General features: G+C 40.3%; 54 protein-coding genes and 7 pseudogenes. 36 read left to right on the forward strand and 25 right to left on the reverse strand.

Features of this window, described 5'->3' with window-relative positions:
- Positions 1-70: 70 nt before the first annotated feature.
- The 6 genes and pseudogenes from AC0L6R_RS23755 (at position 71) to AC0L6R_RS23780 (ending at position 5,534) form a co-directional block, all read left to right on the forward strand.
- On the forward strand, positions 71-700 hold the full coding sequence (locus tag AC0L6R_RS23755; protein ID WP_283413847.1) for an L-threonylcarbamoyladenylate synthase: 630 nt from the start codon (positions 71-73) through the stop codon (positions 698-700).
- Position 701: 1 nt separating this feature from the next.
- Positions 702-995, forward strand: a complete 294-nt coding sequence (locus AC0L6R_RS23760) for a WbqC family protein (RefSeq protein WP_473273414.1) — start codon at positions 702-704, stop codon at positions 993-995.
- The gene (locus AC0L6R_RS23765; RefSeq protein WP_473273415.1) at positions 973-1,209 is read left to right on the forward strand and encodes a WbqC family protein; all 237 of its coding nucleotides are present in this window, start codon (positions 973-975) and stop codon (positions 1,207-1,209) included. Before AC0L6R_RS23760 ends, AC0L6R_RS23765 begins: the two co-directional genes overlap by 23 nt.
- A gap of 199 nt (positions 1,210-1,408) precedes the next feature.
- Positions 1,409-3,934 (forward strand): annotated as a pseudogene (locus AC0L6R_RS23770) (ATP-dependent Clp protease ATP-binding subunit).
- A gap of 446 nt (positions 3,935-4,380) precedes the next feature.
- Positions 4,381-4,872 carry an RNA polymerase sigma factor gene (locus tag AC0L6R_RS23775; protein ID WP_473273416.1) on the forward strand — a complete coding sequence of 164 codons (492 nt, stop codon included), beginning with the start codon at positions 4,381-4,383 and terminating at the stop codon, positions 4,870-4,872.
- Between the two features lie 8 nt (positions 4,873-4,880).
- Complete coding sequence (locus tag AC0L6R_RS23780) at positions 4,881-5,534, forward strand: hypothetical protein (protein ID WP_473273417.1); 654 nt, start codon at positions 4,881-4,883, stop codon at positions 5,532-5,534.
- Between the two features lie 36 nt (positions 5,535-5,570).
- On the opposite strand, the gene AC0L6R_RS23785 is transcribed toward AC0L6R_RS23780, so the two are convergent.
- From AC0L6R_RS23785 to AC0L6R_RS23795, 3 genes are all read right to left on the reverse strand, one after another.
- Positions 5,571-6,038 carry a hypothetical protein gene (locus AC0L6R_RS23785; protein ID WP_283413852.1) on the reverse strand — a complete coding sequence of 156 codons (468 nt, stop codon included), beginning with the start codon at positions 6,036-6,038 and terminating at the stop codon, positions 5,571-5,573.
- A 61-nt stretch (positions 6,039-6,099) separates the two neighbouring features.
- A complete protein-coding gene (locus tag AC0L6R_RS23790) occupies positions 6,100-6,387 on the reverse strand; it encodes a hypothetical protein (protein WP_473273418.1) in 288 nt (95 codons plus the stop codon).
- A gap of 68 nt (positions 6,388-6,455) precedes the next feature.
- Positions 6,456-8,120, reverse strand: coding sequence for a helix-hairpin-helix domain-containing protein (locus AC0L6R_RS23795; RefSeq protein WP_473273487.1), 1,665 nt, complete (start codon positions 8,118-8,120; stop codon positions 6,456-6,458).
- 275 nt (positions 8,121-8,395) lie between these two features.
- On the opposite strand from AC0L6R_RS23795, the gene AC0L6R_RS23800 reads away from it, so the two are divergent.
- From AC0L6R_RS23800 to AC0L6R_RS23835, 8 genes are all read left to right on the forward strand, one after another.
- Positions 8,396-8,794, forward strand: a complete 399-nt coding sequence (locus AC0L6R_RS23800; RefSeq protein ID WP_283413854.1) for an EVE domain-containing protein — start codon at positions 8,396-8,398, stop codon at positions 8,792-8,794.
- A complete protein-coding gene (locus AC0L6R_RS23805; protein WP_283413855.1) occupies positions 8,791-10,413 on the forward strand; it encodes a transcriptional regulator in 1,623 nt (540 codons plus the stop codon). The genes AC0L6R_RS23800 and AC0L6R_RS23805 overlap by 4 nt, the downstream gene beginning before the upstream one ends.
- A 34-nt stretch (positions 10,414-10,447) precedes the next feature.
- Entirely contained in the window at positions 10,448-10,996 is a 549-nt protein-coding gene (pyrR, locus tag AC0L6R_RS23810; protein ID WP_283413856.1) for a bifunctional pyr operon transcriptional regulator/uracil phosphoribosyltransferase PyrR, read from the forward strand.
- A 2-nt stretch (positions 10,997-10,998) separates the two neighbouring features.
- Complete coding sequence (locus AC0L6R_RS23815) at positions 10,999-11,925, forward strand: aspartate carbamoyltransferase catalytic subunit (protein WP_473273419.1); 927 nt, start codon at positions 10,999-11,001, stop codon at positions 11,923-11,925.
- Positions 11,926-11,990: 65 nt separating this feature from the next.
- Entirely contained in the window at positions 11,991-12,707 is a 717-nt protein-coding gene (locus tag AC0L6R_RS23820; protein WP_473273420.1) for an ABC transporter ATP-binding protein, read from the forward strand.
- The gene (locus AC0L6R_RS23825) at positions 12,700-14,340 is read left to right on the forward strand and encodes a putative ABC exporter domain-containing protein (RefSeq protein WP_283413859.1); all 1,641 of its coding nucleotides are present in this window, start codon (positions 12,700-12,702) and stop codon (positions 14,338-14,340) included. Before AC0L6R_RS23820 ends, AC0L6R_RS23825 begins: the two co-directional genes overlap by 8 nt.
- Positions 14,341-14,501: 161 nt before the next feature.
- Positions 14,502-15,869 (forward strand): pyridoxal-phosphate dependent enzyme, encoded by a 1,368-nt coding sequence (locus tag AC0L6R_RS23830; RefSeq protein ID WP_473273421.1) that lies wholly within the window; start codon positions 14,502-14,504, stop codon positions 15,867-15,869.
- Positions 15,870-16,132: 263 nt separating this feature from the next.
- Entirely contained in the window at positions 16,133-16,708 is a 576-nt protein-coding gene (locus AC0L6R_RS23835; protein WP_473273422.1) for a hypothetical protein, read from the forward strand.
- Here AC0L6R_RS23835 and AC0L6R_RS23840 read toward each other — a convergent pair.
- Positions 16,695-17,108: pseudogene (locus AC0L6R_RS23840) on the reverse strand (lysophospholipid acyltransferase family protein); the annotation flags it as partial. The gene AC0L6R_RS23835 and the pseudogene AC0L6R_RS23840 sit on opposite strands and share 14 nt — an antisense overlap.
- A 690-nt stretch (positions 17,109-17,798) precedes the next feature.
- On the opposite strand from AC0L6R_RS23840, the gene AC0L6R_RS23845 reads away from it, so the two are divergent.
- The 6 genes and pseudogenes from AC0L6R_RS23845 (at position 17,799) to hisIE (ending at position 22,577) form a co-directional block, all read left to right on the forward strand.
- Entirely contained in the window at positions 17,799-18,452 is a 654-nt protein-coding gene (locus AC0L6R_RS23845; RefSeq protein WP_473273423.1) for an alpha/beta hydrolase, read from the forward strand.
- Between the two features lie 28 nt (positions 18,453-18,480).
- Positions 18,481-19,267, forward strand: a pseudogene (locus AC0L6R_RS23850) (phenylalanine 4-monooxygenase).
- Positions 19,268-19,339: 72 nt separating this feature from the next.
- Complete coding sequence (hisH, locus tag AC0L6R_RS23855; RefSeq protein ID WP_473273424.1) at positions 19,340-19,936, forward strand: imidazole glycerol phosphate synthase subunit HisH; 597 nt, start codon at positions 19,340-19,342, stop codon at positions 19,934-19,936.
- 181 nt (positions 19,937-20,117) lie between these two features.
- Positions 20,118-20,836, forward strand: a pseudogene (gene hisA / locus AC0L6R_RS23860) (1-(5-phosphoribosyl)-5-[(5-phosphoribosylamino)methylideneamino]imidazole-4-carboxamide isomerase).
- 213 nt (positions 20,837-21,049) lie between these two features.
- Positions 21,050-21,805: pseudogene (hisF, locus tag AC0L6R_RS23865) on the forward strand (imidazole glycerol phosphate synthase subunit HisF).
- A gap of 172 nt (positions 21,806-21,977) precedes the next feature.
- Positions 21,978-22,577, forward strand: a complete 600-nt coding sequence (hisIE, locus tag AC0L6R_RS23870; protein WP_283414044.1) for a bifunctional phosphoribosyl-AMP cyclohydrolase/phosphoribosyl-ATP diphosphatase HisIE — start codon at positions 21,978-21,980, stop codon at positions 22,575-22,577.
- Here the strand turns inward: hisIE and AC0L6R_RS23875 are convergent.
- Both AC0L6R_RS23875 and AC0L6R_RS23880 read right to left on the reverse strand, forming a co-directional pair.
- Complete coding sequence (locus AC0L6R_RS23875) at positions 22,496-23,902, reverse strand: S41 family peptidase (RefSeq protein WP_473273425.1); 1,407 nt, start codon at positions 23,900-23,902, stop codon at positions 22,496-22,498. The genes hisIE and AC0L6R_RS23875 overlap by 82 nt on opposite strands.
- A 59-nt stretch (positions 23,903-23,961) precedes the next feature.
- On the reverse strand, positions 23,962-24,354 hold the full coding sequence (locus AC0L6R_RS23880) for a Dabb family protein (protein WP_283413868.1): 393 nt from the start codon (positions 24,352-24,354) through the stop codon (positions 23,962-23,964).
- A gap of 166 nt (positions 24,355-24,520) precedes the next feature.
- Between AC0L6R_RS23880 and AC0L6R_RS23885 the strand changes: the two genes are divergently transcribed.
- Both AC0L6R_RS23885 and AC0L6R_RS23890 read left to right on the forward strand, forming a co-directional pair.
- Positions 24,521-25,507, forward strand: coding sequence for an aldo/keto reductase (locus tag AC0L6R_RS23885; protein WP_473273426.1), 987 nt, complete (start codon positions 24,521-24,523; stop codon positions 25,505-25,507).
- Positions 25,508-25,527: 20 nt separating this feature from the next.
- Positions 25,528-26,235 carry an SIMPL domain-containing protein gene (locus AC0L6R_RS23890; RefSeq protein WP_473273427.1) on the forward strand — a complete coding sequence of 236 codons (708 nt, stop codon included), beginning with the start codon at positions 25,528-25,530 and terminating at the stop codon, positions 26,233-26,235.
- A 161-nt stretch (positions 26,236-26,396) separates the two neighbouring features.
- Here the strand turns inward: AC0L6R_RS23890 and typA are convergent, their stop codons facing one another.
- The 5 genes from typA to AC0L6R_RS23915 form a co-directional block, all read right to left on the reverse strand.
- Positions 26,397-28,202 carry a translational GTPase TypA gene (typA, locus tag AC0L6R_RS23895; protein WP_283413871.1) on the reverse strand — a complete coding sequence of 602 codons (1,806 nt, stop codon included), beginning with the start codon at positions 28,200-28,202 and terminating at the stop codon, positions 26,397-26,399.
- A 152-nt stretch (positions 28,203-28,354) separates the two neighbouring features.
- Positions 28,355-29,053, reverse strand: coding sequence for a hypothetical protein (locus tag AC0L6R_RS23900; RefSeq protein ID WP_473273428.1), 699 nt, complete (start codon positions 29,051-29,053; stop codon positions 28,355-28,357).
- Positions 29,050-29,673, reverse strand: a complete 624-nt coding sequence (locus AC0L6R_RS23905) for a hypothetical protein (RefSeq protein ID WP_473273429.1) — start codon at positions 29,671-29,673, stop codon at positions 29,050-29,052. The genes AC0L6R_RS23900 and AC0L6R_RS23905 overlap by 4 nt, the downstream gene beginning before the upstream one ends.
- Complete coding sequence (locus AC0L6R_RS23910) at positions 29,670-30,350, reverse strand: hypothetical protein (RefSeq protein ID WP_473273430.1); 681 nt, start codon at positions 30,348-30,350, stop codon at positions 29,670-29,672. Before AC0L6R_RS23910 ends, AC0L6R_RS23905 begins: the two co-directional genes overlap by 4 nt.
- Before the next feature lie 10 nt (positions 30,351-30,360).
- Complete coding sequence (locus tag AC0L6R_RS23915) at positions 30,361-30,708, reverse strand: PadR family transcriptional regulator (RefSeq protein WP_146920531.1); 348 nt, start codon at positions 30,706-30,708, stop codon at positions 30,361-30,363.
- A gap of 249 nt (positions 30,709-30,957) precedes the next feature.
- Here AC0L6R_RS23915 and AC0L6R_RS23920 point away from each other — a divergent pair, with 249 nt between their 5' ends.
- Positions 30,958-31,872, forward strand: coding sequence for a glutaminase (locus AC0L6R_RS23920; RefSeq protein WP_473273431.1), 915 nt, complete (start codon positions 30,958-30,960; stop codon positions 31,870-31,872).
- Here AC0L6R_RS23920 and AC0L6R_RS23925 read toward each other — a convergent pair.
- Positions 31,869-32,324 carry a YciI family protein gene (locus AC0L6R_RS23925; protein WP_283413877.1) on the reverse strand — a complete coding sequence of 152 codons (456 nt, stop codon included), beginning with the start codon at positions 32,322-32,324 and terminating at the stop codon, positions 31,869-31,871. The genes AC0L6R_RS23920 and AC0L6R_RS23925 overlap by 4 nt on opposite strands.
- 173 nt (positions 32,325-32,497) lie before the next feature.
- Between AC0L6R_RS23925 and AC0L6R_RS23930 the strand changes: the two genes are divergently transcribed.
- From AC0L6R_RS23930 to AC0L6R_RS23950, 5 genes are all read left to right on the forward strand, one after another.
- Positions 32,498-33,205 carry a hypothetical protein gene (locus AC0L6R_RS23930; protein WP_473273432.1) on the forward strand — a complete coding sequence of 236 codons (708 nt, stop codon included), beginning with the start codon at positions 32,498-32,500 and terminating at the stop codon, positions 33,203-33,205.
- 1,104 nt (positions 33,206-34,309) lie between these two features.
- Complete coding sequence (locus tag AC0L6R_RS23935) at positions 34,310-34,681, forward strand: response regulator (protein ID WP_473273433.1); 372 nt, start codon at positions 34,310-34,312, stop codon at positions 34,679-34,681.
- 60 nt (positions 34,682-34,741) lie between these two features.
- Entirely contained in the window at positions 34,742-35,539 is a 798-nt protein-coding gene (locus AC0L6R_RS23940; protein ID WP_283413880.1) for an MlaE family ABC transporter permease, read from the forward strand.
- 2 nt (positions 35,540-35,541) lie between these two features.
- Positions 35,542-36,294 (forward strand): ABC transporter ATP-binding protein, encoded by a 753-nt coding sequence (locus tag AC0L6R_RS23945; RefSeq protein WP_283413881.1) that lies wholly within the window; start codon positions 35,542-35,544, stop codon positions 36,292-36,294.
- Positions 36,291-37,268 carry an MlaD family protein gene (locus tag AC0L6R_RS23950; protein WP_473273434.1) on the forward strand — a complete coding sequence of 326 codons (978 nt, stop codon included), beginning with the start codon at positions 36,291-36,293 and terminating at the stop codon, positions 37,266-37,268. The genes AC0L6R_RS23945 and AC0L6R_RS23950 overlap by 4 nt, the downstream gene beginning before the upstream one ends.
- A gap of 6 nt (positions 37,269-37,274) precedes the next feature.
- Here the strand turns inward: AC0L6R_RS23950 and AC0L6R_RS23955 are convergent, their stop codons facing one another.
- Positions 37,275-38,339, reverse strand: a complete 1,065-nt coding sequence (locus tag AC0L6R_RS23955) for an endonuclease/exonuclease/phosphatase family protein (protein ID WP_473273435.1) — start codon at positions 38,337-38,339, stop codon at positions 37,275-37,277.
- Between the two features lie 150 nt (positions 38,340-38,489).
- On the opposite strand from AC0L6R_RS23955, the pseudogene acnA reads away from it, so the two are divergent.
- Positions 38,490-41,272: pseudogene (acnA, locus tag AC0L6R_RS23960) on the forward strand (aconitate hydratase AcnA).
- A gap of 307 nt (positions 41,273-41,579) precedes the next feature.
- On the opposite strand, the gene AC0L6R_RS23965 reads toward acnA, so the two are convergent.
- Positions 41,580-42,347: a TonB family protein gene (locus tag AC0L6R_RS23965; RefSeq protein ID WP_473273436.1), complete on the reverse strand. Its 768-nt coding sequence runs from the start codon at positions 42,345-42,347 to the stop codon at positions 41,580-41,582.
- Positions 42,348-42,500: 153 nt separating this feature from the next.
- Between AC0L6R_RS23965 and pgi the strand changes: the two are divergent.
- Positions 42,501-44,160 (forward strand): annotated as a pseudogene (pgi, locus tag AC0L6R_RS23970) (glucose-6-phosphate isomerase).
- 258 nt (positions 44,161-44,418) lie between these two features.
- Positions 44,419-45,144: a class I SAM-dependent methyltransferase gene (locus AC0L6R_RS23975; RefSeq protein ID WP_473273437.1), complete on the forward strand. Its 726-nt coding sequence runs from the start codon at positions 44,419-44,421 to the stop codon at positions 45,142-45,144.
- 67 nt (positions 45,145-45,211) lie between these two features.
- On the opposite strand, the gene AC0L6R_RS23980 is transcribed toward AC0L6R_RS23975, so the two are convergent.
- On the reverse strand, positions 45,212-46,516 hold the full coding sequence (locus AC0L6R_RS23980; protein WP_473273438.1) for a glucuronyl esterase domain-containing protein: 1,305 nt from the start codon (positions 46,514-46,516) through the stop codon (positions 45,212-45,214).
- 246 nt (positions 46,517-46,762) lie between these two features.
- Between AC0L6R_RS23980 and AC0L6R_RS23985 the strand changes: the two genes are divergently transcribed.
- Entirely contained in the window at positions 46,763-47,956 is a 1,194-nt protein-coding gene (locus AC0L6R_RS23985) for a dicarboxylate/amino acid:cation symporter (RefSeq protein ID WP_473273439.1), read from the forward strand.
- Positions 47,957-48,083: 127 nt separating this feature from the next.
- Here AC0L6R_RS23985 and AC0L6R_RS23990 read toward each other — a convergent pair whose 3' ends face one another.
- Both AC0L6R_RS23990 and AC0L6R_RS23995 read right to left on the reverse strand, forming a co-directional pair.
- Positions 48,084-48,710, reverse strand: a complete 627-nt coding sequence (locus tag AC0L6R_RS23990) for a response regulator (RefSeq protein ID WP_473273440.1) — start codon at positions 48,708-48,710, stop codon at positions 48,084-48,086.
- 86 nt (positions 48,711-48,796) lie between these two features.
- Positions 48,797-50,791, reverse strand: a complete 1,995-nt coding sequence (locus AC0L6R_RS23995) for a tetratricopeptide repeat-containing sensor histidine kinase (protein ID WP_473273441.1) — start codon at positions 50,789-50,791, stop codon at positions 48,797-48,799.
- A 121-nt stretch (positions 50,792-50,912) separates the two neighbouring features.
- Here AC0L6R_RS23995 and AC0L6R_RS24000 point away from each other — a divergent pair, with 121 nt between their 5' ends.
- From AC0L6R_RS24000 to AC0L6R_RS24010, 3 genes are all read left to right on the forward strand, one after another.
- Entirely contained in the window at positions 50,913-51,917 is a 1,005-nt protein-coding gene (locus AC0L6R_RS24000) for a hypothetical protein (protein WP_473273442.1), read from the forward strand.
- A 356-nt stretch (positions 51,918-52,273) separates the two neighbouring features.
- Positions 52,274-52,621 carry a hypothetical protein gene (locus tag AC0L6R_RS24005; RefSeq protein WP_473273443.1) on the forward strand — a complete coding sequence of 116 codons (348 nt, stop codon included), beginning with the start codon at positions 52,274-52,276 and terminating at the stop codon, positions 52,619-52,621.
- 60 nt (positions 52,622-52,681) lie between these two features.
- Positions 52,682-52,894: a hypothetical protein gene (locus tag AC0L6R_RS24010; RefSeq protein ID WP_473273444.1), complete on the forward strand. Its 213-nt coding sequence runs from the start codon at positions 52,682-52,684 to the stop codon at positions 52,892-52,894.
- Positions 52,895-52,918: 24 nt separating this feature from the next.
- On the opposite strand, the gene AC0L6R_RS24015 is transcribed toward AC0L6R_RS24010, so the two are convergent.
- From AC0L6R_RS24015 to AC0L6R_RS24035, 5 genes are all read right to left on the reverse strand, one after another.
- Positions 52,919-53,080: a hypothetical protein gene (locus AC0L6R_RS24015; RefSeq protein ID WP_473273445.1), complete on the reverse strand. Its 162-nt coding sequence runs from the start codon at positions 53,078-53,080 to the stop codon at positions 52,919-52,921.
- A gap of 588 nt (positions 53,081-53,668) precedes the next feature.
- Positions 53,669-53,914 (reverse strand): amidohydrolase family protein, encoded by a 246-nt coding sequence (locus tag AC0L6R_RS24020; RefSeq protein ID WP_473273446.1) that lies wholly within the window; start codon positions 53,912-53,914, stop codon positions 53,669-53,671.
- Between the two features lie 12 nt (positions 53,915-53,926).
- Positions 53,927-54,409: a hypothetical protein gene (locus AC0L6R_RS24025; protein WP_473273447.1), complete on the reverse strand. Its 483-nt coding sequence runs from the start codon at positions 54,407-54,409 to the stop codon at positions 53,927-53,929.
- The gene (locus AC0L6R_RS24030; RefSeq protein WP_473273448.1) at positions 54,378-54,899 is read right to left on the reverse strand and encodes a hypothetical protein; all 522 of its coding nucleotides are present in this window, start codon (positions 54,897-54,899) and stop codon (positions 54,378-54,380) included. The genes AC0L6R_RS24025 and AC0L6R_RS24030 overlap by 32 nt, the downstream gene beginning before the upstream one ends.
- Positions 54,835-55,344 (reverse strand): hypothetical protein, encoded by a 510-nt coding sequence (locus tag AC0L6R_RS24035; protein WP_473273449.1) that lies wholly within the window; start codon positions 55,342-55,344, stop codon positions 54,835-54,837. The genes AC0L6R_RS24030 and AC0L6R_RS24035 overlap by 65 nt, the downstream gene beginning before the upstream one ends.
- A gap of 287 nt (positions 55,345-55,631) precedes the next feature.
- Between AC0L6R_RS24035 and AC0L6R_RS24040 the strand changes: the two genes are divergently transcribed.
- A complete protein-coding gene (locus AC0L6R_RS24040) occupies positions 55,632-56,369 on the forward strand; it encodes a phytanoyl-CoA dioxygenase family protein (protein ID WP_473273450.1) in 738 nt (245 codons plus the stop codon).
- Positions 56,370-56,438: 69 nt separating this feature from the next.
- Here AC0L6R_RS24040 and AC0L6R_RS24045 read toward each other — a convergent pair whose 3' ends face one another.
- The 3 genes from AC0L6R_RS24045 to AC0L6R_RS24055 are packed head-to-tail and all read right to left on the reverse strand — an operon-like array spanning position 56,439 to position 57,630.
- Positions 56,439-56,990: a hypothetical protein gene (locus AC0L6R_RS24045; protein WP_473273451.1), complete on the reverse strand. Its 552-nt coding sequence runs from the start codon at positions 56,988-56,990 to the stop codon at positions 56,439-56,441.
- A gap of 34 nt (positions 56,991-57,024) precedes the next feature.
- The gene (locus tag AC0L6R_RS24050) at positions 57,025-57,315 is read right to left on the reverse strand and encodes a hypothetical protein (protein ID WP_473273452.1); all 291 of its coding nucleotides are present in this window, start codon (positions 57,313-57,315) and stop codon (positions 57,025-57,027) included.
- A gap of 51 nt (positions 57,316-57,366) precedes the next feature.
- Positions 57,367-57,630: a hypothetical protein gene (locus AC0L6R_RS24055; RefSeq protein ID WP_473273453.1), complete on the reverse strand. Its 264-nt coding sequence runs from the start codon at positions 57,628-57,630 to the stop codon at positions 57,367-57,369.
- Positions 57,631-57,671 lie beyond the last annotated feature (41 nt).

A 57,671-nucleotide genomic window follows, 5' to 3' on the forward strand; every position in this document is an offset into this window, starting at 1 on the left:
ATCGCTCCTCCTTCCACGTAGATAAAGTATATAGGGGATAGCTTAATTTCTGCCAAGTAGATAAAAAAATATGCCTGCTGAATTGATAAAACTATATGAGGAAAACCCTGATCCTGACAAGATCAGAGAAATTGCATCCATTCTCCGTGATGGTGGTGTGGTGATTTATCCTACAGATACTGTTTACGGCATGGGCTGTGATATAATGAATTTGCGTGCAGTAGAGCGCATTTGCAAAATCAAGGGAATCAATCCCAAAAAGCACAACTTTTCGATTATCTGTGCCGACTTGAGCAATATTTCCCAATTCACCAAAATGATTGATAAACCGGTTTTTAAGATGATGAAAAAAGGACTTCCAGGCCCATTCACCTTTATTTTGGAAGCGAGCAATCAGGTGCCCAAGATTTTGCACAGCAAAAAGAAAACAATCGGAATTAGAGTCCCAGATCACAATGTGCCTCGCATGCTGGTGTCTGAATTGGGGCATCCGATACTCACTACATCCATCAATGACGAAGATGAGGTGATCGAGTATAGTACTGATCCGGAACTGATTTTTGAGAAATTTCAGCATCTCGTCGATGTTGTAATTGATGGAGGTTATGGGCAAAATGTCGCCTCAACGGTATTGGACTGTACTGGATACGAAGTGGAAGTGCTCCGAGAAGGCTTAGGGAAAGTGGAGGAATTAGACTAGGATGGTAAAGCGCATTGCAGTAGATCTGCATTATTTTCCGAATCTTGAATTTTTCGCTGCTATTGCTGATGCGGAGGAGTTGATCTTTTTTCCAGAAGAACGATATCAAAGGCAATCCTATTTCAACCGAACTCAAATCCGTCTAGCGAATAAAACGGGGACGCTCAGTGTTCCGATCCAAGGTAGAAGACCTCGGCTCTCTCTCCAAAAGATTAAGATTGATTACACACAGAATTGGGCGAAAATCCACCTCCGCGGGATTCAAAGTGCATATGGGAAAGCTCCCTTTCTATGAATATTATTTCCCTTATTTTGAGAAGGTTTTCAGTCAGAATACGGAGAGTTTGTGGGATCTAAACTGGGATTTACTGACAATCTGTCTTAAACTTCTTGGGATGCCTGTCAAGATGCGGGTGTATAACAAAGATAGGATCTTCCTTGATGCAGGACATAAGAGGACAGCTGGTGCCCTCAGTGCCCTTTTCAAAGCGAGAATACTATCAGCCTGAGTCTTATTTTCAACTTTTTGGCTTAGACTTTGATCCCAACCTTAGCATTCTGGATTTGTTGTTCTGCGAAGGGCCAGCATCTAAAAGCATAGTATTAAAGTCTGTAAAAAAACATTGAACAATCTGCAAAAGGATTGTGTTTTTAAAACAAATTCGGTAACATACGTACAGGATTATTAAACAATCAGATAGGAATTAAATGGAAGCAAAATTTTCGAACAGAGTCAAAGAGGTGATCTCTCTTAGCCGCGAAGAAGCTCTTCGCCTTGGACATGATTACATTGGCACGGAGCACCTCTTGCTGGGGATGATTCGCGAAGGAGAAGGTGTTGCTGTTTCCATTCTTAAGAAATTGGGAGTGCCAATGGATGAATTGCGGAATGCGATAGAACGCGCTGTTAAAGGCACCGCAAATCACAACGTCAAAAATATGGCAAATATCCCTCTGACCAGACAGTCAGAGAAGGTATTGAAAATAACTTATTTGGAGGCGAAGATCTTCAAAAGTCAGCTAATTGGTACGGAGCATTTGCTTCTTTCCATCTTGAGAGATGAAGACAACATCGCCACGCAAATACTTAACAAATTTGAAATCAATTACGATTCGGTAAAAGAGATGCTTGAAATGTCATCTGACTCTACTCCTCGCTCCAAAGCTGAGGCAGAAGATGGCGATGATGACGGTTCTAAGCTTTTCGGTTCTACAGGCAGTGGTTCTGGTGCGTCTACAGCCAGGAGCAGAGAAGTCTAGAACGCCGGTCTTGGATAATTTCGGTAGAGATTTGACCAAGATGGCAGAAGACGATAAGCTTGATCCAATTATCGGTCGTGAGAAAGAAATCGAGCGAGTTGCTCAGATTCTTTCAAGAAGAAAGAAGAATAATCCGATTTTGATCGGGGAGCCCGGGGTAGGTAAGACAGCAATCGCTGAAGGTTTAGCATTAAGAATCATTCAGAAGAAAGTTTCACGAGTGCTTTTCAACAAGCGTGTAGTGACGTTGGATCTAGCTTCCCTAGTAGCGGGTACCAAATATAGAGGTCAGTTTGAGGAGCGAATGAAAGCGGTGATGAATGAACTTGAGAAATCTCCAAACGTCATTCTTTTCATCGATGAGCTTCATACTATCGTAGGAGCTGGTGGAGCCTCTGGATCTTTGGATGCGTCTAATATGTTCAAACCTGCTTTGGCACGTGGAGAAATCCAATGTATCGGAGCAACTACACTTGATGAGTATCGTCAGTATATCGAGAAAGACGGTGCACTAGCTCGTAGATTCCAGATGGTGATGGTAGATGCTACTACTCCAGAGGAGACAGTGCAGATTCTGAATAATATAAAGGATAAGTACGAGGATCACCATAATGTGAATTATACCGATGAGGCTATAGTTGCCTGTGTGAAACTTTCCGATAGATACATTTCCGATAGATTCTTGCCAGATAAGGCTATAGATATTTTGGATGAGGCAGGAGCCAGAGTCCATATCAATAATATCCATGTGCCGGAAGATATTCTTAAACTTGAAGCTGAGGTAGAAGACATCAAAACTGAGAAAAACCGAGTGGTGAAATCTCAGAAATATGAAGAAGCGGCTCAGTTGAGGGATAAGGAGAAGAAATTGCTCGAGCAATTGGAAACAGCTAAAAATAGATGGGAAGAAGAAAGTAAGTCTAAGAGATTTACAGTAGAAGAAGATAATGTAGCTGAAGTGATTGCTATGATGACAGGTATTCCTGCCAAAAGAATCGCTCAGAAAGAAGGCGCTAAGCTTTTGAATATGAACGGTGATTTGTCAGGCAAAGTAATCGGTCAGGACGAGGCAATCAAGAAGTTGACTAAGGCCATTCAGAGAACTAGAGTAGGATTGAAAGATCCTAAAAAGCCAATAGGTTCCTTTATTTTCCTAGGACCTACTGGTGTTGGAAAGACTGAATTAGCCAAAATGTTGGCAACTTATCTTTTCGACAAAGACGATTCTTTGATTAGAATTGATATGTCTGAGTATATGGAGAAATTCTCTGTATCCAGATTAGTAGGAGCGCCTCCAGGTTATGTTGGTTACGAAGAAGGCGGTCAGTTGACTGAGAAGGTTAGAAGAAAGCCGTATTCAGTGGTTCTTCTTGATGAGATAGAAAAAGCTCACCCTGATGTATTCAATATTCTTTTGCAGGTATTGGATGATGGTGTCTTGACGGATGGTCTAGGTAGAAAAGTAGATTTCAGAAATACAATTATCATCATGACTTCTAATATCGGAGTTCGTGACTTGAAAGATTTTGGTGCAGGAATTGGCTTTGCCAGTCAGGCCAGATCTGATAATATGGATGAAGTGATGAAGTCAACGATTCAATCTGCATTGAAAAAGGCATTTAGCCCAGAATTCTTAAATAGATTGGATGATGTCGTTGTATTTAACTCTCTGACCAGAGAGCATATCTTTAAGATTATCGATATCAGCTTAGGCAAATTGTTCTCTAGAATCACAGATCTTGGATATAAGATCGAATTGACTGAGAAAGCCAAAGAATTCTTGGCGGAGAAAGGTTATGATCAGCAATATGGAGCGAACCGCTAAATAGAGCTATTCAGAAATACCTTGAAGATGCTATTGCTGAGGAGATCCTGAAAGGAGATCTTTCTGAAGGCGATATTATCACTGCCGATTATTCTGGAGAAGGCACAGAATTGACAATTGTAGTAAAGAAAAAAGAGAAAGCTGATTAATCAGTTGCTTTAATTAGATTGAAAGCCCCGAATGACGAGTTCGGGGCTTTTTTTTAACTACAAGGATCACAGAGGTTTCGCAGAGTGACGTGATTGACTTATTTTTTCAAAAATGGAGATTTGATTTTTTTTGACTTCTACTTAGTTCAATTCCTTCATTTTGAAAAATCATAAGGTATATCCGCTTTTGCGCCAGAATGGAATCAAAAGCAAAAAAGGATATCTTAACTTAAGGATTGCGGCTGCTTCATCCTGTCCCGCCAGTGCGGGAGTCATCGGTCATCGGTCTTCCGGCCAGATAAGCAAAGAATCTAAGGTGACAGGCATCTTTGCGGATAATTATAATAATCATAAACGATTCTAAATTTTTATTTTCATGACTGTGATTTTTTTGAATGATCTGCGAATAATAGTTTGAAAGAGTTTTACAGCCAACCATCGAGTCCTTGTCCGTAGAAAAAGAACATTTCCTGACCAGCATTGAATCCAACAAAGGGATCATTTACAAAGTCGCAAATTCCTATTGCAAGGATGAAGATGATCGCGAGGATCTAATTCAGGAAATCATCCTACAGCTATGGAAGGCTTTCCCTAGTTTCAATTCGAATTTTAAGTTGAGTACTTGGATGTACAGGATCGCTTTGAATGTGGCTATTTCTAATTATAGAAAAACTCGAAAGCGTAATCAGATTATTCAGCCATTGTCTGAAACCGCCATTTACTTGGCAGAGGATAAAAGCGAAGCAAATGAAAAAAGGGATCTTTTACAGTCTCTAATCAAAGAACTTAAGGAAGTCGATCGGGCGCTAATCCTACTTTACTTAGATGGTTATTTGTACCCTGAGATTGGCCAAGTACTAGGCTTATCAGAAAGCAATGTGGCAACTAAGCTCTCTCGAATCAAACAACAATTGAAAAAGAAAATCACAGCTCAATAAAGAAAATCATGGAAGATATAGAACTGCAACAAATTTGGAAATCCTACGATGAAAGGCTTCAAGAACAGCTGGTTTTCAATCGCAAAAATGCTTTAGATATCACCAAAATGAAGGTGAAAAGTGAATTGACGGCTATGAGACCCATCAAAATAGTCACAGTTCTGGTGGGGATTCTCTGGGTATTTTTCTTGGACGTATTGTTGATTAATCTGTTTCCTGTAGGAAACTACTTCTTTCTGATTTCTTTCGGGTTTATCTCATTGGTAAATAAAATAGCCGTGGGAGTATACCTTTATCAGTTGATTCTGATTTCGGTAGTAAGCATCAATTCACCAGTGATCAGCACACAAAAAAAGATTGCGAGCCTACTATCTTCTACTTTATGGGTTACGCGTATTCTTATGTTACAACTGCCATTTTGGACAACATTCTTTCTAAGTTCTTCTTGGATAGGAACCGTAAACCCTGTTTTCTGGGTCATTCAAGTGCTTATTACATTTGCATTTGCAGGACTTGCTATCTGGTTGTTTGTCAATATTCGCTATGAAAACCGTGACAAGCGTTGGTTTAAATTCCTATTTGGCAACTATGAATGGGATCCTATTATGAAAGCCAGAGAAATGCTTACACAGATTGAAGATTATAAAGAAATCACTAGCTAATTGCCTTTTTGTGCTAATAAACGCCTGGGTTCGTATTTACTTAGAAAAAAATAGCCGAGTGATTAATATGCCATTTAGGTCTCCATCTCCAGCATCGCTTTCTACTGCTGAAGTGACGTAAACTAGGTTCCATCCCTCTTTCACCATGCTATTGATTTTAGATGAAGTCATTGCGTCATTGAATGCTACGTTTTTAGGAGCGACCTCAAATCCATCGAATATATTACGCAGTTTTATTTCTTCTAACTTGTCGATTTTGATATGCTTTCCTTCTAGTGCCCTGTTTTTAGCTTTGGATCCGTCTGTTTTAAAAGATGCATATTCAGAATCATCTACTTCAGTTTGTGAATCAATTATCCTTGACTCACCATTTCCCCTCAAACTTATTGATTCTACAATTGTAACTATTTTGAATTCTGGTTTAGCAGAATTATCAGCTTGCTGAGCATAGGTGTAAGTAGATAGGAAAAATAGAATTGCGAAGTAAGAAAGGTGCGATTTCATAGGTCTCTGAAGTTTAATTGCTTTAGAGCTTACGGAAAAAATAACAGCTTAGTTTTAGTTTTTATAGAGTCAAAATAAAAAAAAGCAATCCCACCGCCAATACTACAATCATCTTTTGCGCCCTCTCTTTGATTTCTGGGGTAAGTTTTCGCTGACGGATCACCAATACAGCCAAACTCAATCCAACTAACAGAAAAGCCAATCCCACACCGTTTAAAGGGCCCATTGGCGCATCCAATACTCTTAAATATGAATTCAATAGCGCAAGAAAGCAGAGTACAATGCCAGTGATCCCAAATAAAAACGAGCGCTGAAGGATGATTTTGGGTGGGTGATTAGTCCATTTCATGTGTTAGTCCTTGATTGAAGTCGCAAGATACAAGACTTCTGAGCTTCTATTCTTTCCTTTCAAGGTTTTCACTTTTTGACTTTCAAATTTTCCAGCCTTTTATCAAAATAATTTCCTATCTCGTCTGCATTTAAAGCATTCAACGTCATCTCTTTAGTTAACCCGCCTTTTCTCCCTACGAGTACGCCAAATTTCATGTCGGCATAGCCTTCCATCGCATGTGCATCTGGATTGATAGAAAGCATCACACCTTGATCCATGGCGTAGCGAACCCATCTCCAATCTAGATCTAGTCTCCAAGGATTGGCATTGATTTCAATGACTACATTATTTGCCGCGCAGGCATCGATGATGGCTTTGTGATCGATTGGGTATCCCTGACGACGAAGAAGCAATCTTCCCGTTGGATGGCCCAAAATCGTAGTGTAAGGGTTTTCAATCGCGGTTATCAGCCGAGTGGTAGCTCGCTTGATATCCATATTCAGAATGGAATGAACGGATGCAACGATAAAGTCAAAACTTGCTAAAACTTCATCAGAATAATCAAGCTTTCCATCAGATAGAATGTCGCTTTCTATACCTTTGAAAATCCGAAAAGGAGCCATTTCCTCGTTCAGTGCATCGATTTCCTGATGTTGTTTTAGAATTTGATCTTCTGTCAGTCCCCCGGCATAAAAAGCTGTTTTGCTGTGATCAGAGATACCTAAATACTCATATCCTAGCTCCCTGCAATACTCTGCCATTTGTCTCAGGCTGTGTTTTCCGTCACTATAAGTGGAGTGATTGTGAAGAATTCCTTTGAGGTCTTGGTCTGTTAATAGTTCAGGAATTTTATTCTCCTTTGCCAGTTCTATCTCCCCAAAACCTTCTCTCATTTCCGCTGGGATAAATTGGAGGTTGTTAATGCTGAAAAACTCTTCTTCACTAGAGTAATCCTTTTTCTGAAGTTTTTGAGCTACAGTTTCTTTTTCATCCACCAGTGCTTCCAGATGAAGTGGTGCGGCTGTTAAGGAAAGCTTTTTCCAAAGAAAATCAGCTTTGGAACAAAAATGAACTGAAACTCGGAGGTCGATATCTTTCATTTTTCCACGCAAGGTTCTCGGTCCGGACTCCAGTAAGATCCATTCGATCGAGTCCATTGCTTTGATTTGGGACTTTACCGTAGGTAATTCATCTGAGGCAAATAGAAATTCTGCCTCGGTGATGATTTCCAGCTGTCTGGCAAAATCCCCTACAAGTGCCAAATCTGCCTCTGGAGCTAACGCTAGAAAGGATTCTTTTAAATGTCCGGCGATGTGCTCAATATCGGCATAAAGCCATTTTCCAGAGTTGGAAGCTTTGAATTCAAGATTCTGGATAATTGTATGCTGTGTTTTTTCTCCAAATCCTTTGATTTTGGCGACCTTTCCAGACTGGCAAGCTTCCATAAGTTCATGAGTTGAAGTGATGCCAAGTTCCTCCCAAAGCATTTTAACCTTCTTCGGTCCCAAGCCTTTAATCTGTAGCACTTCCAAGATTCCTTCCGGAGTTTTGGCAAGCAGTTCTTCTAGAAAAGGGAAAGTCTCGGTTTCTTTGAGTTGTTGTATAGCATCGACCATGCTTTTTCCAACTCCCTGAATCTTTGCGAGTTCCGTTTCGCTTAGCAACATAATGTCCTGATCTCCACGTTCTAAGGAAATCAGCGCACTTTGGTAGCTGCGTATTTTGAATGGGTTTTCGTCGTGAAGTTCCATCAGCTGTATGCTGAGTTTGATTTTTTTCAGAAGAGTCTTATGATCCAAAATTTCTCGGGTTGAATGAAAGTGATGAGACAAATGTCTTGAAATAATGTTTCAATTTAAGGGGCTATGGGTTAACTTAAAATTGAAATGTGATATTCTATCTAGATCAGCTTTGCAAAGCATTGGAAAGGAGTAGGATGGATTCTTATTTCTAATGGATTTGAACAGAAAGAATGCATTTACGTTATTCAAGTCGAGGACTTTTTAACATTCAACCAAAATATATCATGAAATACTGGATGGTAAAATCTGAACCAAGTTCATATTCTTGGAGCGATTTCGTAGCAAAAAATGAAGATATATGGGATGGTGTGAGGAATTTTCAAGCTCGGAACTATCTTAGAGAAATGCAAATGGGAGACTTGGTGTTTTTTTATCACAGTGGCAAGGAAAAAGCAATCGTAGGTATAGCTGAAGTGAGTCAGGAACAATTCCCTGACCCGAAGGACGAGGCTTGGACAGCTGTAAAACTGAAGGTGAAAAGCCCTTTGAAAAATGCAATTCCACTAGCTGCCATTAAGGATGAGGATAGGCTATCCGATTTGCCTATGCTAAAACAATCCCGGCTTTCTGTGCTGCCGGTAGGCAAAGAAGCATTTGATTTACTTCTAAAAATGGGTTCATGAAAAGGATACTTCTACTACTTTTTCTTTCAGTACTAAGTCATGGGATCTTTGCACAGGTCAGATTTATTGAACGTTTTGAAGTAGAGTCTGAGTTGGATGCTCCATTATTTGAAATGATAGAGTCAGAAGCTGGATTAGTTTGCTTCAGGACACTCCCCGACAAGGGATTGAACATGAAGAGAGTGTTTCAGTACTTTATTGCTGATAGTCGGTTGGATTCTAAAGAAGGGGTTATTCAATTTCCTGTCAAAGACGGGTACGATATGCTAGGATATGATGTAGATCAAAACCAGCTTTTTATTCTTTTCACTGAAGGGTATGCTCTGAATGCCGATAAGTATTTGCTTCAAGTGGATTTGCAGACTAAGCAAGGGCTAGAGTTTGTGATAGAAAATGTCCTTGATATGGAGTTGGTGGAGTTTTTGGTACAAGATCAAAAAGCCATTTTCATGGGGAGTTCGGATAGTAGACCAGTTTTGCAAATCCATGATATATTGACCAAAAGTGTTCATACCCTACAGGGGATTTATGGGAATGATACGCAGATTCTCCAAATCAAAAAAAATCCTGAGATCCGGTCATTGGAAGTGGTACTGAGTAGGAAGGGTGCTTACAGAAATCGTGATATCATTATCAATACGTATGATATGACCGGAAATGTGATCCAGGAAGTGAAAGTGGATCAGTTTGCAGATCCAGGTCAAGAAATAATAGACGGGATTTTACTTTCTTCGGGTAATTACCAAGAGGCAATGATAGGAGCTTTCGGTTTAGAGCGGAGGAATTCTTATCAAGGAATGTATATCATGGATATCAATGAATTTGGTGAGTTTGATTTTAAACTTTACACCTTAGCCGATTTTCCAAATTTTTATAATTACCTCAACGAAAAAACTAAAGGAAAGCGGGATGCCGAAATACTAAAAGAACTTGAGAAAGAAAGAATACCTAGTATAAATAGTATTTATTCTATACGAGACGTTCGGCAAACACCGGATGCTTATTACGTTTATTTTGATCAATATTCAGTCTCAAATAGCAGGTCTGGATTTCAAAACGGAATGTATTCTCCCACTGCAGGATATAGATATGATAGATGGAGCAGAATGGGAGCTACTACATTTTCAGATCCCTATTTAGCCAATCGCTTCCCAATGTCAAGTAGCTACCAAACTGTACCTGAGTATCGATATGTATCTGCGCACTTCGCAAAAGTTGCAAAGACAGGGCAGGTTCTATGGGACAATGCTACCTCGTATGATGAATTTATAACGACTTATCCGGAAGCATTTGGGGAAGTTGCGATAGTTGGGGAGGATTTTTACCACATGTATGTGGAAGACGAGATTATAAAGTTGAGTTTTTTCAGAAATGGTGAAAAAATCTTCGAAAATCAGGAATTTGAATTAGGTTTGGTCAATGAGAAGGAACGCATTCGTGACACGAACTTGGCAAGTTTAAGGTTGATTCATTGGTATGATAGGTACTTTTTGCTCTCCGGAACCCAACGTGTTAGATTCCTGAATGAAGCTGGAGCAGATGAAATCCGGGAAGTTTACTTTCTCACCAAAATAGTGGTGGATGGGGATTTGTATAAGCCAGAACAACTCCCAGACTAGATTTTCTTTTTATATTTACCCGCAAATCTACCCCATGCAAAAAAGGCTTGTCTTAGACGAAGGACAGATTGAGATCATACTCAGACGTTTCTGTCACCAACTGATCGAAAATCACGATGATTTTGACAATACCGTACTTCTGGGTTTGCAGCCGAGAGGGCCGATATTGTTGGATAAAATCGTAAAACTTCTGGAAGAAATTTCAGGAGTGAAAGTTCCCTCAGGGTATCTCGATGCCACTTTTCATAGAGATGATTTTCGCAGGAGAGATTTTCCGCTCAAAGCCAACGAAACAAAAATCAACTTTCTAGTAGAAGGCAAAAAAGTAATCTTGGTTGATGATGTGCTCTATAAGGGACGATCAGTACGGGCTGCTATGGATGCGATGATCGCATTTGGCAGGCCTCAGAAAGTCGAACTTATGGTGCTGGTAGATCGCAAGCTCACCCGGGATTATCCTATCATGCCAGATTACTATGGAGTCCGTGTGCATACGCTGGAAAGCCAATATGTACTGGTGGAATGGGCAGCGCAGGGGAATGAAAAAGACGCAATTTGGATCACAGAGAAAGTTAAAGCTTAACCATGTCGCAACTCAGTACGAAACACCTCCTTGGAATCAAAAACCTCACAGAGGATGATCTCCAGCTTATTCTTGACACGGCAGCGAATTTCAAAGAAGTCATCAATCGGCCGATCAAAAAAGTGCCTTCTCTGCGTGATATCACCATAGCGAATGTGTTTTTCGAGAATTCTACACGCACAAGACTTTCATTTGAACTTGCTGAGAAAAGACTTTCCGCTGATGTGGTAAATTTTTCTTCTTCCAATAGCTCAGTGAAAAAAGGGGAGACACTTGTAGATACAGTCAATAACATACTTTCTATGAAAGTAGATATGGTGGTCATGAGACATTCCAGTCCCGGAGCCCCACATTTTCTTTCTAGAAATGTGAATGCTAACATAGTCAACGCTGGTGATGGTACTCATGAGCATCCAACTCAGGCTTTGCTGGACTCCTTCTCAATCAAAGAAAAACTAGGAGATGTAGCTGGGAAAAAAGTCGCCATTATCGGAGATATTCTGCACTCCAGAGTAGCACTTTCCAATATTTTTTGCCTACAAAAGTTAGGCGCTGAAGTGATGGTTTGCGGACCAATTACCTTGCTTCCAAAATACATCGCCAGTCTCGGCGTGAAAGTAGAGCTGGATGTAAAAAAAGCACTTCAGTGGTGTGATGTGGCCAATGTGCTGCGAATTCAGCTAGAAAGACAGCAAATCAAGTATTTTCCAAGCTTAAGAGAGTATTCACTTTATTACGGAATCAATAAGAAGCTTTTGAGTCAGTTGGATAAGGAAATCGTAATCATGCATCCTGGGCCGATTAATCGAGGAGTGGAATTAAGCTCAGATGTGGCTGATTCGGAACACTCTATTATTCTGGAGCAGGTGCAAAATGGTGTTGCGGTACGAATGGCGGTGCTTTACTTACTGGCAGGTTCAAAAGGATAATTTAATTTGAGATTAGAAATTTCAAATTTGAAATCAGTTCACAGTTAAATCTCAAAATTATTTTTATGCTAAGTGTTACTAATCTTGTAAAGACTTATGGCAAGCAGAATGCTGTCAATGACATTTCCTTTGAACTACAAGGTGGGGAGGTAGTTGGACTGTTGGGGCCGAATGGTGCCGGGAAAAGTACAACTATGAAATGTATTGTTGGCTTGCTTCGCAAAACATCCGGGGAAATTACTTTAGGCGGATTCGATCATTTGAGCGTGGAGGCTAAGCGACTTTTTAGTTACATTCCAGAGACTCCCTATGTATATGATTTGCTTACCGTACAGGAACATATGCAGTTCATTGCCCAAGCCTACGGAGTGAAAGAGTGGAAAGAGAAAGCCAATGAATATTTAGAGTTATTTGAATTAGCAGATAAAAAAGATAAACTCGGACGTGACCTGTCTAAAGGAATGCGTCAAAAGGTATCGATTTGCTGTGCATTACTTCCAGATCCAGAAGTGCTCTTCTTTGATGAGCCGATGATCGGTTTGGATCCAAAAGCGATCAAAAACACCAAGAAAGTTTTCAGAGAATTAAAAGAGGCTGGAAAAACCATTTTGGTCAGTACTCACCTGATCGACAGTGTGGAGTCTATAGCTGACCGGGTGATGATTTTGAAGGATGGAAATATCGTCGGCAATGATACGGTGGCAAACTTGAAGATTCAGTCGCTCCAGGGAGAAGGAACGACTCTTGAAGATCTGTTTTTAGAAATGACCAAAGATGAATGAAATCCGACTGCTGTTCAGAAAGGATATTCTCATTCTGATCAATAATATTAAGCTTATTCTTAGAAACCCGATGCGGCTTTTGCCATATGCAGCTATCGCTGGATACATATTTTTCATGTATTGGCTGCGCATGAAAAACAGGGATGATGATACCTCTAGCCAGGAACTGCCAGAATTGGATATAAATGGCCTACCTGAAGTGAATTTTGCCTTGCAAAATATCGTGGGAGGAGTGACAATACTGGCCTTGGTTATTCTCATTTATCAGTTGTATAGCGCCACAAAAAAAAATGTCAGCTTTTTCAAAATGGCTGATGTAAACTTACTTTTTACCGCACCTGTCAAGCCAGAGAATATTCTGATTTACTATATGGTAAGGTCAATTTTACCTTCTTTAGGCGGTGCAATCATCTTTGTGGGATATGGGTCAAGTCAGGCGATTGACACATTTGACCTTACTGTAGCAAACTTTATCTTTTTAATACTGGCTTTTGCCTTATTCTTTTTCATTGTTTCCCCGATCAAATTTTTGGTTTACACACTAAACTCTAAGTACGATGTGATGGAGTTCATTCGCACTGGGGTGATTGTTTTAGCCGTTTTATTGTCAGGGATGATTATCATTCCTGGTTTGATGGCAGAGAAATTCTGGCAAGGAATGTTTGCTTGGATTTCTTCCCCCTGGTTTGATTTTTTTCCGATTGTAGGTTGGAGTAGAGGGATTGGTAGCTACTTATCACATGGAAATGCCATCCTGTCTATTGGCTTCATTTTACTTTACGGTATATCCTATTTTGTGATTTTGAAATTGGTGATTAGATTCTCCGGTTATTATTATGAAGATGTACTCGAAGCCACCAAGTCCAATGAGGAAAAGCTAGAAAAAGTAAAAGGCAAAAAACAGGTTGGAGAAAGTTCTTATAGTCTAAATACTAAAAAGAAGCTTGCTCTTCCCGACTTTGGGACTGGTGCCAAGGCCTTTTACTGGAGAAATTACGTGCACAGTTCACGACAGGATTTTCACCCACTATTTGGACTGTACTCTCTAATTATGGTTGGAATAGGGATTGTTCTGGCTGTGCTTTCTCTTTTTGAGTGGTTTTCCCATTACTTCGTCTATGGATATCTCTTGATTATGCTGTTTCTATACTTCTTTGCTGGAATAGGCAGAGCAAATGTGGGAGATCTGAAAAAGCCATTTTTCATTCTGATTCCAGCATCTTGGACCTCCAAGTTTTGGAACATGATCAAGCTGGATATACTCCAAATCACTTTGTTTTGTTTAGCACTGATCATTCCAGCAGTATTTATAGCTGGATTAAACTGGTTCATTATTCCGCTATTTCTAGTTGCGACAGTAGAGGTATATTTAGTGGGTTTTGGAATAAATATCATTCCTCAAATCGCTTTGGATGAGGGTTGGGATAGAAAATTGATCAAGCCGTTTATGATTGGGGGTATTGTCTTTTTCGGTTTATTCCCTGCTTTGGCATTTAGTGTGGTAGCATTTATTGCATCCAAGCAGTTTGTCTGGGCACTGTTTGGGGGGACATTTGGGATGTTTTTCGTCGCAGCGATCCTTATGCACGTGACGCTCGATGTATTGAAGCGATTGGAATTCAAAGAGGTGTAAACAAGTCTCACTGTTCAGGTTTCAGTCGCAGCTTTTCGAGTTCCCAGGTCATAATTGGTTTGATAATGCAGAACTTTATTCTGTTTTAACTTTCCTGTAATCGCTTCCCCCGGAAATTTCCTTTATTTTTGATTACCAAATAGGACCAAATGTAACCGACTATGATCTACAACTCAATAATCGATACCATCGGAAATACTCCGATGATCAGACTGAATAAACTTGCAAAGCATATCAAAGGCGAGGTGCTGGTGAAAGTGGAATACTTCAATCCAGGTAATTCTATGAAGGATCGTATGGCTATCAAAATGGTGGAGGATGCCGAAAAAGCAGGTTTGCTCAAGCCGGGAGGGACAATCATCGAAGGAACATCCGGCAATACAGGTATGGGCTTAGCCCTTGCAGCTGTGGCTAAAGGTTACAAGTGTATTTTCACCATGGCGGATAAGCAGTCTAAGGAGAAGATAGATATTCTTAAGGCTGTAGGGGCAGAAGTGATCGTTTGTCCTACAAACGTTTCTCCTGAAGATCCACGTTCCTATTATTCTATTGCGAAGAAATTGAATCAGGATATCCCGAATTCTTTTTACCCAAATCAATACGATAATCTCTCCAATACAGCAGCTCACTACGAGACCACAGGTCCTGAAATTTGGAATGACACGGACGGAAAAATCACCCATTATGCTGCAGGAGTAGGAACTGGCGGTTCTATGTGTGGAACAGCTAAATATCTGAAAGAGCAAAATCCAAATGTGGTGACCGTGGGAATTGATACGTACGGTTCGGTTTTCAAAAAATATAAAGAGACTGGAATTTTTGACGAGAAAGAAGTTTATCCATACCTCACCGAAGGAATTGGAGAAGATATTCTTCCAAAGAATGTGAACTTCGATATGATCGATCACTTCATCAAAGTGACGGATAAGGATTCTGCGGTGATGACCCGACGTTTGGCCAGAGAAGAAGGCTTGTTTGTAGGTTGGTCATGCGGATCGGCTGTTCATGGAGCTTTAGAGTGGGCTAAGGATAACCTGAAGGAAGGCGATCAGATGGTGATTATTCTTCCGGATCATGGTACACGCTATTTAGGTAAAGTATATAATGATGAGTGGATGAGAAACCATGGTTTCTTAGAGGATAAAACTTTTTCCACAGCACGTGATATCATCTCGCAAAGAATTGGTGCGTATAATTTAGTGTCTGTGCTTAAAACTGACACTGTAAAGGATGCAATAGGTCTTATGAATAGCACTAGCGTATCACAAATTCCTGTGATGGAAAATGAAGAGGTAGTAGGTAGCCTGACTGATAATAAATTGCTTGCTAGAATCATTGATAACCCATCGTTGAAAGATGCTACTGTTGCTGATGTGATGGAGGATTCCATGCATTTCGTGGCATTGGATAGTACGCTAGATGTACTTTCTTCTATGGTGGAAAAGGAGAAAGCGGTGCTCGTTCGTGATGTACAAAATCAGATTCACATCATCACTAAGCATGATATATTAGAAGCTTTTACTAAGTAATTTTATTTATCTCTCTGCTGCCAATAACCATAAATCTCTTGGTTTAGCAACCAGGAAGACGGGAGACCGAAGAAGAATATCCTTTAGCATTGAGGCCACTTTTATCTCCCGTCTTCTGTCTTCCGTCCGCTAGATTAAAAAAAGGAGGATGATTGACCTCATTGCCGATATTATACATTAAATATGAATCAAGATAAAATTCAGCGAATCATTGATTCCGGAGTAGATTTTAACATAGGAGATATCATTGAAAAAGCCTGGAGATGTTCAAATCCCGTGCTTTATTCCATATCGGCTTTATGGTTTTGGTTGGTGCAATTCAAGCGGGATTTACGCTTTATTTAAAAGACTATACCTTTCTATATAGTATCTTCTTAGCACCTGCATTGGTCTGCGGCTTTTACTTGGTTGCTAACCGGCAAAGTCAAAAAGAATATCTTGATTTTCAGAATTTTTTTGATGGGTTTAAATATTGGTGGAATCTGGTTATTACTAATTTAATCAGCTCTATTTTAATTGTGGGAGGTATATTGCTCCTAATAATACCCGGGGTTTACCTGCTGGTAGGGTATTTATTCTGTCTCTTGTTTGTGATTTTTGGAGGCTTTGATTTCTGGACTTCTATGGAGCTTAGCCGTAAACTAATTCAAACAAATTGGCTGAAGTTTTTCCTATTTCTACTGGTACTTCTCGCGCTCAATATTGCAGGGTTACTCTTTTTTATTGTTGGGATTTTTGTCACTATTCCAATGAGTTATTTAGCGATTTATATTCTCTTTGAAGAGTTGACTATCGATGCCATTGACGAAGAGCCCAAGGATAACATTATTCATGTGTAAGAAGCATCGCTTCTAGTCTTGACCGGCATTTTTCCGAAAGTTCATTTACCGCATTTTCAGAGGCTGAACTGGGCTGAATCGGTTTGGAAAAATAAATCTTGACTTTACCTGGGCATATAAGAAGTGATCCCTTTTTCATCACCTTGTTGGCCCCGATAACAGCAATGGGTAGGATAGGAATGCCTGTTTCTACGGATAAACGAAATGCCCCGGATTTGAAAGGTAGCAAAGGAGCATCACTGTCATTTCGGGTTCCTTCAGGAGCCACCACAGCCGAGATCCCTTGATTTAGAAAAACCACCAACTGATCTATACTTTTCCTTCTTGATTGGGCATCAGTCCTATCTACCCAGATAGCAACTTTACCTACCACCCAGCCAAATAAAGGGATTTTGGATAATTCTTTCTTACCCCAGCGCTCTTACTTGCTGAGGAATGGCCAGCGGAATTATAGCAGCATCCAGAAAAGAGCGATGATTAAAGACGTAGATGTGTAAGACCGAGATCGATCGATAAGCTCACGATCGTGGAATTCATATCGAATACCAGATAGAAAAGACCATACCCTTGCCCAAATCCGAATAAACAAAAAAGATATTTTCCCTCCTACTGGACTGATGCTTAAGGGGATTACGATAAAAAGCCCCAGAATCAGGAGTAGTGTAAAGAAAAGTATGATGGAGTAAATAGTAAATATTACTTGGATGACTTTTATCATTCGTCAGAATTGGTAATTTTGGGTATAATTAATCTTCACTCTTTGCTTGCAGGAGCCTCCGAGCGTTTGGGGGCTCTGTTTTTTTTAAAGCTGTGCAAAATATAGATAGATTTTAAGGAAATTGCTTTTGATGATACATTGCCTATCTTAGCAGTATGAAATGCAAAGAAGCATTTCAAATGAAAAAATTCAAGTGAATCCGACACCAAGAACTTACGTACATCATTCTTACTACCATCTTCAATGAAGGAATAGGATGACTATGGATTTTTGGTAAAAATATATAGAGGCCTATTCCTAGTGGAATGGGCCTTTTTTATTTCACGGTTTTCATTAAAATTTTTATCAGTTGCTAATTCAAATTAGAACGACGTGAAAATTTATGGAATAAGCGGTTTGGGAGCTGATAAAAGAGTCTTTGAAAATTTATTTCTCAATGCGGATTTTATACCGATTGATTGGATTGATCCCTTTAAGGATGAGCCCATTGAATCTTATGCTCTTAGACTTTCCTCTGAAATTGATGAAACGGAAGATTTTGGTGTTTTAGGTGTAAGTTTCGGAGGACTCATAGCTGTTGAAATGAGTAAAAAGTTGAAACCAACTCTAACTATTCTTATTTCATCAGCAGAGACAAGGAAGGATTTAAGATCAATTTTTAGATTCATAGGTAAAATTGGCTTTGTCAGGTTTCTGCCGAAGTGGGTTTTTGATCCTCCAAGAGGTTTGGCATACTACCTTTTTGGTACGGAAAACAAGACTTTGCTTCACGAGATTTTAGATGATTCTAATTTGAATTTTACCAAATGGGCTGTTAAGGAGTTGTTGAATTGGAGAAATGAACAAAAAATTGAAAGAGTTTTAAAAATTGAGGGGGCGAATGATAAGTTAATACTTCCTACAGGTGATAAAAATTCAATATTAATAGAAGGAGGAGAACATTTTATGATAGTTGATAAGGCGGAAGAAATAAGTCAGATAATTAATTCTGAGTTAGACCAAATAGCTCGAGTAAAGAATTTGTAATAATCGAAACAGAATATACCCAAATACCATGAACGCAAACACAAAACAAAAAAACTGGGTCTTTAGTGATCCCCGACTCCAAAAGCTTAAGCAGGAGTATGAATCTTACACAGAGGAGGACTTCAAAGTATGGAAAATTCTCTTCGAGCGACAGATGCCGAATCTACCAAAGGCCGCTTCCAAAGCTTATCTGGAAGGTGTGGAGATGGTGAAGTTTTCTGCTGATAGAATCGCCAATTTCGAGAGAACTAAATCAGGTTTTAGCAAAAAGTACTGGATGGGAAGTGCAGGTGGTTCCGGGCCTCATCGATGATGACCTGTTCTTTGGCTTGCTGAATAACAGAAGGTTTCCATCTTCTACTTGGCTTCGCACGATGGAGCAGCTTGATTATCTGGAAGAACCTGATATGTTTCATGACGCTTTTGCTCATATGCCCTTGCTGACTAATCAACCTTATGTAGACTTTCTAGAAAAGCTCTCAGGGATTGCTTTGAAGCACATTGATAACCCTTGGGCGATACAATTGCTTAGCAGGATCTATTGGTTTACCATAGAATTTGGGTTGATTCGTGAGGATGGTGAATTAAAAATATACGGCGCGGGGATCCTAAGTTCGGCAGGAGAGACTAAATTCAGCCTTTCAAATGAACCAGCCCATCTGGAATATGATGTTCGAAGGATAATGAATCAGGAATACTGGAAAGATCGCTTTCAGGATAAATACTTTGTGATCGAGAATTACGAGCAACTGTATGAGTCGCTTCCGGAGATAGAAGAGGTGCTGGAGGAGATGCTTTTAGAAAAAAGACAATAGACATTAGACGTTAGACATAAGATGAGAGACTGCTATTCTTGAATCTTGTGTCTAGCGTCTTGATACTTAAAAATGAAAATAGCAGTCATTAAATATAATTCCGGCAATGTGCAGTCGGTGCTCTATGCTTTGGAGAGGCTAGGTGCAAACGCTGAATTGACGGATAATCCAGAAGTAATCCGAGCCGCGGATAAAGTGATTTTCCCTGGTCAAGGCGAAGCTAGTACAGCAATGCGGTACTTGAAGGAGCGAAAACTTGACACCTTGATCAAAGACCTCAAACAGCCTTTTCTAGGTGTTTGTCTGGGCTTGCAATTGCTTTGTGAGCATTCTGAGGAAAATGATACGGAGTGTTTGGGGGTTTTTCCGGTGAAGGTGAAGCGCTTTGTGCCAGAGAATTCTCAGGAATTCAAAGTGCCACATGTGGGCTGGAATGAATTGGAGAATCTTGCGGATATTCCACTCTTGAAAGACTTGCCAGCAGAGCCATTTGTATATTATGTGCACAGCTTTTATGCTGAGTTGAGCGATTTAACGATAGCTCAGACGCATTACATTCATGATTTCTCAGCCATGCTACATCGGGATAATTATTATGCTATTCAGGCACATCCTGAGAAAAGCGGTTTAGTAGGAGAGAAATTATTAAGCAATTTCCTCAGTATTTAAAGCCAATTATTTTCGATTTACGAATTACGAGATTGGCTTGAACCTCAATCAACATTCCCAATTCTTAACATCTCGAAGGGCTAAGTATGGGTAGGATGTGGAAAACTACAATTGAGCTCGTAAATCCCATATCGTAAATCGTAATTTTCAAATCTTTCACTATTAAAACATTCCAATCCTAATGTATATTATTCCAGCAATCGACCTCATCGGAGGCAAGTGCGTCCGACTTAGTCAGGGCGATTACAGCAGCAAAAAAGAATACCATGACGATCCGTTGGAAATGGCCAAGCGCTTTGAAGGCGCCGGTATTCAACGATTACATCTGGTGGATTTGGATGGAGCCAAGGCTAAAAAAATTGTGAATGCGGATGTTTTGCAGAGAATCAGCTCAGGAACAAGCCTACAAGTTGATTTTGGAGGAGGGATTCAAGCGGATGAGGAAATCGAAAAAGCATTTAGCCTCGGAGCCAAGCAGGTGACAGGAGGAAGCATTGCAGTGAAGAATGCAGCGCTCTTTGGAAACTGGATCACAAACTATGGTTCTGAGAAAATAATACTGGGTGCTGATGCAAAAAATAAAAAAATTGCTGTAGGAGGTTGGGAAGAAGACTACTTCCGTGGATTTGATTCCTTTTATCAAAGAGTATGTCGCTAAAGGAATTAGCTATGTGATTTGTACTGATGTTGCAAAAGATGGCTTGCTTCAAGGTCCATCTACGGATTTATACAAAGAGATTTTAGAAGAAATCCCTGGCGCAAAAATTGATCGCAAGTGGCGGTGTTTCCTCAGTTAAAGATCTGGAAGAACTGGAAAAAACCGGTGTCTATGGGACGATAGTTGGAAAGGCGTATTATGAGGGAAGAGTGACGTTGGAGGAATTGGCAGCGTTTGTATGATTTACTAGTGTATTTACGAATTACGATTTTGGAGTTACGAGATTGAATTGAACCTCAATCGACATTTCTAATTCTGACTATCCTGAAGGGTTAAATATTGGGATAATGCTTAACACTAAAATTGATCTCGTAAATCGTACTTCGTAAATCAAAAAACTTAAGTTCGAATGAATAATGCCGAATAATGAATATTGAAGTTTTGAATACTATAAAATGTTAACAAAGAGAATAATTCCCTGCCTAGATATCAAAGAAGGCCGAACGGTTAAAGGAGTGAACTTTGTGGAGCTTCGTGATGCGGGTGACCCGGTGGAGTTGGCGAAGACTCTACTCTGACGAAGGGGCTGACGAATTAGTGTTTTTGGATATCACTGCAACGGTGGATAAGCGTAAAACCCTAGCGGAATTGGTGACAAAAGTGGCCAAAGCAATCAATATTCCTTTTACAGTAGGCGGAGGGATTTCTACTGTGGAGGATGTAAAAGTATTGCTGAATGCTGGAGCAGATAAGATTTCCATCAATTCTTCGGCAGTGAAAAACCCACAGATCATCAATGAAATGGCAGCTGAATTCGGTTCTCAATGCATTGTGGTTGCTATCGATACTAGAAATGTGGATGGAATTGACTTTGTACATACACATGGGGAAGAAAGGCAACTTTGCTGAAAACTCAGGAATGGGCTCAGGAAGTGTGTGACCGTGGTGCAGGAGAGATTTTGCTTACTTCCATGGATCATGACGGGACGAAGTCAGGATTTTCCAATGAGCTTCTGGCGGAGATTTCATCCGCGCTTTCCATTCCAGTGATTGCTTCAGGCGGTGCCGGTACGATGGGACATTTCAAAGATGTGTTTACCTTTGGCAAAGCAGATGCAGCTTTGGCGGCAAGCATTTTTCACTTTAAGGAAATTGGGATTCCTGAGTTGAAGAGGTATCTCTCCGATTCTGAAATCAGTATAAGGAAGTAAAAGAGACATAAGACATAAGTATCAAGACGCTAGATTCTAGATCTGATAAAGTAAGAAATGGAGCCTGTGCCAGACTGAGCATCCCGTATAGCTACCGGGATCGAAGTCAAGTAAATACTACAAATTAATAAACAAAACCTTCGGGGTTTTGAAAACCTCAAAGGTTAGAAATATGAACATAGATTTTAAAAAAATGGATGGTTTGGTGCCGGCTATAGTGCAAGACGCGATATCTGGCAAAGTGCTAATGCAGGGCTACATGAATGAAGAGGCTTTAGCAAAAACCAAGGAAACCAATCAGGTTACATTTTTCAGCCGTAGCAAAAACCGTCTTTGGACTAAAGGGGAAACTTCCGGTAATTTTATGGAGTTGGTAAGCATTTCAGTTGATTGTGATGGAGATTCAATTTTAGTAAAAGCCAATCCAATAGGCCCTGTGTGTCATACAGGAGCGGATACCTGTTTTGATGAGGTGAATTCATCCAAAACTGGATTTATAGATCAATTGAGAGCGATTATCAAAGACCGCAAAAACAACCCAACTGATAAGTCTTATACAGCTTCTCTTTTCGCCAAAGGCATCAACAAAGTTGCGCAAAAGGTAGGTGAGGAAGCTGTGGAGATTGTGATCGAAGCTAAGGATGACAATAAGGAGCTATTTATGGGAGAGGCGGCGGATTTGCTTTATCACTACCTAGTTTTGCTGGAAGCGAAGGGGTATGAGTTAGATGAGGTAATGGACGTACTGATTGATCGGCATAGGAAGAAATAGCGATCAATAAGCTGGGAATTCTCCTGCTCTAAACCTTTAAACTGATCAATCATTTCCCATTTTGGTCTGTAAAAAGAACTGACAAGCCTTCCACCCACATTTCCATTTTCAATCACGCTAAGTGCAGCTGCTAATCGAAGATCGTTTTGGTTTCCCCAGTTAAACTGTGGGGTGTCTCCGACGGCGAAGTCCGCTGGGAATCCATCAAAGTATTCAGCTTTACCTTCTGAATTTGCAGTGGCAAATGTGATTGGTACCAACTCCACATTGTTATCCTTTAATGTGTTGTTGTAGTTAGAAAGGGGGAAAGATCCCACAGGCTTACCAAAGGTGTTGTCTCCGACTAGGGTGATATCAAAGTACGGGTTCAATGAATTAATGACCAATTCGGACGCTGAGGCAGAGCCTCTTGAAGTAATGAAGATCAGTTTGTCTAAATTCAAATTTCCAATTTTCTTGAAATTCACAGATTTCTCGAGATTAGTTTTTAAGGAATTCAATTTGTTCTTGTACATCAATTGATTCGAATTGGAAGTCTGAATCAGGTAGTTATTGATTTGTTCTGCGACTGCTACCGAGCCTCCACCATTGTATCTTAAGTCAATGATCAACTCCTCAATTCCTGCATCCGTGAAAAACGCCATTGATTCATCTACCTCCAGACTTTTGGTGGGAGACTGACCTGCTGTAGCTTTAAAACTTTGGTACACCCAGTATCCTACTTTTTTACCTTTTACATCTATGATTTCTTTATGCAATACCGAGTTGGATTGGTACTCAGCTTTCATATTTGATCTAGTGGTAGTAGAACCATCCGGTAATTTGAAGGTGAAGGAATTGGTAATCCCTGGATCGGAAGGCCCTAGCTGAAAATCATACCCTCCCGTGCTTGTTTTGTAAGCTGATATAGGCTTTCCATTTATTTCCAAAATTTCCCAACCACGCTGCCAGCCATCAAGACCTGCAGGAGCTTGATCATAAACAAAAGTTAAATACAATCTCTCAGTGGCATCGAAAGCAAAACCAAAACCATGACCTGCATTTCTTCCTACAAAGGCATTATTAAAAGCTTCCTGGGTAGTAAGGTAGGAGAATCTATCCAGTGGCTTGAAAATTATTGCATCTAGAAATTCCTCATTGGAAGAATAATTAGCAGTGTTGACAACAGCCGGAAGTTCCTGATTCCAGAAATACCATTCTTGCATAGATTCAAAAATAGCACCTCTTACTAGTTCGGATTGGGGGTCAGGAACGATCTCCTCCTTATCCCGGCATGACCAAAAGAGAATGACTACTAGTCCGAAAATCCATTTTGAGTTTTTCATAAGGCCATGCTTAGCTGTTGTTTAATTAAATACGAGTAAGAGGTGCTTTTAGATCTTAATTAGATCGCAATATCGTATACCTGGACTTTTTTCCACATGTGTGAGTATTTGTCTATAAACTCCAAATGTAGAGGATCTGTTTGGTATACCAGCTGATCTTCTAAACTGTCAAAATATGCTGTGCAAGCAACTTGGAAGCTATGGTCCACTACGTCTCTATCTTCTGTGGCGGCTGGCGTACCTGCTACGAATTTGCCGACAGTTTTACATCTACCCAGCATAGGCACTGCTTCGGTAAGAAACTCTTGTGTATTGGCTGTGTCATGTAGCCAAAAATATACTTGATGAATCATTTTCTGTTTTGCCATTTCTTTAGCGATTGAGGTTATAGGTAAGACAGCAGTGGCACTTGCCACGCCGATTGTTTTAATAAATTGTCGTCTTGTCTTCATTTGATTTGGTTTTAGGCTTAAGGCTTAGAAGGTTTATTCTTACGGACAAATATTGGTTTGAACCGTGATTCTAAAGATAAATATTTAAATTACTTTTAAATAATTGGTTAGTATTAAGCCTGCCATTTCCATCATAAACCTCTCTTTACTTTTAATAATCAGCAGTATGAATTATAGAATTTTAGGCAAAACCGGTTGGAAAATTTCTGAAATAGGACTGGGAACCTGGCAAGTTGGAGGTGGCTGGGGAAGTCCTTTTGATCCGAAAATTGCAGAAGAAATTCTTCATACTGCATTTGACAAAGGAATTAATTTTGTTGATACAGCTGATGTATATGATGCTGGACTTAGTGAATCTGCAGTGGGAGATGCGGTGCGCCAGCGTAGTGAAAAGATCTATGTAGCTACTAAATGTGGGAGACGCATACAACCACATATCAATGAAACGTATTCTATCGAAAAACTACGCCGTCATGTGGAGGATAGTCTGAGGAATACAGGGTTGAATCGTCTGGATTTGATTCAGCTGCATTGCCCGCCTACTTCTGTATATAATAGGGATGAGGTTTTTGGTTTGTTTGAGAAGTTGAGAGCGGAAGGGAAGATTGCAGCTATGGGCGTTAGTGTAGAGAAAGTAGAGGAGGCTAAGATGGCTATGGAGTATGAGATTGTCTCTACAGTACAAGTAATTTTCAATATGTTTCGGCAAAAACCAGCGGAAGAGCTTTTTAGTCATGCGGCGTCAAAAGATGTAGGCTTGATCGTCCGGGTTCCTTTAGCTAGTGGTTTGCTTTCAGGAAAAATTACTCCGGAGACAAATTTTTCTAAAGATGATCACCGCCATTTCAATCGGGAAGGAAAAGCATTTGATAAGGGGGAGACATTTTCTGGAGTTCCTTTGGAAAAGGGTTTTGCGGCTATGGAAGAGCTACGGGATCTATTCAAAGGAGAAGGGGCATTAGCTGCAATTGCGCTGCGATGGATATTGATGTATAAAGAAGTGAGTGTGGTGATCCCCGGAGCATCAAAGTCCTCTCAATTAGAATCAAACGTAGCTGCAGGCCAATTGCCTCCGCTAACTAATGAACAGATGGTGGCTGTCAAGACTATTTATGATAAATACGTCCGTGAGGAGGTTCATGGACAATGGTAAAGCAAAACAAACTATTACATATGACTGCGCTAAAAAAAACTCGCTTGTTTTTGATATTATTATTCATCAGTACTTCAGTTGTTAATGCCCAAAACACTACAATTTCGGTAGAAGGTACTGGTGAAATTAGTGAAAAGCCGGATGTAGGATTTTTGAATATTACTGTTGAGACGAAAGATCCAAAGTTTGGAGGAGCCATCACCCAGCTCAATATGAAGACCGACAGCTTGTATGCTATACTTTCTGAGTTGGGGTTTGAAAAAGAAAAAATCAAAACCTCAGACTTCAATGTTCGGGAAAATTTTGTGTTTTCAAACGATACGCGTTCCAACGATGGATTTATCGGGGTTCAACGGATTGAAGCTGAATTCCCTTTTTCCAAAGAACAATTAGGAATCATAATTAATCGCTTTGCTGATGGAGGAACAAGTACGCAGTTTAATTTTAGGTTTGGCATCTCGGATGAGAAACTGAAAGAAATTAAAAACGAACTGATCAAAGCGGCTATTCAGGATGCGACGTTTAAAGCTGAGCTAATTGCCCAATCCACAGGGAAAACTCTCGGAGAAATAGAAGAAATCACTTACTCAAAGGCTGACCGTGTACCTGGAATAATGCTAAGAGGAACCTCTGTAGGGTACGGTTCGAGCCAAAGTCAATCAGCAGGCTTTGAAATCAAATCTATTGATCTGACAGACACCATTCTGATCAAGTGGGAGGTTAAATAAGTGTTCACGTGGTCATGACTCTTTGGGATTAATATGAAATGTGATTTTAATTAGGTGTCCGCTTTATAATTTCAATTGGCATTTGTGGTTGACAAAACCACAAAAAAATCCCTCAAACTTTCGTCTGAGGGATTCAATATAGTATTGACTCTACGTTCTAATTAAGAATCTTTTTTCGCCATTCTTGTTCTTTCGCCTTCGTCCAAATAGATTTTTCTCATTCGGATAGACTTAGGAGTGATTTCTAGGTACTCATCCTTTTGGATGTATTCCATAGACTCTTCCAGAGAGAACTTCTTAGCTGGAACAATTCTCACGTTGTCATCAGAACCTGAAGCACGCATGTTGGTCAATTTCTTGCCTTTCTGCACGTTTACCACGATGTCATTATCACGGGAGTTTTCTCCGATTACCTGACCTGTGTAAAGCTCATCTCCTGGATCTACGAAGAAAGTACCTCTGTCTTGAAGTTTGTCAATCGCGTAAGCAGTACACTGACCACCTTCCATAGATATCAAAGAACCGTTGGTACGACCTGGCATAGTGCCTTTGAAAGGTTCGTAAGCAGTGAATCTGTGGTTCATAATTGCTTCACCCTGCGTAGCAGTAAGCATGTTGTTTCTTAATCCGATCAAGCCTCTTGAAGGAATGTTGAATTCCAAGTGCTGAAGATCTCCTTTTGGCTCCATGATTAGCAGCTCGCCTTTACGCTGAGTAGCCAATTCAATCACCTTGCCAGCTGTCTCCTGAGGTACGTCTACTACCAAAGTTTCGATAGGCTCACATTTCACACCATCGATTTCTTTGAAGATTACTTGTGGCTGACCTACCTGAAGTTCGTAACCTTCTCTTCTCATCGTTTCAATCAAAACAGACAAGTGAAGAATACCACGACCGTAAACCAAGAACTTGTCTTCAGAGTCAGTTGGCTCCACACGAAGTGCCAAGTTTTTCTCAGTCTCTTTCATCAAACGGTCTCTCAAGTGTCGGGAAGTCACGAATTTTCCTTCTTTACCGAAGAATGGAGAGTTGTTGATGGTAAAAAGCATGTTCATCGTAGGCTCATCAATAGAGATTCTTGGAAGAGCTTCTTGATTTTCCACGTCAGAGATAGTATCACCGATTTCGAAATCATCTATACCAGTTACGGCACAAATATCTCCTGCAAATGCTTCTTCTACGCTGGCTTTGCCAAGACCTTCAAATGTGTGAAGTTCTTTCACTTTCATTTTCTTCACAGTGCCATCAGCTTTCATCAGGGCGATTTGCTGATTTACTTTGATCGTACCTCTCTTGATACGACCGATAGCGATACGACCTACGAAGCTGGAGTAATCCAAAGAAGTGATCTGCATCTGAAGTGTACCTTCATCGATTTTTGGAGCTGGGATATGATCCACGATCGCATCCAGCAAAGGAATGATAGAATCGGTTGGGTTTTTCCAATCAGGACCCATCCAGTTTTGCTTAGCAGAACCGTAAAGCGTTTGGAATTCCAATTGCTCTTCAGTAGCGTCCAAGTTGAACATCAATTCCCATACTGACTCGTGAACTTCGTCAGGGCGACAGTTTTCCTTATCTACTTTGTTTACAACTACGATAGGAGTCAAGCCTAGGTCAAGTGCCTTACCCAATACAAATCGGGTTTGCGGCATAGGACCTTCAAACGCATCCACTAAAAGAATTACGCCATCAGCCATTTTCAATACACGCTCTACTTCACCTCCGAAATCGGCGTGACCAGGTGTGTCGATAATGTTGATTTTAGTGTCTCTGTATCGAACCGATACGTTTTTGGAAAGGATAGTAATTCCTCTTTCACGCTCTAGGTCATTGTTATCAAGAATCAAGTCGTCAAACTGTTGATTCTCTCTAAAGATCTTAGATGCATGGATGATTTTATCCACGAGTGTAGTTTTGCCGTGGTCAACGTGTGCGATGATCGCGATATTCCGAATATTCTGCAATGGTTTGCCTGATTGAAGGCGCAAAAGTACAAATAATATTTTGGAGTAAGGTTATGGAATTATAAAATCTAAGGTTAAAAGTCTGAAATCCCGTGAATTGAATAGTGTTCTTGATGCAGTTAGGCTTTTGGCAGCCTGCCTGTACGAATCAATTATGATTCATAAATCGCCTGAAGTTTTCTGGTTTCAGCGATGGATCTGTCCAGCACTTTAGGTAAAAGAAAAATTGATAAAAATGATATAGCTATAAGCAGAATGCCAATTACCATTAAAACTCCTTTGAAAGTAAAATTTATAACGTAACCTGGGTTCTCAAAAAATCTTAAACCGTTTACATTGAGTTGCAAAAAGAAATTAAGGATTAGCATAAAATTGTTAGTGCTTTTATATGCCACATAGTTCCCAAGACTTTTATTCACCCTATAGTATCTTGCAGCAATAAAAATTAGTCCTGCGAAAAAGAAAAGAACAGCCCAGACGGGTAATGTCAGTTCATACCCAAACGGTCTTGTATTAACACTCAGCCAATACAGAATAAATCCAATCCCTGCAGGGTAAATGATTCTGTGGCTCGTGAAAAAATCCACAAACTCTTCCCAAAAAAATCTTCGATAGCGTCTTTCTATACTTTTGGTATAAGACTCAGCCAGATCAGAAAACCCAAAAATCCCAAATTCACCGTGGACTTTGCGGAAAGCATCGTCTAGTGACAGTGTTGGGCTTTCCTCCAAAAGCATTTCCACCTTGCAGGCTACATGATCCAGGATCTCATATTGCAAATCGATCTCAGGATAGCCTTTATAGGAAATCAGTTTTTTGAGGGTGTCAATTTGGGAAGGGGATAATTTCATACAAGCTGTACTCTTTTGACTGTTCCTGAAAGTACTCTAAATCCTGCAACTAATAGGAGGCAAAACCAAAAGGCAAAGGCATATAACAAGGATTGATTGCTAAATCCAGTCCATTGCAACCATTCTGTTTGCAATGCAAACTGACTTAGCATCGCGACCATAAACAATGTATTTCCTGCAGCTACAGTTTGAGAATTTTTGAGCAAGCTGGTTCTGATCAATCCAAATATAGCAATCACTAGAAACGTTAAAATAAAGCTTGTCTTCAAAACCCGCTCTGCGAATTCAGGCGTATAGGTGGAGAAAAGATTAACAATACCCCCAATTATGTAGGTCATGAACATTACTTTAAAGAGTAGCCAAAAAGAAAGCATTTTTTTGAAAATAGCTTTCAGCATTCCTACATGACTTTGAAGTAGGAGAGTTCGTTGAAATTTCTTCTGGTCAAATTCATTAAGTTTTTCTTGGAGCAGTATATCGAAGGATGTGCTCCCGTCCATCTTTTCTTCAATCTCAGTTGCAAAGTGATCTACTAATTCCATTCTAATGTCATCATAGAAGATGTTACCGCTGGAAAGAGAAGACTGAATTTGTGCGATTTGGTCGGAGGTGAGTTTCAAATTAGTGCGGTTTTAGTTTTGAGTTTCCAGGCTTCATAAAGCGTCAGGGAATAGCTTACGTATATAAAGGACAATATTAATGTTCCAGCTATGAAATAAGGACTCTCCAAATAATTAGGCACATCAAAAACTTTTGGAAGCAAAATCATCAAATTAAATGAAGAAGTAATCAGAGAGAGCTGCATCATGATAGAGGCTAAAAAAGAAGATTGAATCCCTTTTGAACTAGCAATCATTTGTTTAATCTTCGATACTTTTTTAAAAGACCGATAGTAAATCCACGCTGATAGAATCACAATTGCCACAATTGGAATGATCAAAAGTTGCACTTTGGTTTTGTTGGCAACATCCATCCAAAAGAGGAAATAAATGACTAGGAACACAGAGGTAATTAGAAATCTTGGCCACGTGAAGTAGGTCTTGAAAATTGACCACTGAAGATTAAAGATCTCCTTTTTTGTTTCCTTGATGAATTTCGCCTGAAGCGCATGACAATAGGAGTAGTTGAATTTTTCTTCCAACTCAACCAGTTCTGCTTCGAATTCCGTGCTTTCAAAACTCTCCAGATGGCTTACATAGTGATCATAAATTTCCACTAGAATTTCCGCTGAAGTCAATTCCTTGGCTGCAATAGCTCTTTTTACCTGATCAAGTTCTGGTGCTGAAAGCTGTCTCATATTAAAAAAATCAAATGTTAAAACCAGGTTTAAGGTCTGGAGTCAGGATTCGCTGGAGATTTTCCACGAAGCCTTGCAACTCAGACATTTTACTAGTGACTTCCTTTTGGCCGTCTTTGGTCAGGCTGTAATATTTCCGCACGCGGTTGTCCACCTGCTGAATCTCGGTACTAAGTAAACCCTCAGCCTCCAATTTGTGCAGCGCAGGGTAGAGTGCTCCTTCGGTGATTTTGATTTCCCCGGCAGTCAGTTCCTTTACCCGCTGGGTGATTTCATACCCATACATCTTTTCGTTCTCTTCCAGGAGTTTGAGAATGATTGTTTGGAGTGAGCCTTTGATCAGATTATTGTTCGACATGAGTTTGCTGTATTACCTAGCTTGCTCAAATATATAAAAAAATTATATACATAAGATTCTGAGGTATTTGTTTTTTTTATTAAACTTTGGTAGAAATTAGAAGAGTGTGATTTTACTTGTTGAAAAAGAGACAGAAGACCGAAGACCGAAGACAGAAAACCGAAGCGGGCTTCTGTCTTCGGTCTCCCGTCTTCCAGCTTTTCTCACAAATCTCTTTCTTTCTCTCCCAATTTTCCACACTTTTCCAGAATGGACTACCAGCAGCTAATCGAAGAAGTTTATAATGAGGTGCAAGAAGAGAATCTTAAGGGAAAAGTCGCCGACTACATACCTGAAATCGCCAATGTAGATCCAAATCAGTTTGGGATAGCGTTGGTGGACCTCAAAGGCAATGTTTACGGCGTAGGAGATTATCAGGTCCCATTTTCTATCCAGAGTATCAGCAAGGTTCATACCCTCACCATGGTTTTTCATCGCTTTAATTCAAAGCTATGGACTCGCGTGAATGTGGAGCCCAGCGGTGATCCCTTTAATTCCATTGCTCAGCTTGAATATGAGAAGGGAATTCCGAGAAACCCATTTATCAATGCCGGAGCTTTGGTTATTACCGATGCCTTGTGTAGTAAGTTTGAAAGCCCCATTGAGCAGATTACTGATTTTATAAATGAGCTGGCTGGAGAGACCTGTGTGAAAATCAATCCAGATGTCAAGAATTCGGAAAAAGCCCATGGGGAGCGGAACACTGCTTTGGCCTATTTTCTGAAATCATTCAAAAACTTTGACAATCCAATTGATGAAGTGTTGGAAGTGTATTTTTCTCACTGTGCCATGGAGATGAGTTGCGTTGATCTGGCCAAATCCTTTTCCTTTCTAGCAAATGACGGGTACTCCATTTTCGCCAACCGTCAAATCCTATCAGAGAGCCATGCAAGACGTGTGAATGCTGTGATGCTCACATGCGGTTTTTACGACGAAGCTGGCGAATTTGCTTTTCGGGTGGGAATGCCCGGGAAATCTGGGATAGGAGGTGGAGTAGCCGCCGTAATGCCGCATAAGTTCAGCATTGCCGTGTGGAGTCCTGAACTAAATGAGAAAGGGAATTCAGTCAAGTCTATCCGTGCATTGGAGCTTTTGACGGATAAGCTAGCCTTTTCATTATTCTAGATTTCGACTTTTGCCACTTTACTGTGAAGGTCGCTCATTAGCATCAGGGCTGCCGAACCATACCATTCTTTCAGATCCATTTTGAGTACTCCGGCTTTTATGGCAGGATCAGTAGCTGTGAGTTCTTCTGCCTCTTCCACGCTTTCCACAGCGAAGAAGAAGAGTCCACGCAGTTCTTCGTTTCCAAAGAATGGGCCCGCCATGACCATTTTACCTTCCTTAGCCAGTCGATTGATATTTGCCATATGTCCGGCTTGGATTTCTGCTCGCTGCTCATCTGAATACTCAGTGACACGGTCTCCCCGGTAAAGGAATGCGATCACGTATTTCTTCATTCCATAGTCATCGGCGCCTACTTCTTTCGCAAGGGCTTCGTCGTAGGTGGAGGTTTGGGCTATGGCAAAATAACTAGCAGTGAATGCAAGGATCAGGGTAAAGAATAGCTTTTTCATTTTCAAATTTAGTTATCCGGAGACTTGATTAGCCGTTAAAAGTAAGAAATAAGTAGGTAAGGTTTTTTAACTAACTGATTAAGAAAAATTTAGACTTGAAGTTTAGGGTTGATTATCCTCAGCTGTATTTTTGATTAACTAATTCTTTTACTAACCTTCCTATCCTACTTGTCATGAAACACTCACTACTGTTCATCGTATTCCTATACTTTTCAGTTTCAGCCTTTGCACAGCGAAATATTTCCATTGAAATAAGCGCTGGGGCTATTAGCTCTTTTTCTACTGCCACAAATTCTGTGGATGGGAGTAAAGTGCCTATGGATAACAGTATTGGGGCAAATGCGGGGTTAAGTCTTTTATTTCCAATTTCTGAAAAATGGGATTTGTACTCAGAATTTGGGTTTTACAGAAATGGGATGAGAAATGAGATTAAAAATCCAACAAATGAATTTTATCTTTTCCGCTCCATAGTTCCGCCAGCGTACACCCCTTCCTTTTCCATAGGAGGGAGGTATAATTTTACTATTAAAAAGCAGGATTTCTACGTCCAGCCCGGATTGACACTTTCTACCAGTACTTCACTTGGTGCGATGAATGGCTTTGAGGGTTCAGGAGAATCCAGCCTTCAGCAAATCAATAGGATCGGCACCGCTATTAGAGTAGATGTAGGTAAGAAGTTTATGACGAAGAAAGAGAATTATTTTTTGGTAGGGTTGAGATACCAACAGGGAATTACCGGATTGAACAACTATACCAATCCATTGATGTCTAATTCTGTTCAGATCGGTGAAGTTACACAAGTTACCAAGGGTAGTTATTTCGGGATTTTTGTAGGCTATGGTCTGAATACCGGAAATTGGAGAAAGTCTTCTAAGAAGTAATTGTTGAGTATTCTAAAATCAAATCTTCCTAGGTGAGGCAAGCTAATTACTCACCTGAAAGAGGTCACTAGGATTGCTGATAAGTAACCTTCATGCTTGATGTTTCTGTGTAAAACCAAGGTGATTTTCACTTCAAAGATTCTGTTAGTTCCCGTTTTCTAAGGGCGGATTGTAATCCCCGATATGCAGCCTAAAGTGTCTGGAAAATGCTGCTGAAATTGATGCCTCGGTTTTGATCTTGAAATTATTTTTGGAGATGTAAATGGAGCTAAAAAAGGAGAAGAAAATGGCCGATAAATCTTCGGGTATTAGATCGCAATTTAAACGCTAAGCAGGCTTGGGATTTCGTTTACTTATTAGGTGTTTATTCCCACATTGGGAAAACAGGAGGGCGGGTTGAGTAAGATTCCAGTGGGACAGGGTCCATAGGTTGGGTAAAAAGGAGAGTTAAGAAAGGACAATCCGAATTATATAATCAAAGCGTGTTGGCTCTGTATTTCATGATTTTTTCCCTCAACCTACTTCTGACATGTGCTGTTTGCTAACTCTTTTTCTGAGCAGATTTTTATTCGGGATATAAGGGTGGAAGAGTAGAATTGATCATTCAGTTGCTGTCAATTCTTAATTTATTTTGAAATGATTTCGAACGTTTAACAGCGGTGAAAATCCAAAATGCAGACGCTGATTAAGGGTGAAATTGGAATTTTTCTTTGCAAAATATTCTACGGTTTGCTAAAAGCTGATCTAATTGGAGATTCTTCGAAAGGATTCAGAATCGTCAGTATGGTTAAGAAGCTTTACTTTTTAATTTGTGTGTTAATAAGCTGATTATATGATTATTAAGTCGTATTTAGGTCTATCATAATTTGCCTTAGCTAAAAAGATTAGTCTCGCCTAAAAATTGTTACGCTTCTGAAAAAGGATCATTTCGACGAGCAGAACGTTAAACATTCACATTCCTAAATTTTTTATCAGATAAACCAGTTCCTGTGAGCACCAAGTGTTTTGTATGGGTCAAGAGTAATGCATGAGATTGTGACTTTTGAGGTAGATTTTTTTAATCTTCGTATTATTAACTCACAACCCTAACTGTTAACTTCCTCGATGCAAATATCCCCGATCAAAAAAATACTTTTACTAGATGACGATAGGATCCAAAAAATTTTAACAGAGAAGCGTTTGTTAAAAATTAATTCGGGAACTGAATTTGTTTATTTCGATACGCCAAGTAAAGCCTTGGAATATCTTAAGACAGCTCATGTGGACCTTCTGTTAGTAGATCTGAATTTACCGGAAATGAGCGGTTGGGATTTTGTAGATGAGGTAGAAAAAGTAAGTCCAGCATCACGGATAATCTTACAATCAGGGTCAGTGGATCGGGAGGAGTTTGAGCGTGCAAATGCAGATAAAAGAATCAGTGAAATTTTCGAAAAGCCACTAAGTGATTCAGACTTAAGATCAATCCTTGGACTTTGAGGCATATGACACCCATCCTTTTGAATAATTTAATTAATTTCGAGCCATCAGAAAGAATGTATGACTGAAAAAGCAGAAGACAGAAAGCCCCTGCTTTCAAAGAAAATAGATAGGTTTTTTACCGGATTGGCGGACGCTTGGAATTTTGTAAGGCGATTCTTCAAGGAGGTATTTGTACCACCTTATGAATTTAAGGAGGTCATTCACCAATGTTACCGTATAGGGGTTGAATCGTTACCGTTGATTTCACTTACAGGGTTCATTGTAGGTATTGTATTTACTAACCAATCCAGACCTTCCCTTTCAGAATTTGGAGCTACTTCATGGTTGCCATCGCTGATTTCCATTGCGGTAGTTCGGGCCATGGGACCACTAGTTACTGCACTGATTGCTGCCGGTAAGGTAGGATCCAGTATAGGTGCTGAGATTGGCTCGATGAAGGTGACTGAGCAAATTGATGCGATGGAGGTATCAGCGACGAATCCTTTTAATTTCCTCGTAGTGACGCGGGTGATCGCAACCACTCTGATGATTCCATTGCTTGTGATGTACACAGACTTTGTAGCCCTAATGGGGTCGTTTCTTAGTGTAAGTGCTAATGAGAAGGTGAGTTTGACCACTTTCTTTGTTCAGGTATTTGAATCTATTTCATTTCTGGACATCATTTCTTCAGTGTTGAAGTCAATCTTATTCGGCTTTACCATAGGAATAGTTGGCTGTTACAAGGGATATAATTCATCCAAAGGAACAGAAGGTGTAGGCCGGGCGGCAAATGCAGCAGTGGTTATGGCAATGTTCCTAATATTTATAGAAGAACTGTTGGTTCTTCAGATCGTTAACGCAATCCGAGCATTTTAATCATGGAAGAGAAGGTTGTAGAAATTCGCGGTTTGGAGAAGTCTTTTGGGGACTTAGATGTATTGAAAGGGGTTGATCTGGATCTACACAAGGGAGAAAACCTTGTGGTTTTAGGTAAATCAGGATCTGGAAAGTCAGTTCTAATCAAGATAATGGTTGGGCTTTTAAAACAGGATACTGGATCTATGAATGTGCTGGGTAAGGAAGTTTCCACCTTAAGCACAAGAGAATTGAACGCTTTGCGTCTGAGAATTGGGTTTTCATTCCAAAACTCAGCGCTATATGATAGTATGACAGTTCGTGAAAACATGGAGTTTCCATTGGTGAGGAATATAAAGAACCTTACCAAGAAAGAAATCACCATGAAAATCGAAGGTTTGCTGGATAGTGTGGGTTTACCTCAATCTATCAACCAAATGCCATCAGAGCTTTCCGGAGGTCAAAAGAAAAGAATAGGTGTTGCGCGTACGTTGATTTTGGAGCCTGAAATAATGCTTTATGATGAACCTACCGCAGGATTGGATCCGATTACTTGCGGAGAGATCAATAGCCTTATCACGCAAGTTCGTGAGGAGTACAATACATCATCCATCGTTATTACTCACGATTTGACCTGTGCTAAAGATACAGGGGATCGTATGGCAGTATTGTTGGATGGACAGTTTGACGCTGTCGGAACTTTTGAGGAGGTCTTTCCTCACGCAGAAGACAAACGCATAAAATCATTTTACGATTATAATTTCATCAACTCATGAGAGGGGAAAATAAAAGATCAGTCATAGTTGGCATTTTTGTCTTTTTAGGCATTGCTATCCTGGTTGCAGGTGTTTTGACACTTGGTGGCCAGCAGAAAAAATTTGTAAAGGCGATTCAGCTAAAAGCTGTTTTCGATGATATTGGAGGTCTTCAGACTGGAAACAACATCTGGTTTTCCGGTGTGAAGATCGGTACTGTTCGTAAAATCAATTTTTACGGAGATTCTCAGGTAGAAATTGAAATGAACGTGGAGGAAGAAGTGGTGGAATTTATTAGAAAGGATTCGAAAGCCACTATCAGCTCTGATGGATTGATTGGTAACAAGATCATCGTCATCTATGGCGGTACTACTTTGGCGCCACCAGTAGAGGATGGTGATAGACTGGAATCAGTGATGCCATTGGATACAGACCAGATGATGGAAACGCTGCAGGTGAATAATGAGAATCTAGTAGAAATCACAGGCAACCTTAAAAACCTGACTAGCAAACTTGCTGCTGGTGATGGCATGGTGGGTGCGGCGTTGACCGACTCCTTAATGGCAGAAAGCTTCAGAGCGATAGTTAGAAATTTGGATCAAGCATCCATCAATAGTAATCGTATGATTGCTGAGTTGAATAAGTTTACTTCGAAATTGAATCAGGAGGGAAATCTCTTTAATGATCTAGTGACCGATACTACCATGGCTAATGAGTTGAAGCAAACAATGGAAAGCTTCAAGCAAACAGCGGCTAATTCTGAAGAAATGACTCAGAAGCTGAGCGCGATTACTGATAAGTTCAACGATCCTAATAATTCTTTGGGAATGCTTTTAAATGATCCTGAATTCGCTGAGACCTTGAAAAGCACCTTGGAAAATACCGATTCAGCTACTTATAACTTGAACCGTGGAATGGAAGCCTTGGAATATACCTGGCCATTCAACAAAGGTTTTAAGAGAAAGGCAAAAGCTGAAGAAAAGGCAGACAACTAACAGAAATTAGTCTTTATCATTTTCATCGAGCCCGCGGGAAATCTTTTCGCGGGCTTCTTCTTTTTCTTCCCCATTTGCTTTAATTGTTTCTGTATCGTTTGTTGGTGTCAACACAGCCTTCAATGAAATAGGGAAGTGATCTGATCCTATACCTTTTTGAACTTTTAGACTAGCCACCCCAAAGTGCTTGCTTAAAAAGATATGATCCAATGGCCATCTGAAAAGTGGGACTTTCGCATGAAAGGTGTTAAACAAACCTCTGCCACGACGAGGGTCAGCCATTTCAGAATTTTTCAAAAACAGCTCCGTAGTATAGCTCCACGCCACATCATTCAAATCTCCTATGACCAGAGAAGGCTTCGGGTTGGCCTTTGATTTTTTTCCAACCATCAATATTTCTGCATCTCTTTCCGTACTTTTTTCATTTTCGCCCGGCACGGGAGGAGTTGGGTGAATCGCATAAATGGTAATTATTTCCCCATTTCGAAGCTTTATATCTAATTCCAACGAAGGGATTTCTTCATTGATCAGGTAATTTATTTCCTGTCTCACAATTTCCATTCGGGTATAAAGTAGCAATCCGTAGGTATTATCTAGCGGGATTTTAATCTGAGTTGGATAATCATTTTCTATTTCAGAAAGTCCTCTTTCCCATGCCTTATCCGTCTCCACAAAAAATATTAAATCTGGGTTTACTGAATTGACTAGTGCGACAGCTTTCTCATAGTGTTTGTTGTATTGATAGACATTTCCCACCAAAAGGCTGATGCCTGACTGTTCGTTGTAGGATACCGTTTCGATCATTTTTTTTCCAAAAGGACTGAAAGGCCAGACTTTGGTACTCAGGTAGATAGCTGAAATTCCCAGTGCAGTAATCCAGAAATACGCCTCAAGTGAAACTGACCAGCCAAGGGAACTGATCCAACAAACCGTCAATCCAATGATGATGACCAATTTCTGCAGTCTTGGATAGTCAAAAATGCGTACCCACCAGTAATCCAGCTTGACTAAAGGGAAAAATGAAGCGAATATAAAAAAGGCACTGAATACTTGAAGGATGAGGTAACCCATGTAAAAATTTGATTTTCTTAAGTTAAATTAAAGATGAATAATCGGCCTGCAAAATGGGGAAACTTTATTTCAAATGTAAAGTATGGAATCCTAAGCAGGAATTTTGAGTTAGTTAAATGAATCTATTTTTAACCTTAGCCCATAGCAAACATGAGTCAAGACCCATTCCAGATTAAAACTACATTGAAAACTTCAAAAGGAGATCATACATTTTGGAGTTTAGAAAAATTAGATGCTAGCGGTCACCCGGTAAAGCACTTACCTTTTTCAATCCGGATTTTATTGGAAAATGCGCTGAGAAATTTTGATGATTTTGCGATTACTAAAGAGCATCTTGAAACCTTGATGAATTGGTCACCGCAACCCTCCGACAAAGATGTCCCATTTAAACCTGCTCGAGTTCTGATGCAGGATTTTACAGGAGTTCCGGCGGTGGTGGATATAGCATCCTTACGTTCGGAAGCACATCGAAAGGGTAAAGATGCAAGTACAATTAATCCATTGATTCCAGTTGACCTTGTCATAGATCACTCGGTGCAGGTGGATTATTTTGGGACTAATTACAGTTATCAAAAGAATGTAGAAAAGGAATACGAACGGAATTCTGAGCGCTACAAATTCCTGAAATGGGCACAAAAAACCTTTAATAACTTTTCAGTGGTGCCTCCAGGTATAGGGGATCTGCCACCAGGTAAACTTGGAATATTTAGCTCAGGGAGTAATTGAGCGAGATGGGATGGTTTTTCCAGATACGCTTGTCGGGACAGATTCCCACACACCTATGGTGAATGGAATCGGAGTAGTAGGCTGGGGAGTAGGAGGAATTGAAGCGGAAGCGGCTATTCTAGGTCAGCCCATTTACTTTATTATGCCTGAAGTGGTTGGCCTGAAGTTGACTGGTAATTTGCCGGCAGGTACCACGGCTACGGATATGGTATTGACCATTACGGAGTTACTTAGAAGAAACAGCGTAGTGGGTAAGTTTGTAGAGGTATTTGGGCCAGGTGTTGGATAATCTTTCCGTCCCTGACAGAGCTACCATTGCCAATATGTCTCCGGAATTTGGCTGTACTGTGACTTACTTCCCGATTGATGATCGTACGTTGGATTATATGGGAAAAACCAATCGCTCAGCTGATCAGATCAAATTGGTGGAGGATTATTGCAAGGCCAACATGCTTTGGAGAAAAGACGAGGATCTGATCAATTACAGTTCTGTGGTGGAATTGGATTTGGGAACGGTAGAAGCGACAGTATCAGGGCCAAAACGTCCCCAGGATAAGATTTTGGTGAGAGATTTCAAACCGAAATTCGGAGAGCTCTTGGAGTCAGTTCATGGTCGTCAATACATTCCTATCGATAAGCGGGAAGAAGTATCCCGTTTCCTTGAAGAAGGAGGAGGACAAACAGAAGATCAATCGGGGGTAGAGGCACCTGCAGAGACCGAGATCAAAACTAAGATTAAAAATGGTCTGAAGACTGTTTCAGTTAATCTGCATAACGAGAAATTTGAATTGTATGATGGCTCTATCGTCATCGCAGCAATTACATCCTGTACCAATACTTCCAATCCTTCCGTAATGCTTGGAGCAGGATTAGTGGCCAGAAAAGCGCGGGAATTGGGATTGGATGTGAAGCCTTGGGTGAAAACTTCCTTGGCTCCAGGATCGAAGGTGGTGACCGATTACTTGGAGAAATCAGAGTTACTTGAAGACTTAGAGGCGCTAAAATTCCATACCGTGGGTTATGGCTGTACTTCTTGTATTGGTAACTCAGGACCGCTTCCAAGACACATTGCGAAAGCAGTGGAGGATAACGACCTAGTCGTAGCTTCTGTCCTTTCCGGAAATAGAAACTTTGAAGCCAGGGTGCACCCGCAGGTGAAAATGAATTACCTCATGTCGCCTATGCTAGTGGTAGTTTATGCCATTGCAGGTCGTGTGGACGTGGATTTATATAATGAGCCGATTGGCTACGATCCGAATTTGGAACCTGTATTTATGAAGGATATCTGGCCAACTAATGAGGAAATAGCTGAGGTTGCCAGAAAAGTCCTTACACCAGATGATTATGAAAAAAGCTACGGTGAGATTTTCGAAGGAAATGACATTTGGAAAGAATTACAATCCGGTGAAGGAGAAATCTATCCTTGGGATGATAGCAGTACCTACATCAAGGAAGCGCCATTTTTCAAGGGGATTTCGGTAGATGTACCAGAACCTAAAAACATTACAAACGCAAGAGTTCTTTTGAAACTGGGTGACTCTATCACTACAGATCATATTTCTCCGGCAGGATCTTTCAGACCTGATACTCCTGCGGGTAAATACCTAAACGGAAGAGGAGTGGAGCGACCGGATTTCAATTCCTATGGTTCGCGGAGAGGAAATGACGAGGTGATGGTTCGTGGTACTTTTGCCAACGTTCGTATCAAAAACCAATTGAGTACCCAAGAAGGTGGTTTTACCACATACATTCCCAGCAATGAGGAGATGTCCGTGTTTGAAGCTTCCGAGAAATATCAGGCAGCTTGCGTGCCTTTAGTAGTCTTAGCTGGAAAAGAATATGGATCAGGATCTTCACGTGACTGGGCTGCAAAGGGAACCAACTTACTTGGCATCAAAGCCGTAATTGCTGAAAGCTATGAAACGTATTCACCGGAAGTAATCTTGGCGGGAATGGGAGTCTTGCCACTTCAGTTCATGCCAGGTGAAACTGCCAAGAGTCTAGGTTTAAGTGGAAAAGAGGAATTCACTATTACCGGAATTGAGGATGGATTGAAGCCTTCGCAGAAATTCGAAGTCATTGTCACTTCAGAATCTCAGGAGAAGAAAATTCAAGTACGCTCGAGACTGGATTCAGAAGTTGAGATTGCTTACTACAAGCATGGCGGAATTCTGAATTATGTATTGAGGGATTTCTTGAAGGATTAGGGTAGTTGGGTGTTGGTTGTCGTATGACCGATGCACGCCTCTGCTAGTTTCGAGCTTGGCTTTTATTAGTTTTGGCTCTTTTGAAATGACAAAACCCGTCAGAAATGGCGGGTTTTGTTGGTTGTATAACTCTATTATTGAGTACGTAAGATTCCCCATAGAATTACCAGAATCAGCGAGGCGACGGTTAGAATTGTTAACGCAATTGACTCAAGTTTCCTTGATTGCTCTCGCTGTTTAATTACCAATATTCTCAGTTCGTATTGATTTAATTTTTCGTTTTTCTTCATTTAAAATCACTGAAAGACTAATCCAGCTTAAACCTTACCGGAATATATAACCAGGCATCTATCGTATTTCCATCATGGTTAGTAGCAGGACTAATTTCCCCCTCATATTTACTGGCTGCCTGAAGTGCTTCTAGCGCCAAAGATTCACTTACATTTTCTGGATTGGCTAACTCGAAACCACCATGCTCACCAAATTCATTTACATACATCCCAAGAATAGCGGTTCCTTCTTCTCTATCTCTCCGAGCTAATGCAGGGTATTTCAAGTTTTGCATCAGTGTTTGATTCCAAAGATCCTGATTTAGTTTTGGCTTTGGCTCAAACACATTTTCATCTGCAGTAATTACTTCCTCACTACCTGCCTTTCTGATTTCAAAGTTCTTTTCACCCTGAAAAAGCACTTCGCCTATTTTTTCGCCCTTGGAATAGTATATAGCTTGGTAGAAACCATTGTTGCGATTCTTGATTTTCTTGGAAGTCAACTTCCCATTTTCATCATAAGTCTCTGTGTTTTCCTCAGGAAAATCCCCCTCTTGGTTATGACCATATCGGGTAACTTTGACTATTTGATTTTTCAGATTGAAAATGCGCTCTATGGATGTGCTGTCGCTAAGATTGACAATAATTCCTTTGTAGAAATAATTGATGGTATCGGCCTCGGCTATCGGGTAGAAATGCTTATTCAATCGGACTATTTGGGTATCCTGAGATTTATAAAGCGAGGAGCTAAGTCCAAGAAAGGCTGTTATTAGGAGAAAAAATCGAAAGGTATTTTTGAACGCCATATTTGGTTGACTAATAGTAAAGTTTAATTATAGTCAAACAAATCTGAAATTGAAAACCATTTGAACTAAAGCCTATGTCTCACTTTACTTCAAATCTCTTTTATCCCTGAAGTAAAACCTTATTTTTGTGACTCATTCCTATCAAACAAACCAATGAACGCAATTAATCCCACTAGCACATCAGCCTGGGCAAGATTAAAACAACTTGCTGAAGAACATAAAGAAATGACCATTCTATCTCAATTTGATCAGCCGGAGCGCTTTGATAAGTTGAGTATTTCGATGGAAGATATTCTGGTAGATTTTTCGAAGAATAGAGACAAATTGGGCAGGACATCCTTGATGCACTTTATGATTTGGCTAAGGAGTGCAAGCTGCATGAGGCGGTTGAAGATATGTTTACTGGAAAGCCTATCAATGTCACTGAAGGGAGGGCGGTATTGCATACTGCGCTGAGAAATCCTGCGGATGAGACTGTACTTCTGGATGGACATAATATCATGGAAGATATCTCTGCTGTCTTGAAAAAAATGAAGATTTTCGCAGATAAAATCCAAAATAAACAATGGCTTGGCTACACAGGTAAGCCGATCAAATCTTTGGTAAACATCGGGATTGGTGGTTCTGACCTAGGTCCGGTAATGGTGACGGAGGCCTTGAAGCCTTATCAGAACCCTGATATTGAGTGTTTCTTCGTTTCCAATGTAGATGGAACCCATATGGCCGAAACGCTTAAGAAAAAAGTAGATCCTGAAACCACGCTTTTCTTTATTGCATCCAAGACATTCACCACGCAGGAAACCATGACTAATGCGCATACAGCGCGTGATTGGTTCTTGGAACATGCAAAGGATGAATCTGCAGTGGCTAAGCATTTCGTGGCGCTTTCTACTAATGCCAAGTCCGTGGAAGCATTTGGAATTGATACAGCAAACATGTTTGAATTCTGGGACTGGGTAGGAGGAAGGTATCTCTCTATGGTCTGCCATTGGTTTGCCAATTGCATGTACCATCGGATTTGATAATTTCGAGAAACTACTATCTGGCGCTCATGCGATGGATAGTCATTTCCGTCATACTCAGTTTGACAGAAATATTCCGGTTGTCCTGGCGTTGATAGGTATCTGGAATACTAATTTTCTTGGTGCGAAGTTCCTGAACGCTATTTTGCCATACGATCAGTACATGCACCGTTTTGCCGCCTATTTCCAACAGGGAAATATGGAAAGCAATGGTAAGTATGTGAGTCGCTCCGGCGAAAAGGTAAATTACACTACAGGACCGATTATCTGGGGAGAGCCAGGGTCTAACAGGTCAGCATGCTTTTTATCAGTTGATCCATCAGGGCACACACTTGATTCCTTGTGATTTCATCGCTCCGGCGATTTCCCATAACCCGATTGGTGATCATCATCAGAAATTGCTCTCCAACTTCTTTGCCCAGACAGAAGCCCTAATGAAAGGGAAGTCTCTCGAAGAGGTAAAAGCAGAAATGAAAGCTGCCGCTAAGTCAGACGAGCAAATCGAAGAAATCGCTCCGCATCGGGTTTTCGAAGGTAACCGTCCTACCAATTCCATTTTGGTGAAGGAAATCACTCCTTATACCCTCGGCGCTTTGATTGCCATGTACGAACATAAAATCTTCGTTCAGGGTGTTATTTGGGATATATTCAGCTTCGATCAGTGGGGAGTGGAGCTAGGCAAAGTCCTGGCATCTGGAATTCTTCCTGAGCTTAAAGGTGATGAGGAAGTTACCGCCCACGATGGCTCTACCAATGGCTTGATCAATGCCTATAAGAAAATGAGAAAGTAAATCTTTGATAAGATAGCTTAATTAGGTGGGTTGACCTCGGTGGCTTGTGTCTTCCATCAGTTGCCCTAGTTTGCGCCTGCCTTGCCGGTAGGCAGGTCTCCACAAACCACTTAACACATTCATAGTCCCGGTCTGTAAGACACAGACCGGGGTTGAGTAATAAAACAAACCCCGATTCTGAAAGGAATCGGGGTTTTCTATTGTCGTGATTTTTGAAACATACATTACTTATAGGAGTTAAACTTAAAAAGTTCCTATATGCAAAAGTCAGCAATCATCTTACTACTCACTGCCTTTTTTATCCTCAATTTTTCCTGCCAGGCACAGACAACAACCGAAGATCCATACACTTTTAAAAATCCAAATTGGGATGGTTCGGGTAAAGTCTATCTGGGAAGGGAGATATCCCAAGTCATGGGTTTTGCTGGAATGGATTGGTTGGAGCGTGCAGAACGAGCACGTGAAGAAGGTGTTGCCGATGCATTGGAAAAGCTGCACATCACTTCCAAAAGTGTAGTTGCAGACATAGGAGCTGGTTCTGGATATTATACGTTTAGAATAGCTCCCTTAGTTAGTGAGGGCAAAGTCTATGCTGTGGATATTCAGGAAGAATCAGTCGATTATATCCGAAATAGAAGTAATGAGCTAGGGGTTGAGAATGTGATTCCAGTGCAAGGTACTGAGCAATCACCTAATCTGCCCGAGGGAGAAGTGGATCTGGTTATAATGGTTGACGTGTATCATGAGCTGGCGTATCCGCAGGAGATGCTTAGTGCTATATATAAATCGCTCAAGCCAGACGGTAAAATAGTATTACTCGAATACAAAGGTGAGGATCCGAGTATTGCAATCAAGCCACTTCATAAAATGACCGAAAAGCAGGCAAATAAGGAGTTGAAAGCTAATGGGTTTGATTTGGTGGAAAATGGAAAATTCCTACCAATTCAGCATTACCTGATTTTTGAAAAGGCAAATTCAAACTAAAATTTATCAAATTAATAATTGAGGCAATTTCGTTCTTCTGTCCACCGAAATTCCTATGGTTTAGAGATTACAAAAACTTCTTCATAAACTGGATAAAGACAGGGTAGTCAGAGGGAATAGTCCCGTGACCACCATCATGCATGTAATATCCAAGTTTGTTTTCCAGCAATGAAATGTCTCCCGCAGCAGGCATTTCATTGTTTTTTGGACCATTTTCTCCAAATAGCTTATATACTTCGGTAGCCTCCTGCGCCGCTATAAACTCACCTTTGGGGTCTGACCAATAATCCGTATTTCCTGTTTGAAGCAATAAAGGCCTGGGAGCAATCATTGCTACGAGCGTGTGAGCATCAAAAGGAAAGTCATTCACATGCGTGGAATAGGCATGATAGTTTGGGGCAAACTGATAGCCATCCCTGGAGGAGTCGGACATATGCTTGATGTTTTCGCCATAATCCCTTCTTGCAATAGCAGCTCCACCTTCACCCGAGCAACTGGCGATGATCATTTTGAATCTAGTATCTCTTATTCCTGTCCAGAGCACTGTCTTTCCTAATCGGGAAACACCCATTAAGGCAATGCGACTGGCATCAATCTGCTCGTCTTTTTCAAAATAATCCATGGCTCTGCTGAGTCCCCAAGACCAAGCTGAAATAGTTCCCCACTCATCGCTTTGAGGCTCCGTTTCGCCAGGCTTGAGAAAATCCTTGCGTATTCCGTGCTCAAAACCATCCTTGAAATCTGGATCTATATCTCCATAGTAAACTGTGGCGAAACCATATCCTGCGTCTATAAATTGCTCCACATTAGTAGCCCGAAAAGCACTTGGCTGATCTGCTTTGACTTTTTCACCTGATTTATTCCACATTTCACCAACTCGTATTTCTGGATCGTCTACGGTTAGATTATTTGCAGTAAAGGAAATGGTGAAGAAAACAGGTGTTTTCTTATTAGAATTCCTGGGTAAATAAATGAGCAAATCCATTGGGTGCTCTTTGCTGTTTTCAGTTAAATATATTCTGACCTGCCTGCGAATTGCCTTGCCATTTAAAGCCTTGCTTTCTTTGTCATAAACTTCAAAGGCTATCGATTTTGGAGCTGGAGGTGTTTTTCCATATTGTAGTTCTGCAATGAAATTCAATAGTTCTGGTCTTCGCTCATGCATCCAAATCTCTGAATTAGTAACTTTTTTACCATTCTCCAGGGTGAGTATCTCAGGTAAAGTATAAGGAGGAATGGCATCTTCATCATAATTGACAGGAAAGCCCGCGACTAACTTTGGTGGCTCCTGAGTCTGCGCAATCGCTAGAATATTAGAGTAGAGAAAAATCGAGAAAGCTAGAGATATTTTTATTAAAGGAGTTCTTTGCATGGTTTGGGGGGTATTGTTGCTCCAATATGTTAAATGAAATTGATTTGACTATCCTGATACAGAGGAAATTGAAGGAGAATGGTGTGACAATTAGGTGGTAATGACTTCCCTCAATTATTTATGTGACTTGAATCTGAGCTTTTGAATAAATATGAATCGATCCAATTCTAAAATCCTATTCTTATATCTTAGCACTTCGAAAAACCTAAGGCTATTGTCCTTTCTCCATAAGAATTCCAGAAATAAATGAAGCAATTATTCTCTAATCTTCTCTTCAAAGTTTTCATCGCTATCGTGTTAGGGATAGTTTTTGGTCTGTATTTGCCAGAATCCATCAATCGGGTTTTCGCGACCTTTAATGCCTTTTTTGGTCAATTTTTGAATTTTGCCATTCCTTTGATTATCCTCGGATTGATCATGCCGGCAATCTCTGACTTGGGTAAAGGTGCCGGGAAATTACTGCTTATCACTGCCGCAATAGCCTATGGATCTACGCTGTTCTCTGGCTTTATGAGCTATTTTACCTCTTCTACTATTTTCCCATCTCTTCTAGCTTCCCATGTAAATGAAGCAGCAGAAGTAACCGAGGGAGGAAATGATTTAGTGCCTTATTTCAGTATCACCATACCTGCCGTGATAGATGTAATGTCTGCTTTGGTTTTGGCATTTGTGATTGGATTGGGACTTTCTTATCAGGAGAATTCCACGTTGAAAAAGGTGGTAAAGGACTTTGAAACCATCATCATGCAGGTGATCGAGAATGTAATCATACCACTCTTGCCAATTTTCATCTTGGGGATTTTCGCAAATATGGCTTTCAGCGGCCAGGTGTATTCTATCCTCTCGGTATTCTTGAATATCATCGGGGTGATCTTTGCCATGCATATTTTCTTGCTGATCCTTCAATATGTGATCACAGGAGCGATTGTCAAAAAGAATCCTTTTAAGTTATTGGCGACTATGATGCCGGCCTATTTTACTGCTTTGGGAACACAATCCTCAGCAGCTACTATTCCAGTGACGCTGGAGCAAGCTGAGAAAAATGGAGTTTCACCAAAAATTGCAGGTTTTGTCATTCCACTTTGTGCAACGATTCACCTGTCAGGAAGTATCATGAAAATCACTGCTTGTGCTATGGCTTTGATGATCTTGGAAGGCGTTCCCTTTGATTTTGGGATGTTTGCTGGATTTATTTTTATGCTAGGAATTGCAATGGTAGCAGCACCAGGAGTACCAGGCGGTGCAATAATGGCAGCAATTGGAGTACTTCAATCCATGCTTGGATTCAGCGAGGAAATGATCGGTTTGATGATCGCACTTTACATTGCTATGGATAGCTTTGGAACTGCCTGTAATGTAACAGGAGATGGAGCGATTGCGCTAGTGGTGGATAAAATTACTCAGGACAAAAAGTTGGATGTCTTGCAGCCTAGACGCTGATTATCTTAAGATTTCCATTCGATTCTTCCATTCTGTAAGAAACTCTTTCCGCCATTTATTGATGATTTAAAATACTTCCTTTTAATCAGGTATTTAAATTCTTGAATAATAACAGAATCCGGAAACACTACACCAGATTATGTGCATGGGCATAGTTGACCAAACCTACCAAGGTTGAGCATTCGATCTTTCGGAGAATATTTTTACGATGGGTTTCTACTGTTTTCTCGCTGATAAACAGTACTTCTGCGATCTGCTTTGTAGAAAAATCCCTAGCTATGAGTTTAATGATTTCTGTTTCTCGGGGTGAAAGATCGCTTTTCTCCGCAGGAGCATTAAGCTGTCTTACCAGTATCTCCGAGATTTCATCACTGAAGTACTTCTTTCCTGAAGTGACTTTGTCAAGGGCTTGCATCAAAGAAGAATGAGCATCATTTTTCAGCACAAAGCTGTCGATATTTTCCTTGAGTAAATCTCTCACTACTGATGGGTCATCATGCATGCTGAGCACGATAACTTTGATTTCAGGATTGATGGAATGAGCGATTTTGATGATTTCCAAACCTGAAAAATCCGGTAGCTCATAATCGGTGACAAGGATGTCAAAATCCTGTGTTTTCAGTAGTTCGATCGCTTTTTTGCCACTGCTGGCTGCTGCTGCGACCTCATAGTCTTCCAGTCCGCTGAGAAGACTTTGTGTGCCTTCCAGTAAGATTTTATGATCATCTATTAAAAGTATTCGGTACTTCTTCATCAGTTTTTCTGTCTTACTTTTAAATAAACGCAACATCTTTTTGTTTCAAAGTACGCTGTGTTTGGACTATGTTTCAATACCTATGACTAGGTATTCATCTCTACCTGAGTTGTTTTAAAGGCAAGTGATTTGTCTAGGATAAGGGTGAGCATGGTGTTTTTTCTTCCTTGCATGGTGTCTATGTCCATTGATCCTTTAATGAGATTAAGCCGGGTATTGATATTTCTCCAACCATTTCCTTTGCTGTTTTCAAAGGTGTTTAGGTCAAACCCATTCCCATTATCTTCCACAGTGATAATGATCTCCTCCTCATGCGCGGTAAACTGAATTAAGATCTCAGTTGCTTCGGCATACTTTAAAATATTGGATATCCACTCCTGCAAAATTCTATAAAGTGAGATTTCAAAAACTTCATTCAATCGGCGATCAATGCCAAATACCTGCACTTTCGCATTTACTTGATTGGACTTATTTATTCTTGCTGTCAATTCCTGTAATGCTGGGATTAACCCCTCCTTTGTCAGAACCTGAGGCATGAGGTTGAAGGCGATATTTCGGATCTCCCGCTGAATATCATTGAGTAAAACAGTGGAGTTGTCTACAATTTCATTTCGCACCAGCGGATCATTGCTGGTACTCTTCAAGCCTTGGATATTCATAGTCAATGCACTCACCAATTGACCCATGCTATCGTGGAGGTCGGAAGCAAAACGCTTTCTTTCCTTCTCCTCGCTGGAAATCACCGCTTGAATTTGAGCTTCACGAAGTCTGGTTTTTTGCTCACTAAGAACCTTTTGCTGGCTGATTCTGGATTGCTTTCTCCAGAGATAAAACACCAACAGTAGGAGAAGTAAGACAAAGAATAAGGCTAGGATAATGATGAAATTCCGCTGATTGGTAGCCTGCTGTAGACTATTCTCCTGATCCAATAAAATGATTTGTTGGTCCTTCTTCTCTGTTTCATACTTGGTTTCCAGTTCTGCGATTTCTTTGTTCGTTTCGATATTCAGCAAGCTATCAGCATATATTTTCTGAAACTTATGCGCATTCAGCGCATCCCCAAATTGATTATTTGCTTCATAGACTTCCGCCAAAAGCCCATAACCATCCTTTAAGCGATTTAGATTATTCAGTTTCTTCGAGAGTTCTAAACTCTGCTCAGCGAATGTAATTGCACCTCTAGTGTTTTCTCTTCTAAGCTCATTTTGAGCTAGCGAATAAAGTAGTATAGAATAGTCATAGTCATTCTCATAGCTGCCAGAGGAATAGATCTTCATTGCCTTTTCGAAATTATTATTGGCAAGTATGTAGTCTCCTTTTTCTGAATATGCATGTCCCAAATCTGTGTAGATCAATGCTTGGCTTTTTGTGTCATTAGCATCAATGGCATAGGGCAGTGCTTCCTGGAAATAATAAATAGCAGAATCCTGATTATTCAAGCGATCATATACATTCCCTATGTTCAATAAAGTCTTTTGAAGATTTTGTCGGAATTGATCATCTGGAAGTGATTTTTTGAATTCCAGCGCCTCGAAATAGTAGGATTTCGCTTTGTCAAACTTTTCATTCAGGAAATGCACATTTCCAATGTTAGTCAGTACACTTCCTTTCAAGCCTTGATCTTCTAAATTATTGACAATCCGGAGTGCTTCTAATTGATATTCCAAGGAAGTATCATAATCTCCCATGTTTTGAAGGATGAGTCCCAAGTTCACAGAAGTCACCGCCACACCACGTTCATTTTCGAGAGAGGAGTACAGTTCGCGCGTTTTGTCCAGGTAATAGGCTGCTGAATCGTAATCGGATTTAGCCCAGAAAACTACCCCTACATTATTGGACGCATAAGCCTGCAAAGCTAGGTATCCCTTTTTCTCTGCAATCTGAATAGACTCATAGCCATACTCCAATGCTTTTGGAGGATCAGAGTATTTCAAATGCCAGCATAGGTCACCCAAAACAGTTGCTTTGGTCGAATCATCTGGTTGGTTTTTTAAAATATTTTGAAGGCTGTCGATCAGTTCAGTTTGTCCGAATGAGGCAAAACTATAGAGACAAAAAAACAAAATGCTGATAACTCTCAATGCGACAGATTTTAGCTTATATACCTACTATTAGGTATGCCAAAATACCTAATCGACCTTATTGAAACAAGGGGTATTAATTAAGTCATTTGTATGAACCAGAACATAAAAATTCGAAACCATGAAAAATACTTTATTAATCTTTGCCTTTTTTGTGTGCACAATCGCAAATGGGCAACTCGTAACCAGCAAAAATCTCAGCGATAACAGCTACGGTGAAAAAAAATTGAAGGATGCTCCTAAGAAGATTTATTTAAATCAATTTAATATCAATTACCAGTTGATCGCTGCAAGTTCGGAGGCGAGTGCGGGAGGCAAGACCAGAGCAGAGATGGCTGTCGGTATGACTGGAGTGGAGATTTCAGACATGCAGGAAATCACTGACAATGCCTACGCTATGGTCGTAAAAAGACTAACCGATGCAGGAATTGAAATTGTGACTTCCGATGTAGCGGAGAAAACTGATTTTTATAGCGATTGGACAAAGACCCAAGGAGGAACTCCTACGAAAGCACAACTACTAGGATATGTAACTACAGCGCCTACTGGTTTTGATTATTTCTATAAATCAATGAATAAAGACGGTAAGACCAAAGGGTCTTTTATTGTAGATACTACACCTAAATTATCCAAAGATTTGGGAGATATTCCCGTTTTTGAAGCGAACATCAGCTTTCAATTTGTGACTATTGAGGGGAATAGCTCTTACGTGACAGATGCTACCAAGATGAAAGGTGTGGTACAATACCAAATACCTGAAGTGGCTATTGCTAAATCTGCTGAAGGATTATTAGGTTCTAAAATAGAAACATCCAGAATCGCTGCACGGATTGTTTGGAAAGGTGGGATGAATGGGTCAGGAGCAAATACTATTTTGTCATATTCCCCAAAAGGTGGGATAGAAATCCCTGGCGTGATGGAAGAAAAGAAATTTAAGGAATATGTCGCGCCAGATGTGAGTTACAATACCACTTATAATGGGGTTGCCTATACCAATGATAAGGAACTCGAAGTATCTCATCAGGTAAGGGCTGATAGAGCGGCTTACAAAGCAAAAACTCAACAAGCGCTAAATGAATATTTGAGTATGGTGGTAGATAATTTCCTAGCAAGTCTAGGGAATTGATCAAAGAAGAAAGGAAAAACCTGGCGCCTTGAACTGAAATAAAATCAGATCAAGGCGCTTATTTTTGTGTTATTTCAGTTGGTAGATTCAAATACTAGGAACGGCTTCTTTACTGGTTTCTGCCAAATTATTTTTTTTAAAAAAAAACACCCCATTTTGGGGTAGAACAACCGCTTCTATGCTTATGCTTCGGTTGCCTGGGGAACAACTAAAAAAATTCAAAATGCCCTTGATTATCGTTTAGAAGGCTTATCTGATTTTTTAAAAGTTTTAATAAGTCTAAAGTCATCGATGGAATTGGTCTTGCTTTATGACATTGAAATGAATATTTCGCTTTTTTTATAAACATAAAGATCATGAGCACTTCCAAATCAATGACTACTTATTCTCAGGTATTAAATCAATTGCCTGCAAAAGGATATGGAAAGGAATTAACCATAAGACAAGCAGGGGCTTTGTTTGACGGTTCAGACAAAATTTATCAGCCTGAGCAATTAAAGATCGTGAAGGTTTACAGGTTCGAAGGTGAATCAGACCCATCCGATATGGCTGTGATTTATTTACTTCACAGCGATACTGGTGAAAAGGGCTTTCTGCTTAATGCTTATGGAACCTATTCAGATGAGGATAATCAGTATTACGATGAATTCATCAAAAGGGTAGCTGTAGAGGAAATTGAAGGATTGGGTAGCGCCTTGGAATAAATTTTCGGAACTGAAGAAAATTTGTTCATTTACTGATTTACATTAAAAACCACCACCAACATGCTTATTATAAACAATCAACCTACAGGGATATTTTCAGCGTATTTACTGGGAAAGAAAGAAGAAGTAGATAAAGGGAAGGCACCAAAGACACCAGGGCAGTCAGGAGGAACTAGACCTCCTAAAAAAGAAGAATTCAATGAAATTGAACGGGAAAATGACCGTAAGAATGATGTACAGGAGGAAACTGTAGATAACCAGAGAGCGCGATAAGAATGAAAAAATAGCAAGGGAGGTTTATTCCTCTCTAGCTGTTTTTTGCCCATCGTCCTTGCTGTTTTCCTCAATTATAGTTTCCAGCTCTTCAGCTCTTTTGGGATCACCTGCCCATTCGTATAGATGAGATGCCTTTTCTCCTGCTTTTTCTACAAATCCAGTTTTATCTATTGTGGCTACCACCAATAAACTTCCGCATTACCTTAAAATATGGGGCCATCAGCAAGGAAGAAAGTGCTATTAGTAGCCAGCCCAATGGTATAAAGGGTAATGGCCGTTGAAACTAGTCCACCTAAAAATAAGAGCTGCAATAGTTGGTATTAAGAGTTTTCTCACTCAGAAAGATACAAATCCTTAGAGGAAAGGACTCAAATTCTTTTATTTGGTTAGTGGCTTCTTGACGTTTTTTTCATATCGATCCTTTCTGATATTTTCTCTGTGCTAATGAAAACTCCTCCAAGTAAAAATTTAAATCCGCTGAGATAGAATTGTTTAATAGGATTAGCCGCAAAGATGGCAGTCACCTTGGATTCTTTGCTTATCTGGTCGGAAGAACGATGACACCCGCACTGGAGGGACAGGCTGAAGCGGCCTCAATACTTAAGTTTTAGATATCCTTTTTGCTTTTGACTCCATATTGGCACAAAAGCACATATCATATTGGTTACTTTTCACTGGGACTTAGGTACTAGCATGGAAGCAAATACTTTTGCTGCGAGGTTACTTTTCGAGACTTTTCAAATTAGTGAGTCAAATTCAGTCACTTATAGGTTATTGTCTAAACCCCGGCCCTCTAACCACTTGACCTGGGAATGCTCCTGTATGTTCGCCATTTTCGAGCACTGCTGTTCCGTTCACGAGAACGTGTACCATACCAGTGGCATATTGCATAGGCTCCTCAAAGCTCGCATGATCTTGGATTTGAGCAGGGTCAAATATTGCCAAATCAGCAAAATATCCTTCTTTCAATGCACCACGTTTTTTGATTTTCAAGTTGGTAGCTGGCAAAGTTGTCAATTTGTAAATAGCTTATTCTAATGTGATCACCTTTTCCTCACGAACATATTTGCCGAGAACCCTGGCAAAATTCCCAAAGGCTCTAGGGTGGTAGCTTGACTTGAGAAATACTCCTTCTATGGAGTAGGAGCCAGCATCTGAGCCAAAACTCATATAGGGAAGTGCTAGTTGTTTTTTTACATTTTCTTCAGACATCAGGAAATAGATGGTTCCAACCCGGCTTCCATCCTGAACGACCAAATCCATAGCAGTTTCTTCAGGAGAAAGTTGTCTTAGCTCCGCCACTTCCGCCAAGGTCTTTCCAGTGAGGTATTTCAAACTGTCATTTTTAAATCCAACCAAAATCATTTTCTCAGGTCCTTCTACCGCTTGCATCAGACTTTCCCATTCATCGGTAGGAGTCTTCATTTCCTGAAGTACCTTTTTACGGATAACAGGGTCCTGCAAGCGCTCAGCCCATTTATTATAGCCGCCTTCTTGTACCCATGGAGGCATCGCTGCATCTAAACCAGCTGGCTCCAGCGATGTAGGTGTACATATCAGTAGTGATCTCTAAACCGGCAACTCTTGCCGAATCTATCTTGGCAACCACCGCATCATATTTACCCCAATTAGCTTGTCCGCTTTCCTTCAAATGGTAAACTTCTGCCCTGATGTTAGCTTCACTTGCAATTCGGATCAATTCGTCCAAGCTTTCCAGAAGCCTGCCTCCTTCACTTCTCATATGTGAAATATACATGCCGTCGTAGGCTGCAGCTACCTTGCAAAGTTCTATTAGTTCTTCGGTACTTGCATAAAAAGCTGGCGCATAGATCAAGGAAGACCCCACGCCTAATGCACCTTCTTCCATAGCCTGCTTAACCAGGGATTTCATGGATTCCAATTCTTCTGCTGTTGGAGCTCTGTCTTCGTATCCAAGTTCATGGATTCTCACTGTGGTGGCGCCTATGAAGGAAGCCACATTTGTGGAAACACCTTTTTTCACAAGAGAAATCAAGGTATTCACTGAGAGTCCTCCAGTTGATCGGGTATTTAATGTCTCCCTGTGATTTTTCCTCATCCACTTTCATTTCTTCATTGAGAGGGCCCATGGACCAGCCTTCACCAAATACTTCCAAAGTAACGCCTTGTCGAACATCGCTTTGAGATCTACCGTCTTCGATCAAAGACTCTGTAGCCCAGCTCAACATATTGATAAAGCCTGGAGCCACCACCAAACCAGTAGCGTCTATTTCCGAGTTCCCAATTGCATCTTGAAGATTCCCGATGGCAGCTATGGTATCTCCCCGTATTCCTATATCTCCCACATAGCTAGAATTTCCAGATCCATCTACGATTTGACCATTTTTGATCAGGATATCGTAGGATTCAGAATTGGAACAGCTGAAAAAAAGGTTGGCTATTGCGAGAAAAAAAAGGAAAGGTTTCATGGAGTTGATTTTATTTTTTGAGGGGAAAAGTATGGTCTTTTTAGCCTTAGTGTATTCATCGTCAGGCTAAAAATTATGATCTTCTTGACCATTATTCTCTGAAGTTACTGATCTTTTCAATAATGGCAAAACTGAAAAATCCTCCTTTTGCTTAAAAGTCTTTCCAGACACAAGTTAACTTCTGGCTAATTACGCAGCTGTGGATTGATTACAATTCCTGCGTCATTCATCATTGGAGATTCAATGTTTTGGTTGCCAATTCGTAGTTTAGAGTAAAATATCTAGCTATGCTTACCTTACAGGAAATCGAATTTTTGGAAACTTATGGCTACCTTAATTTGGGTCAGCTACTGACCGACGAAGAGGTCAAAAAAGTCAATGATAGAATAGCCGATTTGATGCAGTCTGAAGGTGAAAATGCAGGGGCAGAATTGGCAGAATCAAAATATATCCGACACCCAAAAGAGGAAGGAGCGGACCGCCTAGCTGATTTGGTAAATAAGGGGCCGATCTTTGATGTTTTTTACACCCATCCTCGAGTGCTGGCAGGAATTGAAGCTGTTTTGGGGCATCAATATAAGCTTTCCTCTCTCAATTATAGGGCTGCAAAACCTAGTATGGGCCTTCAGAAACTCCATGTCGATTGGAAGAATACAGTAGTCAATGGAGCCTACAAAGTTTGTAACAGCATTTGGCTTTTGGATGACTTTACAGAGAATAATGGTTCAACACGGATCGTACCAAAGTCCCATAAACTAAGTGCTCTTCCCGATGAAGTGATGGCTAATCCTTTGGACAAGCATCCCGATGAAATCCGGATTATCGCGCCTGCAGGCTCGGTCTTCATCTTTAATTCCCACGTATGGCATGGGGGCACCATGAATGAGACAGAAAATGTAAGAAGGAGCATTCACAGTTATTTCTGCAGTAGAGACCAACCTCAGCAAATCGATCAAAAGAGGTACATCACTGAGGAGACTTTACAGAGGATTGGCCATATGGGAAGGTGGACTTTGGATGTTTGAGAATAGCTGAGATGGTCAATAAAACAAGTCATTCTTAAATCAGTTTCTCAACCTTAAACAGGAAATTAACTATTGCCTTTCTATATACATCACAGCCGAGTCTTCTACGTATTTGGCAGGATTGAAGCTGGAGTAGAATTTATTTCTAAGGTTATTAAGGGGGCTATTCATTGCCATTATTTTAGAGGTAAATTCTAAAGGGAATTTTGCTGGGTCAGAATAATTCTTCAAGAGAGTATCGTATTGATCAATATTAGCCAGCATTCTCGTAGTGAGCTGACCAAATCTAAGTCGTAACGACTGGACTTTATACATGTAAGTTTCTACCTGACCGAGCCATTTTCCTTTAGTGTCAGGTGATTTATCCAAATATGAGATCTTATCTGAAATTGATTTTCTACACTCATTTTTGAATTGCTCTCTCTCAGAGTCAAGTGTGGCTTTTAGATATCTACTTTCAAAACGCTGTTTATCAATGCCAAAATAGTTCATTTGCTCATTTAGCAACAGCGCATTTTCCTTCTGAAGTTGCTCTAGTTCCTGATTGATTAGATTCCATTCATGATCTATGATTGACTTTTGCTGCTCAAATTGACTGGAGATAGTCAATATTCTAAGCATTTCTGGAGTCTTATCGTATAGGTCTTTTTCCTTTTTACCTAGCGTTCCGATAAGACTTGGTGACTCCGGAAATTGCGGTGTTCACCATTGTTCCATATAAGGGCACGGTAGAAGATGCCGTGGAAATCAATGAAAGTGAATTTTGAAGTAAACCAGACATGGCATCTGATTTACCATCTTTCTCATACCATTTATCAAACTCAGTTTTCCAAGTCGTAAAGGACTTGTATTGCTGGATTTTGCCAATGCTTCCCAACTGATCAAAAAATGACTGTGAGGTAAGAAATAGCTCTAGAGGCTGTATGTCCCGTTGGATGCTCAGCAATTCTGTGAAAGCGAGCTGTCCGTTAAGATTTATCTTGGTTTTAGGAGCTTCTTACAGGATTTTTAACCTTGTATCTAGCGCGAATTGGAGTTTTTCCATATCCTCAATTTTTTCCTTATCCGAAGCTGTTTTGTTGTCAGTGGCTGCGAGCTTTTCAGTGAGTCGATTTACAATCTCTTCGTTATTTTTCAGCTTTTCATTGAGCTCCTTCAGTTGATTATCACGATCCGTTTTGATTTGCTCGGTTATTTCTGTCTGAGCTTGCGCAAAAGCGGTTGTAATCAGAAATAGGAAGAGAAAGAGAGGTGTTTTCATGTTTTTCTCAATATTAGAATAGAAAAGGGTGCTGTAGTTTT

The organism is Algoriphagus sp. 10J20-15 (genome assembly GCF_055809615.1).

Bases quoted from the DNA above. Each gene is read 5' to 3' on its own strand.
- AC0L6R_RS23965 (WP_473273436.1), bottom strand. From the start codon at position 42,347: ATGGCGTTCAAAAATACCTTTCGATTTTTTCTCCTAATAACAGCCTTT.
- AC0L6R_RS23925 (WP_283413877.1), bottom strand. From the start codon at position 32,324: ATGAAAAAGCTATTCTTTACCCTGATCCTTGCATTCACTGCTAGTTAT.
- AC0L6R_RS23950 (WP_473273434.1), top strand. From the start codon at position 36,291: ATGAGAGGGGAAAATAAAAGATCAGTCATAGTTGGCATTTTTGTCTTT.
- AC0L6R_RS24045 (WP_473273451.1), bottom strand. From the start codon at position 56,990: ATGCTTAGAATATTGACTATCTCCAGTCAATTTGAGCAGCAAAAGTCA.
- pyrR (WP_283413856.1), top strand. From the start codon at position 10,448: ATGCAAAAAAGGCTTGTCTTAGACGAAGGACAGATTGAGATCATACTC.
- AC0L6R_RS23800 (WP_283413854.1), top strand. From the start codon at position 8,396: ATGAAATACTGGATGGTAAAATCTGAACCAAGTTCATATTCTTGGAGC.
- AC0L6R_RS23980 (WP_473273438.1), bottom strand. From the start codon at position 46,516: ATGCAAAGAACTCCTTTAATAAAAATATCTCTAGCTTTCTCGATTTTT.
- AC0L6R_RS23815 (WP_473273419.1), top strand. From the start codon at position 10,999: ATGTCGCAACTCAGTACGAAACACCTCCTTGGAATCAAAAACCTCACA.
- AC0L6R_RS23900 (WP_473273428.1), bottom strand. From the start codon at position 29,053: ATGAAATTATCCCCTTCCCAAATTGACACCCTCAAAAAACTGATTTCC.
- AC0L6R_RS23975 (WP_473273437.1), top strand. From the start codon at position 44,419: ATGCAAAAGTCAGCAATCATCTTACTACTCACTGCCTTTTTTATCCTC.
- AC0L6R_RS24035 (WP_473273449.1), bottom strand. From the start codon at position 55,344: ATGAAACCTTTCCTTTTTTTTCTCGCAATAGCCAACCTTTTTTTCAGC.
- AC0L6R_RS23780 (WP_473273417.1), top strand. From the start codon at position 4,881: ATGGAAGATATAGAACTGCAACAAATTTGGAAATCCTACGATGAAAGG.
- AC0L6R_RS23785 (WP_283413852.1), bottom strand. From the start codon at position 6,038: ATGAAATCGCACCTTTCTTACTTCGCAATTCTATTTTTCCTATCTACT.
- AC0L6R_RS23790 (WP_473273418.1), bottom strand. From the start codon at position 6,387: ATGAAATGGACTAATCACCCACCCAAAATCATCCTTCAGCGCTCGTTT.
- AC0L6R_RS23795 (WP_473273487.1), bottom strand. From the start codon at position 8,120: ATGGAACTTCACGACGAAAACCCATTCAAAATACGCAGCTACCAAAGT.
- AC0L6R_RS23825 (WP_283413859.1), top strand. From the start codon at position 12,700: ATGAATGAAATCCGACTGCTGTTCAGAAAGGATATTCTCATTCTGATC.
- AC0L6R_RS23940 (WP_283413880.1), top strand. From the start codon at position 34,742: ATGACTGAAAAAGCAGAAGACAGAAAGCCCCTGCTTTCAAAGAAAATA.
- AC0L6R_RS23875 (WP_473273425.1), bottom strand. From the start codon at position 23,902: ATGAAAAACTCAAAATGGATTTTCGGACTAGTAGTCATTCTCTTTTGG.
- AC0L6R_RS23985 (WP_473273439.1), top strand. From the start codon at position 46,763: ATGAAGCAATTATTCTCTAATCTTCTCTTCAAAGTTTTCATCGCTATC.
- AC0L6R_RS23830 (WP_473273421.1), top strand. From the start codon at position 14,502: ATGATCTACAACTCAATAATCGATACCATCGGAAATACTCCGATGATC.
- AC0L6R_RS24025 (WP_473273447.1), bottom strand. From the start codon at position 54,409: ATGCCTCCATGGGTACAAGAAGGCGGCTATAATAAATGGGCTGAGCGC.
- AC0L6R_RS23930 (WP_473273432.1), top strand. From the start codon at position 32,498: ATGAAACACTCACTACTGTTCATCGTATTCCTATACTTTTCAGTTTCA.
- AC0L6R_RS23765 (WP_473273415.1), top strand. From the start codon at position 973: ATGGGAAAGCTCCCTTTCTATGAATATTATTTCCCTTATTTTGAGAAG.
- AC0L6R_RS23990 (WP_473273440.1), bottom strand. From the start codon at position 48,710: ATGAAGAAGTACCGAATACTTTTAATAGATGATCATAAAATCTTACTG.
- AC0L6R_RS23820 (WP_473273420.1), top strand. From the start codon at position 11,991: ATGCTAAGTGTTACTAATCTTGTAAAGACTTATGGCAAGCAGAATGCT.
- AC0L6R_RS23760 (WP_473273414.1), top strand. From the start codon at position 702: ATGGTAAAGCGCATTGCAGTAGATCTGCATTATTTTCCGAATCTTGAA.
- hisH (WP_473273424.1), top strand. From the start codon at position 19,340: ATGAAAATAGCAGTCATTAAATATAATTCCGGCAATGTGCAGTCGGTG.
- AC0L6R_RS24005 (WP_473273443.1), top strand. From the start codon at position 52,274: ATGAGCACTTCCAAATCAATGACTACTTATTCTCAGGTATTAAATCAA.
- AC0L6R_RS23835 (WP_473273422.1), top strand. From the start codon at position 16,133: ATGTTCAAATCCCGTGCTTTATTCCATATCGGCTTTATGGTTTTGGTT.
- AC0L6R_RS23915 (WP_146920531.1), bottom strand. From the start codon at position 30,708: ATGTCGAACAATAATCTGATCAAAGGCTCACTCCAAACAATCATTCTC.
- AC0L6R_RS24040 (WP_473273450.1), top strand. From the start codon at position 55,632: ATGCTTACCTTACAGGAAATCGAATTTTTGGAAACTTATGGCTACCTT.
- AC0L6R_RS23755 (WP_283413847.1), top strand. From the start codon at position 71: ATGCCTGCTGAATTGATAAAACTATATGAGGAAAACCCTGATCCTGAC.
- hisIE (WP_283414044.1), top strand. From the start codon at position 21,978: ATGAACATAGATTTTAAAAAAATGGATGGTTTGGTGCCGGCTATAGTG.
- AC0L6R_RS23885 (WP_473273426.1), top strand. From the start codon at position 24,521: ATGAATTATAGAATTTTAGGCAAAACCGGTTGGAAAATTTCTGAAATA.
- AC0L6R_RS24010 (WP_473273444.1), top strand. From the start codon at position 52,682: ATGCTTATTATAAACAATCAACCTACAGGGATATTTTCAGCGTATTTA.
- AC0L6R_RS23805 (WP_283413855.1), top strand. From the start codon at position 8,791: ATGAAAAGGATACTTCTACTACTTTTTCTTTCAGTACTAAGTCATGGG.
- AC0L6R_RS23910 (WP_473273430.1), bottom strand. From the start codon at position 30,350: ATGAGACAGCTTTCAGCACCAGAACTTGATCAGGTAAAAAGAGCTATT.
- AC0L6R_RS23945 (WP_283413881.1), top strand. From the start codon at position 35,542: ATGGAAGAGAAGGTTGTAGAAATTCGCGGTTTGGAGAAGTCTTTTGGG.
- AC0L6R_RS23955 (WP_473273435.1), bottom strand. From the start codon at position 38,339: ATGGGTTACCTCATCCTTCAAGTATTCAGTGCCTTTTTTATATTCGCT.
- AC0L6R_RS23890 (WP_473273427.1), top strand. From the start codon at position 25,528: ATGACTGCGCTAAAAAAAACTCGCTTGTTTTTGATATTATTATTCATC.
- AC0L6R_RS23920 (WP_473273431.1), top strand. From the start codon at position 30,958: ATGGACTACCAGCAGCTAATCGAAGAAGTTTATAATGAGGTGCAAGAA.
- AC0L6R_RS23880 (WP_283413868.1), bottom strand. From the start codon at position 24,354: ATGAAGACAAGACGACAATTTATTAAAACAATCGGCGTGGCAAGTGCC.
- AC0L6R_RS23935 (WP_473273433.1), top strand. From the start codon at position 34,310: ATGCAAATATCCCCGATCAAAAAAATACTTTTACTAGATGACGATAGG.
- AC0L6R_RS24055 (WP_473273453.1), bottom strand. From the start codon at position 57,630: ATGAAAACACCTCTCTTTCTCTTCCTATTTCTGATTACAACCGCTTTT.
- AC0L6R_RS24000 (WP_473273442.1), top strand. From the start codon at position 50,913: ATGAAAAATACTTTATTAATCTTTGCCTTTTTTGTGTGCACAATCGCA.